The 56,140-nt window shown below is 69.0% G+C and carries 54 protein-coding genes and 1 tRNA gene (2 of these 55 cut by a window edge); 26 read left to right on the top strand and 29 right to left on the bottom strand.

All coding sequences use genetic code 11. The annotated features are described in order from the left end of the window. Positions 1 to 305, bottom strand: the beginning of a protein-coding gene (locus ACFYRH_RS24405) for a tRNA (adenine-N1)-methyltransferase (RefSeq protein WP_387779504.1). 664 nt of this gene lie to the left of the window's left edge; only the first 305 of its 969 coding nucleotides appear in the window; the start codon lies at positions 303 to 305; its stop codon lies beyond the left edge, outside the window. A 40-nt stretch (positions 306 to 345) separates the two neighbouring features. After that, a complete protein-coding gene (locus tag ACFYRH_RS24400; RefSeq protein ID WP_387779501.1) occupies positions 346 to 1,500 on the bottom strand; it encodes a site-2 protease family protein in 1,155 nt (384 codons plus the stop codon). A gap of 143 nt (positions 1,501 to 1,643) precedes the next feature. Here ACFYRH_RS24400 and ACFYRH_RS24395 point away from each other — a divergent pair, with 143 nt between their 5' ends. The 6 genes from ACFYRH_RS24395 (at position 1,644) to ACFYRH_RS24370 (ending at position 8,747) form a co-directional block, all read left to right on the top strand. Beyond that, the gene (locus ACFYRH_RS24395) at positions 1,644 to 2,531 is read left to right on the top strand and encodes a RecB family exonuclease (RefSeq protein WP_387779498.1); all 888 of its coding nucleotides are present in this window, start codon (positions 1,644 to 1,646) and stop codon (positions 2,529 to 2,531) included. Positions 2,532 to 2,581: 50 nt separating this feature from the next. Further along, entirely contained in the window at positions 2,582 to 3,340 is a 759-nt protein-coding gene (locus ACFYRH_RS24390; protein ID WP_387779495.1) for an ABC transporter ATP-binding protein, read from the top strand. Further along, complete coding sequence (locus ACFYRH_RS24385; protein ID WP_387779492.1) at positions 3,340 to 5,862, top strand: ABC transporter permease; 2,523 nt, start codon at positions 3,340 to 3,342, stop codon at positions 5,860 to 5,862. Before ACFYRH_RS24390 ends, ACFYRH_RS24385 begins: the two co-directional genes overlap by 1 nt. Positions 5,863 to 5,908: 46 nt before the next feature. Next, the gene (locus ACFYRH_RS24380; protein WP_387779489.1) at positions 5,909 to 6,667 is read left to right on the top strand and encodes an IclR family transcriptional regulator; all 759 of its coding nucleotides are present in this window, start codon (positions 5,909 to 5,911) and stop codon (positions 6,665 to 6,667) included. A gap of 60 nt (positions 6,668 to 6,727) precedes the next feature. Then, positions 6,728 to 8,245 carry a glycerol kinase GlpK gene (gene glpK, locus ACFYRH_RS24375; protein WP_387779486.1) on the top strand — a complete coding sequence of 506 codons (1,518 nt, stop codon included), beginning with the start codon at positions 6,728 to 6,730 and terminating at the stop codon, positions 8,243 to 8,245. A 118-nt stretch (positions 8,246 to 8,363) separates the two neighbouring features. Next, positions 8,364 to 8,747: a hypothetical protein gene (locus ACFYRH_RS24370; RefSeq protein ID WP_387779483.1), complete on the top strand. Its 384-nt coding sequence runs from the start codon at positions 8,364 to 8,366 to the stop codon at positions 8,745 to 8,747. A 55-nt stretch (positions 8,748 to 8,802) separates the two neighbouring features. On the opposite strand, the gene ACFYRH_RS24365 is transcribed toward ACFYRH_RS24370, so the two are convergent. Genes ACFYRH_RS24365 through ACFYRH_RS24355 form a run of 3 tightly spaced genes read right to left on the bottom strand, consistent with a single transcriptional unit; the run spans position 8,803 to position 12,953 of the window. Then, entirely contained in the window at positions 8,803 to 10,515 is a 1,713-nt protein-coding gene (locus ACFYRH_RS24365; RefSeq protein WP_387779480.1) for a glycerol-3-phosphate dehydrogenase/oxidase, read from the bottom strand. A 35-nt stretch (positions 10,516 to 10,550) separates the two neighbouring features. Then, positions 10,551 to 12,068: a glycerol kinase GlpK gene (gene glpK / locus ACFYRH_RS24360; RefSeq protein WP_387779477.1), complete on the bottom strand. Its 1,518-nt coding sequence runs from the start codon at positions 12,066 to 12,068 to the stop codon at positions 10,551 to 10,553. 39 nt (positions 12,069 to 12,107) lie between these two features. Further along, on the bottom strand, positions 12,108 to 12,953 hold the full coding sequence (locus ACFYRH_RS24355) for an MIP/aquaporin family protein (protein ID WP_387779474.1): 846 nt from the start codon (positions 12,951 to 12,953) through the stop codon (positions 12,108 to 12,110). Positions 12,954 to 13,176: 223 nt separating this feature from the next. Between ACFYRH_RS24355 and ACFYRH_RS24350 the strand changes: the two genes are divergently transcribed. From ACFYRH_RS24350 to ACFYRH_RS24330, 5 genes are all read left to right on the top strand, one after another. Continuing rightward, positions 13,177 to 16,626 carry an NACHT domain-containing protein gene (locus tag ACFYRH_RS24350; RefSeq protein WP_387779471.1) on the top strand — a complete coding sequence of 1,150 codons (3,450 nt, stop codon included), beginning with the start codon at positions 13,177 to 13,179 and terminating at the stop codon, positions 16,624 to 16,626. An 80-nt stretch (positions 16,627 to 16,706) separates the two neighbouring features. Beyond that, a complete protein-coding gene (locus tag ACFYRH_RS24345) occupies positions 16,707 to 18,005 on the top strand; it encodes an alpha/beta hydrolase-fold protein (protein ID WP_387779468.1) in 1,299 nt (432 codons plus the stop codon). After that, the gene (locus tag ACFYRH_RS24340) at positions 18,002 to 18,805 is read left to right on the top strand and encodes an SGNH/GDSL hydrolase family protein (RefSeq protein WP_387779465.1); all 804 of its coding nucleotides are present in this window, start codon (positions 18,002 to 18,004) and stop codon (positions 18,803 to 18,805) included. The genes ACFYRH_RS24345 and ACFYRH_RS24340 overlap by 4 nt, the downstream gene beginning before the upstream one ends. Positions 18,806 to 18,831: 26 nt before the next feature. Continuing rightward, on the top strand, positions 18,832 to 19,353 hold the full coding sequence (locus ACFYRH_RS24335; RefSeq protein WP_387779462.1) for a SigE family RNA polymerase sigma factor: 522 nt from the start codon (positions 18,832 to 18,834) through the stop codon (positions 19,351 to 19,353). Further along, positions 19,350 to 20,480: a hypothetical protein gene (locus tag ACFYRH_RS24330; RefSeq protein WP_387779459.1), complete on the top strand. Its 1,131-nt coding sequence runs from the start codon at positions 19,350 to 19,352 to the stop codon at positions 20,478 to 20,480. The genes ACFYRH_RS24335 and ACFYRH_RS24330 overlap by 4 nt, the downstream gene beginning before the upstream one ends. Before the next feature lie 52 nt (positions 20,481 to 20,532). Here the strand turns inward: ACFYRH_RS24330 and ACFYRH_RS24325 are convergent, their stop codons facing one another. The 7 genes from ACFYRH_RS24325 to ACFYRH_RS24295 all read right to left on the bottom strand — a co-directional run bounded on the left by ACFYRH_RS24325 (position 20,533) and on the right by ACFYRH_RS24295 (position 29,184). Then, complete coding sequence (locus tag ACFYRH_RS24325) at positions 20,533 to 21,600, bottom strand: ABC transporter ATP-binding protein (RefSeq protein WP_387779456.1); 1,068 nt, start codon at positions 21,598 to 21,600, stop codon at positions 20,533 to 20,535. 26 nt (positions 21,601 to 21,626) lie between these two features. Continuing rightward, positions 21,627 to 22,619, bottom strand: a complete 993-nt coding sequence (locus tag ACFYRH_RS24320) for an ABC transporter ATP-binding protein (RefSeq protein ID WP_387780666.1) — start codon at positions 22,617 to 22,619, stop codon at positions 21,627 to 21,629. Positions 22,620 to 22,717: 98 nt separating this feature from the next. After that, entirely contained in the window at positions 22,718 to 23,731 is a 1,014-nt protein-coding gene (locus tag ACFYRH_RS24315; RefSeq protein ID WP_387779453.1) for an ABC transporter permease, read from the bottom strand. Positions 23,732 to 23,829: 98 nt separating this feature from the next. Beyond that, entirely contained in the window at positions 23,830 to 25,605 is a 1,776-nt protein-coding gene (locus tag ACFYRH_RS24310; RefSeq protein WP_387779450.1) for an ABC transporter substrate-binding protein, read from the bottom strand. Between the two features lie 56 nt (positions 25,606 to 25,661). Beyond that, positions 25,662 to 26,654 (bottom strand): ABC transporter permease, encoded by a 993-nt coding sequence (locus tag ACFYRH_RS24305; RefSeq protein WP_387779447.1) that lies wholly within the window; start codon positions 26,652 to 26,654, stop codon positions 25,662 to 25,664. A gap of 239 nt (positions 26,655 to 26,893) precedes the next feature. Continuing rightward, positions 26,894 to 28,465 (bottom strand): ABC transporter substrate-binding protein, encoded by a 1,572-nt coding sequence (locus tag ACFYRH_RS24300; protein WP_387779444.1) that lies wholly within the window; start codon positions 28,463 to 28,465, stop codon positions 26,894 to 26,896. 65 nt (positions 28,466 to 28,530) lie between these two features. Further along, on the bottom strand, positions 28,531 to 29,184 hold the full coding sequence (locus ACFYRH_RS24295; protein WP_387779441.1) for an HAD family hydrolase: 654 nt from the start codon (positions 29,182 to 29,184) through the stop codon (positions 28,531 to 28,533). 268 nt (positions 29,185 to 29,452) lie between these two features. On the opposite strand from ACFYRH_RS24295, the gene ACFYRH_RS24290 reads away from it, so the two are divergent. Beyond that, a complete protein-coding gene (locus ACFYRH_RS24290) occupies positions 29,453 to 30,301 on the top strand; it encodes a PAC2 family protein (RefSeq protein WP_387779438.1) in 849 nt (282 codons plus the stop codon). Here ACFYRH_RS24290 and ACFYRH_RS24285 read toward each other — a convergent pair. Continuing rightward, the gene (locus ACFYRH_RS24285; protein WP_387779435.1) at positions 30,298 to 30,696 is read right to left on the bottom strand and encodes a MerR family transcriptional regulator; all 399 of its coding nucleotides are present in this window, start codon (positions 30,694 to 30,696) and stop codon (positions 30,298 to 30,300) included. The genes ACFYRH_RS24290 and ACFYRH_RS24285 overlap by 4 nt on opposite strands. A gap of 25 nt (positions 30,697 to 30,721) precedes the next feature. On the opposite strand from ACFYRH_RS24285, the gene ACFYRH_RS24280 reads away from it, so the two are divergent. The 3 genes from ACFYRH_RS24280 (at position 30,722) to ACFYRH_RS24270 (ending at position 33,334) form a co-directional block, all read left to right on the top strand. Further along, the gene (locus tag ACFYRH_RS24280) at positions 30,722 to 31,561 is read left to right on the top strand and encodes a polysaccharide deacetylase family protein (RefSeq protein ID WP_387779432.1); all 840 of its coding nucleotides are present in this window, start codon (positions 30,722 to 30,724) and stop codon (positions 31,559 to 31,561) included. A 99-nt stretch (positions 31,562 to 31,660) separates the two neighbouring features. Continuing rightward, positions 31,661 to 32,431, top strand: coding sequence for a L,D-transpeptidase (locus tag ACFYRH_RS24275; protein WP_387779429.1), 771 nt, complete (start codon positions 31,661 to 31,663; stop codon positions 32,429 to 32,431). Positions 32,432 to 32,440: 9 nt separating this feature from the next. Further along, positions 32,441 to 33,334 carry a hypothetical protein gene (locus ACFYRH_RS24270; protein ID WP_387779426.1) on the top strand — a complete coding sequence of 298 codons (894 nt, stop codon included), beginning with the start codon at positions 32,441 to 32,443 and terminating at the stop codon, positions 33,332 to 33,334. Positions 33,335 to 33,400: 66 nt separating this feature from the next. Here ACFYRH_RS24270 and mshC read toward each other — a convergent pair whose 3' ends face one another. Then, positions 33,401 to 34,621, bottom strand: coding sequence for a cysteine--1-D-myo-inosityl 2-amino-2-deoxy-alpha-D-glucopyranoside ligase (mshC, locus tag ACFYRH_RS24265; RefSeq protein ID WP_387779423.1), 1,221 nt, complete (start codon positions 34,619 to 34,621; stop codon positions 33,401 to 33,403). A 114-nt stretch (positions 34,622 to 34,735) separates the two neighbouring features. Between mshC and ACFYRH_RS24260 the strand changes: the two genes are divergently transcribed. Further along, complete coding sequence (locus ACFYRH_RS24260) at positions 34,736 to 35,440, top strand: DUF6882 domain-containing protein (protein WP_387779420.1); 705 nt, start codon at positions 34,736 to 34,738, stop codon at positions 35,438 to 35,440. A 12-nt stretch (positions 35,441 to 35,452) separates the two neighbouring features. On the opposite strand, the gene ACFYRH_RS24255 is transcribed toward ACFYRH_RS24260, so the two are convergent. Genes ACFYRH_RS24255 through ACFYRH_RS24245 form a run of 3 tightly spaced genes read right to left on the bottom strand, consistent with a single transcriptional unit; the run spans position 35,453 to position 37,527 of the window. Next, entirely contained in the window at positions 35,453 to 36,247 is a 795-nt protein-coding gene (locus ACFYRH_RS24255; RefSeq protein WP_387779417.1) for an SCO1664 family protein, read from the bottom strand. Continuing rightward, positions 36,244 to 36,819, bottom strand: a complete 576-nt coding sequence (locus ACFYRH_RS24250) for a DUF3090 family protein (protein ID WP_387779414.1) — start codon at positions 36,817 to 36,819, stop codon at positions 36,244 to 36,246. The genes ACFYRH_RS24255 and ACFYRH_RS24250 overlap by 4 nt, the downstream gene beginning before the upstream one ends. A 12-nt stretch (positions 36,820 to 36,831) precedes the next feature. Further along, positions 36,832 to 37,527, bottom strand: coding sequence for a histidine phosphatase family protein (locus ACFYRH_RS24245; RefSeq protein WP_387779411.1), 696 nt, complete (start codon positions 37,525 to 37,527; stop codon positions 36,832 to 36,834). A 36-nt stretch (positions 37,528 to 37,563) separates the two neighbouring features. Between ACFYRH_RS24245 and corA the strand changes: the two genes are divergently transcribed. Next, positions 37,564 to 38,547 carry a magnesium/cobalt transporter CorA gene (gene corA / locus ACFYRH_RS24240; protein WP_387779408.1) on the top strand — a complete coding sequence of 328 codons (984 nt, stop codon included), beginning with the start codon at positions 37,564 to 37,566 and terminating at the stop codon, positions 38,545 to 38,547. A 127-nt stretch (positions 38,548 to 38,674) separates the two neighbouring features. Here the strand turns inward: corA and ACFYRH_RS24235 are convergent, their stop codons facing one another. Further along, positions 38,675 to 39,502, bottom strand: a complete 828-nt coding sequence (locus tag ACFYRH_RS24235; protein WP_387779405.1) for an undecaprenyl-diphosphate phosphatase — start codon at positions 39,500 to 39,502, stop codon at positions 38,675 to 38,677. After that, complete coding sequence (locus ACFYRH_RS24230; protein ID WP_387779402.1) at positions 39,502 to 40,560, bottom strand: LLM class F420-dependent oxidoreductase; 1,059 nt, start codon at positions 40,558 to 40,560, stop codon at positions 39,502 to 39,504. The genes ACFYRH_RS24235 and ACFYRH_RS24230 overlap by 1 nt, the downstream gene beginning before the upstream one ends. Before the next feature lie 51 nt (positions 40,561 to 40,611). On the opposite strand from ACFYRH_RS24230, the gene ACFYRH_RS24225 reads away from it, so the two are divergent. The 5 genes from ACFYRH_RS24225 (at position 40,612) to ACFYRH_RS24205 (ending at position 43,920) form a co-directional block, all read left to right on the top strand. Next, positions 40,612 to 41,553 (top strand): aldo/keto reductase, encoded by a 942-nt coding sequence (locus ACFYRH_RS24225; protein WP_387779399.1) that lies wholly within the window; start codon positions 40,612 to 40,614, stop codon positions 41,551 to 41,553. A gap of 32 nt (positions 41,554 to 41,585) precedes the next feature. Continuing rightward, on the top strand, positions 41,586 to 41,771 hold the full coding sequence (locus ACFYRH_RS24220) for a DUF5703 family protein (RefSeq protein WP_387779397.1): 186 nt from the start codon (positions 41,586 to 41,588) through the stop codon (positions 41,769 to 41,771). A gap of 76 nt (positions 41,772 to 41,847) precedes the next feature. Continuing rightward, the gene (locus ACFYRH_RS24215) at positions 41,848 to 42,336 is read left to right on the top strand and encodes a MarR family winged helix-turn-helix transcriptional regulator (protein WP_387779395.1); all 489 of its coding nucleotides are present in this window, start codon (positions 41,848 to 41,850) and stop codon (positions 42,334 to 42,336) included. Then, positions 42,333 to 43,142, top strand: coding sequence for an ABC transporter ATP-binding protein (locus ACFYRH_RS24210; RefSeq protein ID WP_387779393.1), 810 nt, complete (start codon positions 42,333 to 42,335; stop codon positions 43,140 to 43,142). Before ACFYRH_RS24215 ends, ACFYRH_RS24210 begins: the two co-directional genes overlap by 4 nt. After that, a complete protein-coding gene (locus ACFYRH_RS24205) occupies positions 43,102 to 43,920 on the top strand; it encodes an ABC transporter permease (protein ID WP_387779391.1) in 819 nt (272 codons plus the stop codon). Before ACFYRH_RS24210 ends, ACFYRH_RS24205 begins: the two co-directional genes overlap by 41 nt. Here ACFYRH_RS24205 and ACFYRH_RS24200 read toward each other — a convergent pair. After that, positions 43,891 to 45,099 carry an MFS transporter gene (locus tag ACFYRH_RS24200; RefSeq protein ID WP_387779388.1) on the bottom strand — a complete coding sequence of 403 codons (1,209 nt, stop codon included), beginning with the start codon at positions 45,097 to 45,099 and terminating at the stop codon, positions 43,891 to 43,893. The two genes, ACFYRH_RS24205 and ACFYRH_RS24200, sit on opposite strands and share 30 nt — an antisense overlap. A 73-nt stretch (positions 45,100 to 45,172) precedes the next feature. Between ACFYRH_RS24200 and ACFYRH_RS24195 the strand changes: the two genes are divergently transcribed. Genes ACFYRH_RS24195 through ACFYRH_RS24185 form a run of 3 tightly spaced genes read left to right on the top strand, consistent with a single transcriptional unit; the run spans position 45,173 to position 49,177 of the window. Further along, positions 45,173 to 46,033: a LysR family transcriptional regulator gene (locus ACFYRH_RS24195; RefSeq protein WP_387779385.1), complete on the top strand. Its 861-nt coding sequence runs from the start codon at positions 45,173 to 45,175 to the stop codon at positions 46,031 to 46,033. A 42-nt stretch (positions 46,034 to 46,075) separates the two neighbouring features. After that, complete coding sequence (locus ACFYRH_RS24190; RefSeq protein ID WP_387779382.1) at positions 46,076 to 46,717, top strand: lysoplasmalogenase; 642 nt, start codon at positions 46,076 to 46,078, stop codon at positions 46,715 to 46,717. Between the two features lie 33 nt (positions 46,718 to 46,750). Continuing rightward, positions 46,751 to 49,177, top strand: a complete 2,427-nt coding sequence (locus ACFYRH_RS24185) for a glycosyl hydrolase (RefSeq protein WP_387779379.1) — start codon at positions 46,751 to 46,753, stop codon at positions 49,175 to 49,177. On the opposite strand, the gene ACFYRH_RS24180 is transcribed toward ACFYRH_RS24185, so the two are convergent. From ACFYRH_RS24180 to ACFYRH_RS24155, 6 genes are all read right to left on the bottom strand, one after another. Then, positions 49,168 to 50,493, bottom strand: a complete 1,326-nt coding sequence (locus ACFYRH_RS24180; protein WP_387779376.1) for a M20/M25/M40 family metallo-hydrolase — start codon at positions 50,491 to 50,493, stop codon at positions 49,168 to 49,170. The genes ACFYRH_RS24185 and ACFYRH_RS24180 overlap by 10 nt on opposite strands. Positions 50,494 to 50,531: 38 nt before the next feature. After that, positions 50,532 to 50,936, bottom strand: coding sequence for a Rieske (2Fe-2S) protein (locus ACFYRH_RS24175; RefSeq protein WP_387779373.1), 405 nt, complete (start codon positions 50,934 to 50,936; stop codon positions 50,532 to 50,534). 12 nt (positions 50,937 to 50,948) lie between these two features. Further along, positions 50,949 to 51,479, bottom strand: coding sequence for a DUF6529 family protein (locus tag ACFYRH_RS24170; protein WP_387779370.1), 531 nt, complete (start codon positions 51,477 to 51,479; stop codon positions 50,949 to 50,951). 9 nt (positions 51,480 to 51,488) lie between these two features. Further along, positions 51,489 to 52,139, bottom strand: coding sequence for a hypothetical protein (locus ACFYRH_RS24165; RefSeq protein ID WP_387779367.1), 651 nt, complete (start codon positions 52,137 to 52,139; stop codon positions 51,489 to 51,491). Positions 52,140 to 52,259: 120 nt separating this feature from the next. Further along, the gene (locus tag ACFYRH_RS24160; protein WP_387779365.1) at positions 52,260 to 52,748 is read right to left on the bottom strand and encodes a VOC family protein; all 489 of its coding nucleotides are present in this window, start codon (positions 52,746 to 52,748) and stop codon (positions 52,260 to 52,262) included. A gap of 10 nt (positions 52,749 to 52,758) precedes the next feature. Next, positions 52,759 to 53,568 carry a maleylpyruvate isomerase family mycothiol-dependent enzyme gene (locus ACFYRH_RS24155; RefSeq protein WP_387779362.1) on the bottom strand — a complete coding sequence of 270 codons (810 nt, stop codon included), beginning with the start codon at positions 53,566 to 53,568 and terminating at the stop codon, positions 52,759 to 52,761. 153 nt (positions 53,569 to 53,721) lie between these two features. On the opposite strand from ACFYRH_RS24155, the gene ACFYRH_RS24150 reads away from it, so the two are divergent. Then, positions 53,722 to 53,810 (top strand) — tRNA-Leu (locus ACFYRH_RS24150). On the opposite strand, the gene ACFYRH_RS24145 is transcribed toward ACFYRH_RS24150, so the two are convergent. The 3 genes from ACFYRH_RS24145 to ACFYRH_RS24135 form a co-directional block, all read right to left on the bottom strand. Beyond that, the gene (locus ACFYRH_RS24145) at positions 53,789 to 54,442 is read right to left on the bottom strand and encodes a recombinase family protein (RefSeq protein ID WP_387779359.1); all 654 of its coding nucleotides are present in this window, start codon (positions 54,440 to 54,442) and stop codon (positions 53,789 to 53,791) included. The two genes, ACFYRH_RS24150 and ACFYRH_RS24145, sit on opposite strands and share 22 nt — an antisense overlap. A gap of 31 nt (positions 54,443 to 54,473) precedes the next feature. Next, entirely contained in the window at positions 54,474 to 54,902 is a 429-nt protein-coding gene (locus ACFYRH_RS24140) for a hypothetical protein (protein WP_387779356.1), read from the bottom strand. 421 nt (positions 54,903 to 55,323) lie between these two features. After that, positions 55,324 to 56,140: the 3' portion of an alpha/beta fold hydrolase gene (locus ACFYRH_RS24135; protein ID WP_387779353.1), read on the bottom strand. 17 nt of this gene lie beyond the right edge of the window; only the last 817 of its 834 coding nucleotides appear in the window; its start codon lies off the right edge, out of view — the gene reads right to left on this strand; it ends in the stop codon at positions 55,324 to 55,326.

The following is a 56,140-nucleotide window of genomic DNA, read 5'->3' as shown; positions in this document are numbered from 1 at the left end:
GCGGTGTCCTTCGGGTAGATCACCGCCGCGCCGCGCGGCATCGAGACCGAGTAGTCGGCCATCAACGGGCGCAGCGCCAGGTACTCGACGTTGCCCTTCGAGCGGATCGTGACCGCGTCCGGGCCGTCGATCAGGTCATCGTGCGCGATCCCGCCCTTGGTGGTGTGGAAGATCTTCCCGCGCTCCAGCTTCACCGAGTGCCGGCGGCCCTTCGAGTCCTGCAGGGTGATCCACTCGCCCTCCTGCAACGGGCCGTGGTGCACCCCGGAGAACGCCTGGTCAGGAAAGTCACGCAAGTCAGCCATAAGGCGCTCACCTTAACTTTCGGTCACCGGAACCGAGTAATCAGCCGGACCGGAACGCGCGTTCCACGTCCGCGGTCGCGAGCACGCCGTACACCGTGCCGTTCGCGTCCAGGACGAGGTACTCCGAGGCGGGGTGCTCGCGCAGCGTGGCGAGGATCTCCTCGCCGGTGTCGTTCACGCCGATGATGTGGCCCGCGCCGATCCGCGTCGAGACCTCACTGACCGTGGTCCACGGGCGCTGGTTCGGCGCGACCGCGGCGACCGCGGACTCCGACACCAGCGCGTGCGGACTGCCGTCGCCGTCGATCACCACGACCGCCCCGGCCTGCGACTCCCCGGCCATCCGGACCGCCTCGGAGATCGGCGTCCCGGAATGTACGGCGATGGCGCGGCGGGCCAGCGTCCGGACCTGCAGCGCGGGCAGCTTGCGACGCAGCCGGGCCTGCATCAGCGACGCGGTCGAGCCGCTCCACAGGAAGAACCCGACGAGCAGCGCGATGACGAAGTCGATGATGGACGGCTGCCAGCCCCACAGCTCCTCGAACAGGACAGGCGCGGCCAGCACCAGCATCGCCAGCAGCCGGCCCGCCCAGGCCGCCACGACGGTTCCGGTGTGCATGTTGCCGGTGAACTTCCAGACGATCGCGCGCAGCACCCAGCCGCCGTCGAGCGGCAGGCCGGGGAGCAGGTTGGTGACGCCGACGATCAGGTTCGCGATGCCGAGCTCCAGGAGAGCGACGTACCCGACGCCCTCGTCGAAGGCGCGGGAGGCGAAGTACGCGAGGCCGCCGACGAGCAGCGAGGCGACCGGGCCGACCACCGAGACGGCGAATTCCTCGAGTGGCGACTTCCGCTCGCCCTCGATGTGCGTCCCGGCCGCGAAGAAGCCGAGGTTGATCTCCGAGACGCCGATCCCGAACTTCATCGCCATCAGCGCGTGGGCCAGCTCGTGGACCAGGATCGACAGCGTGAACGCGACCACGAAGGCGAACGCCGCCAGGTAGCGCCAGCCGCCGAGCTCGGGGAACTGGCGGCCGATGATCGCCGCGAACCCGAGCGCCAGCAGCATCGCCACCGGCAGCCAGGTGAAGCGCATCGTCAGCCGGATCCCGCGGACACGACCGAGCACCCAGGTCCCGGGCGGTGGTGGACCGGCCGGCTGGGCGGAATTCTGGGAGTCGCGAGAATCTGGCATCAAGCCAACGCTACTGGTCGTGCGGTAACTCCGTGCTACACACCCACCGTGAACCGGCCGGCACACGCCGGCTCCAGGCTGTTTTCCACAGGGCCGGGGTGGGTGCGCGCGAACTGTCGGTCGTTGTGCCTAGGGTTTGGGGCATGAGCGTCGCAGCCGCAGTCGATCCGCATCAGCATCCGCGGGGTGCCTTGTCGCCCTCCCGAGCCGCGGACTTCATGAGCTGCCCGCTGAAGTACCGCTTCCGCGTCGTCGACCGGCTCCCGGAGAAGCCGTCCCCGGCGGCCGTCCGCGGGACGGTGGTGCACGCCGTGCTGGAGCGTTTGTTCGACCTGCCGCGCGGTGAGCGGACGCTCGAGCAGGCCGCCGAGATGCTCGAGCCGCAGTGGCAGCGGGTGCTCGAGGAGGAGCCTGAGGTCGCGCAACTGTTCGCCGAGGACGCGAGCGGCGAGGAGCTCGCCAAGTGGCTCGCCGAGGCCCATCAACTGCTCGGCAAGTACTTCACTCTCGAGGACCCGAACGCCCTGGAGCCCGCCGAGCGCGAGCTGTACGTCGAGACCGCCCTCGACTCCGGTCTGGTACTGCGCGGTTACGTCGACCGCCTCGACGTCGCGCCGACCGGTGAGATCCGCGTCGTCGACTACAAGACCGGTCGCTCGCCGTCGGAGTTCTTCGAGGCGAAGGCCTTGTTCCAGATGAAGTTCTACGCGCTGGTGCTGTGGAAGCTCCGCGGCGTGGTGCCCGCGATGCTCCAACTGGTCTATCTGGGCAACGGTGAGATCGTCCGCTACGTGCCCGACGAGGCCGACCTGCGCGCCTGTGAGCGCAAGGTGTCCGCGCTCTGGATTGCGATCACCCGCGCGCTGGACTCCGGCGACTGGCGGCCGAGTCCGGGCCCGCTGTGCGACTGGTGCGACCACAAGGCGATCTGCCCGGCGTGGGGCGGCACTCCCCCGCCGCTGCCGACCCGCTCGGTCGAGGAGATCGCGGCCGAGTCCGCCGGCATCGACCTGATCACGGTCGACGGCTGAGCGACGACCTCGGGCCGGGTGCGGAACCCTCGGTCGATAGGTTTCGTCGCATGAGTGTGGGTGACGCTGCGGTCCAGGCGGTTGGGTTGTGGAAGCGGTACGGCGGTGGGCAGACGCAGGTCGACGCGCTCGCCGACGTGAGCGCCGACTTCGGGCGCGGCCGGTTCACCGCGATCATGGGCCCGTCCGGGTCCGGGAAGTCGACGCTGTTGCACTGTCTCGCGGGTCTCGACCAGCCGACGCTCGGGCAGGTGCTGCTCGGTGACGTCGACCTGACCAAGCTGCCCGAGAAGCAGCTCACGCACCTGCGCCGCGACCGGATCGGTTTCGTGTTCCAGGCCTTCAACCTGGTCCCGACGCTGACCGCGCTGGAGAACATCACGCTCCCCCTCGACCTGGCCGGCCGCAAACCGGACCAGGACTGGCTGACCACGGTCATCGATGCGATCGGTCTCAGCGACCGTCTCGGTCACAAGCCGTCCGAGCTGTCCGGCGGGCAGCAGCAGCGGGTCGCCTGCGCCCGGGCGCTGGTCTCGCGTCCGGACGTGGTGTTCGCCGACGAGCCGACCGGCAACCTGGACTCCCGCTCCTCCGGTGACGTCCTCGACTTCCTGCACCGCTCGGTGCGGGACTTCCAGCAGACGGTCGTGATGGTCACCCACGATCCGAGCGCGGCGGCGTACGCCGACCGGGTGCTGTTCCTCGCCGACGGCACGCTGCAGTCGGAACTGGCCGACCCGACCGCCGAGTCGGTGCTCGACACGATGAAGCGGCTCGACGCGGCTCCGGCCGGCGACCTGGCCGGCTGATGTTCAAGCTCGGTCTGCGCTCGGTCCTCGCGCACCGGCTGCGGTTCGTGCTGTGCACGATCGCCGTGACGCTCGGCGTCGCGTTCGCCGGCGGCGCGATGGTCTTCACCGACACGCTCTCCACCGCCCTGAAGAAGAACTTCGCGGTCAGTACGGCGGACATCACCGTCACGCCGTCGACCCCGATCGAGGCCGGCACCGACCGCCCGGCGACGTTCCAGTCCGACGTCGCCGACCGCATCCGTACCGTCCCCGGGGTCGCCGACGCGACACCGCAACTGTTGATCAGCGACGTCGAGATCCTCGGCCCGGACGGCAAGCCGCTGCAGAACTTCGGACTGACGACCTTCGGCGCCTCCTGGCCGCGCGACAGTGCGACCGCTCCGTTCAAGCTGGTCGACGGCATCGCTCCGTCGGGCCGCGGCCAATTGGCGCTCGACGAGTCCACCGCCAGCCGTGCGGGCTACGACCTCGGTGACCAGGTCAGGATCGTCACCCCCACTCAGTCCGTTACTGCGGCCCTCACCGCAACCACCACGCCGGCAGCCGCAGGCGCCGCGGCCGGCGCGCCACTCGTCACCTTCGACGGCGCGACGGCCCAGTTCCTGCTGCTCGGCAAGCCGGGCTGGACGTCGATCACCGTCGCGGTCCAGCCGGGCTCCGACCCGGACACGGTCAGCAAGGCGATCGCGACGGCGGTCGGCGACTCGGTCAAGGTCCGCACGGCGAAGCAGGTCGCAGCCGACGGCCGGCACGACCTGGACACCACGTTCGGCGGGTTCAGCACGGTCCTCGTGGTGTTCGCGTTCCTCGCGCTGTTCGTCGGCACGTTCCTGATCGTGAACACGTTCGCGATGGTGGTGGCGCAACGTTCCCGAGAGCTCGCGATGCTGCGCGCGATCGGCGCGTCCCGCGGCCAGGTCACCGGCACGGTGGTCGCCGAGAGCGTGGTGATCGGCGCCGTCGGCGCCACCCTCGGCCTGCTGATCGGGATCGGCGTCGCCTTCGGGATCCGGTTCGTCTACGAACGCCTCGACCTACGGATCCCGACCGCGGCGCTGCAGGTCACGCCGACGACGATCATCGTCTGCTACCTGATCGGCATCGGCGTGACCGTCGCCGCCGCGGCCCCGGCCGCCCGCCGGGCCGGCAAGCTGCCACCGATCGCCGCCATGCGCGACGACGTCGGTGCCCCGGAACGCTCGCTGCTCGTCCGCCTGCTGATCGGCGGCTTCGTGCTGTTGATGGCCGTCATGCTGTACGCCATCGGTCTCGGCGCCGGCGGTCTGCCCGGCGCGGTCCTGATCATGCTCGCGGCGAGCACCGCGGTGATCAGCGTCGTGATGCTCAGCCCGTTGCTCAGCCGGTACGTCGTCCGCGCGCTGATGTACCCGTTCGGCCGCAAGGCCCCGGTCACTCTGGGCCGCCGCAACGCCGAGCGGAACCCACGCCGTACGTCGGCGACCGCGTCGGCGTTGATGATCTCGGTCTCGCTGATCTGCGGGCTGATGGTGATCACCGCTTCGGCCAAGGCCTCGATCACCCAGAGCATCGCGGACGCGCTCGGCACGTCCGCGGTGCTGATCACCTCCGACGGCACGCCGAGCTTCAGTTCGCAGGTCGGCGACCGGACCGCGAAGGTCGCCGGTGTCCAGTCGGTGCACCGGGTCCGCCAGGACTCCGGCCAGGTCGGGAAGTCGAACGTCCCGGTCGCCGGCGTCAGCGACGGCACGCTCAACGGCCCGATCACCACCACGTTCGACGCCGGCTCCGCGGCCGCGCTCGATTCGGGCCAGGCGCTACTACCGCGGAACCTGGCGAAGACCCTGGACCTGACCGTCGGCAAGACGTTCGACCTGACCACCGCGACCGGCAGGCACCGCCTGACCGTCGGCGGCATCATCGCTCCGAACCGGCAGCTCAACGCGGTCGTCGTCGCGCTCCCGACGTACGCGAGCATCGGCGGCTCCGGCAGCGACACCCTGCTGTACGTCGACGTTGCCCAGGGCAAGCAGGTCGGCGAGGTCCGGGCCGGCATCCTGGACGCGCTGGGCAAGGACTACCCGTCGCTCCAGGTCCGCGACCAGCAGGCGTACGCCGCGAGCGCCCGCGAACCCGTGAACGGTGTGCTGGCCGCGGTCGGGTTCCTGCTCGCGATGGCGATCCTGATCGCGCTGCTCGGCATCGTGAACACCCTCGCGCTCGGAGTGGTCGAGCGGACCCGCGAGATCGGGCTGCTGCGGGCGATCGGGATGGACCGGCCGCAGCTCAGCCGGATGCTCCGGGTGGAGTCGATCGCGATCACGACCCTCGGTTCGTTGCTGGGGCTGGTGATCGGCGTCCTGTTCGCGTCCGCGATCCAGTCCGCGATGGTCGACAACGGCCTGGCGGTGCGCGACATCCCGGTCCTGCAGCTGGCGGGAGCTGTCGTCGCCGCGATGCTGTTCGGCGTACTGGCTGCGGTCTGGCCGTCACGGCGCGCAGCCCGTCTGGACGTGTTGCGGGCGATCGCCTCGGAGTGACTCCTGAGGTGAAGCCAGACCAGTGATTCACAGGTAGCCTGCCGGTGTGCCGGGGACTGTGCAGTCGATCGAGCGGGCCGCGGCGGTGCTGCGACTGCTCGCCGCCGCGCCCGACGGGCTGGGGGTCGCCGATCTCGGCAACGCGCTCGGGCTGGCGAAGACGACCGTGCACGGCATCCTCCGGACCCTGCACCAGGTCGGCTTCGTCGAGCAGGACCACAGCGGCGCGCACTATCACCTCAGCGACGCGTTCGGCCGCCTCGGCGAGAGCTACCTGGACCCGAACGAGCTCCGCAGCCGCGCGATCAACTGGGCCGACTCACTGGCGTCCCGCAGCGGCGAGGTGGTGCGCGTCGGGCGCTTGGTCGACGGCGTCGTGGTCGTCGTCCATCACGTCTTCCGCCCCGACGACAGCGACCAGAACCTCGACGTCGGTACGACGCTTCCGCCGCATGCCACCGCCTTGGGCAAGGCCGTGCTGGCCTACGACACCAGCGGTGCCGCACGACCGCGGACCCTGGAGGCGTTCACCACGCGGACGATCACCGATCCGTCCCGGCTGGCGGAGGAGCTGGCGACGGTCCGGGCGCGCGGCTGGGCCGGCGAGTTCGAGGAGCACACGGTCGAACTCGCGAGTATCGCGGCGCCGATCCGTGGCCTCGGCGGGCTGGTCGTCGGCGCGGTCGGGCTGGCCGGGCGGGTGGAGCGGATCTGTGACAGCCGGCTCCGGCTCCGCGCGGATCTGGTGACCATGGTTCGGGCGACGGCGGAGGCCATCGGGCGTGACCTCCGGGAGGACACTTGAGGGCAGGACTACCGGCAGGTTCTGGGGGCACCGGCCGGCGGCTGATCGGGGGGTGGCGAAATGGCTGAGCAGTACGTGGCCGCGGTGGATCAGGGGACGAACTCGACCCGCTGCATTCTGTTCGACCGGCGCGGGCGGCTGGTGTCGGTCGCCCAGCGGGAACACCACCAACTGTTCCCGCGACCGGGCTGGGTCGAGCACGACGCCGGGGAGATCTGGAACAACGTCACCCGCGTGGTTCCGGCGGCGATCCGGCAGATCGGTGCGATGCCGTCCCAGGTCGTTGCCATCGGCATCGCCAATCAGCGGGAGACGAGTCTGCTCTGGGACCGGGTCACCGGGCAGCCGATCGGGCACGCGGTGGTCTGGCAGGACACCCGGACCGACCGGCTGGTCACCGAACTCGCCGGCGACCAGGGACCGGACCGGTTCGCCGAGCTGTGCGGTCTGCCCCTGACGACGTACTTCTCGGCGCCGCGGATTCGCTGGATGCTCGACCACACGCCCGGTCTGCGGCAGCGCGCCGAGCGCGGCGAGATCCTGTTCGGCACGATGGAGTCCTGGCTGATCTGGAACTTCACCGGCGGTGCGTCGGGCGGCCTGCACGCCACTGACGTGACGAACGCGAGCCGGACGATGCTGATGAACATCGAGACGCTCGAGTGGGACGACCGGTTGCTGGCGGCCTTCGACCTGCCGCGCGCGATGCTGCCGGAGATCCGCCCGTCGTCCGGGGTGTTCGCGACCGCGACCGAAGTACTGCCCGGGGTGCGGATCGGGGCCGCGCTCGGCGACCAGCAGGCGGCGCTGTTCGGCCAGACCTGCTTCAGCGCCGGCGAGGCGAAGTGCACGTACGGCACCGGGTCGTTCCTGCTGATGAACACCGGTCCGGAGATCGTCCGGTCCAAGCACGGCATGCTCACGACCGTCGCTTACCAGATCGGTGACCACGCGGCGTCGTACGCCCTCGAAGGTGCGATGGCGGTGACCGGGTCGCTGGTGCAATGGTTCCGCGACGGGCTCGGGATGATCCACACCGCGGCCGAGATCGAGACGCTCGCGCGGACCGTCGACGACAACGGCGGCGCGTACATCGTGCCGGCGTTCTCCGGGCTGTTCGCGCCGCACTGGCGCAGCGAGGCGCGCGGCGTGATCGCCGGCCTGACCGGCTACATCACCAAGGGACACCTGGCCCGGGCGGTGCTGGAGGCGACCGGGTTCCAGACCCTGGAGGTGGTCGACGCGATGAACGCGGACTCCGGGATCGCGCTGACCGCGTTGAAGGTCGACGGCGGGATGACGGCGAACAATCTGCTGATGCAGTTCCTCGCCGATCTCCTCGACGTCCGCGTCGTCCGCCCGATGGTGACCGAGACGGTCTCCCTCGGCGCCGCGTACGCCGCCGGTCTCGCGGTCGGGTACTGGCCGGATCTCGAAGGTCTGCGCAGCAACTGGCACCGCGCCGGCCAGTGGGTCCCGCACATGGATCCGGCCCGCCGTGCCACGGAGTACGCGAACTGGCAGTCCGCCGTCCAGCGCACCTTCAACTGGATCCGCCCCGAGGACCAGCCCCTGTAGCAAGCCTTTCGGGTGAGCGCGAAGAGCGGCAGCCGTGATGATGCTGTCAAACGCTTGACACATGCGCTGCCTAGCGTCCTGAGCCATCAGGTAGGACAACTCGGGAGGAAACAAGCTCATGATTTCCGCAGGCAGGATTCTCGCCGCCGCCGCACTCGGGCTGAGCAGCGCCGCCATCGCCCCGGTCGCCGCGCACGCGGCACCGCAGGCCGGACTGGTGATCACGCACATCAAGTGCAACGAGCAGGAGGACAACACCGGTGCGGACGACGCGTACCTCGTCGTCGACGGCAGCACCATCTGGGGGCCGGTGCAGATGACCACCGGGGACAGCAAGGACATCCAGCGGGTGTCCGTCCCGCAGGGCAAGGTGCTGACGCTGATGGAGGGGGACTTCCCCGATGACGACGACAACCTCGGCGCGAAGACCGTGAACGGGCCTGGCGACTACACGTTCACCGACGACGGGGCGAACTACGTGGTGACCATCGCCAACGGCTGACCCCACCGCCCGGGGCCGGCACGGGAGGGCCGGCTGGAGCCGACCCTCCCGTCCGTCAGATCGGCGAGACGATGTCCGGAGCTTCGAGGCGGACCTTGTCGGCCGACTCGTCGTCGGGCTGGTCCTGCGAGTCGCGCTCGGACTGGACCCGCTTGAGGTAGACCGACACCTCGCGCTCGATGGTCGCCTCGTCCCAGCCGAGGATCGGGGCGATCAGCCGGGCCGCCGCCTCGGCCGCACCGACGCCACGGTCCCAGGCCTCGATCGAGATCCGGGTCCGCCGGGCCAGGATGTCGTCGAGATGACGGGCCCCCTCGGCCTTCGCGCCGTACACGATCTCGGCCTTCAGGTAGTCCTGCGTCCCGGGCAGCTGCTCGCCCAGCGACGGGTCCTCCGCGACCAGTTCGAGGACCTCGTTGACCAAGGCGCCGTACCGGTTCAGCAGGTGCTCGATCCGGGCGACGTGCAGGCCGGAGCGCTGCGCGATCAGGTGCCGCTGGTTCCACAGCGCCTGGTAGCCGTCCGCGCCGACCAGCGGGATGTTCTTGGTGACGCTGCGCGGGACCCGCCCGTCGAGCGCATCCGCGGCCGCGTCGATCGCGTCTTTGGCCATCACCCGGTACGTCGTGTACTTGCCCCCGGCAACCACCACGAGACCCGGGGCGGCGTGTGCGACCACGTGCTCGCGGGACAGCTTCGACGTACTCTCCGACTCACCGGCCAGCAGCGGACGCAGACCGGCGTACACGCCCTCGACGTCCTCGCGGGTCAGCGGTGTGGTGAGGACGGCGTTGACGTGGTCGAGCAGGTACTCGATGTCCTTGCTGGTCGCCGCCGGGTGCGCCTTGTCCAGGTGCCAGTCGGTGTCCGTCGTGCCGATCAGCCAGTGCCGGCCCCACGGGATGATGAACAGCACGGACTTCTCGGTCCGCAGGATCATCCCGGTGCTGGACTGGATCCGGTCTTTCGGTACGACGAGGTGGATCCCCTTCGAGGCGCGGACGTGGTACTGACCGCGCTCCCCCACCAGCGCCTGGGTGTCGTCGGTCCACACGCCGGTCGCGTTCACGACCTGCTTCGCGCGGACCTCGAACGTACGCCCGCTCTCCAGGTCCTTCGCCTGGACGCCGGTGACGCGCTCGCCCTGACGCAGGAACCCGGTGACCTTCACCCGGTTGGCCACGAGCGCGCCGTACGACGCCGCGGTCCGGGCGAGCTCCATCGTGTGCCGGGCGTCGTCGACCTGCGCGTCGTAGTACTGCAGTGCGCCGACGAGGGCCGACTTCTTGAGTGACGGGACCAGCCGCATCGCACCGCGGCGGGTCAGGTGCCGGTGGATCGGCAGTCCGGCGCCGAGGCCGGAGCTGACCGCCATGCCGTCGTACAAGGCGACGCCGGCGCCCGCGTAGAACCGCTCCCACCAACGGTGCTGGAGCGGGTACAGGAACGGCACCGGCTTCACCAGGTGTGGCGCCAGGCGTTGCAGGAGCAGACCGCGCTCCTGCAACGCCTCGTGCACCAGTCGGAAGTCGAGCATCTCCAGGTAGCGCAGACCGCCGTGGATCAACTTGCTGGACCTGCTGGAGGTACCGCTCGCGAAATCGCGCGCCTCGAGCAGTCCGGTGGTCAGGCCCCGGGTCGCGGCATCGAGTGCCGAACCAGTGCCGACCACCCCGCCACCGATCACCAGGACGTCCAGTTCCCGTCCGTCGGCCATCGCGTCGATCGCTTCGGCCCGCGCCTGCGGTGACAGAGCTACTACACCCACTGTGCTGTTCCTTCCGATTCGTATCTCGTGCTATCTCAGTCGACGTCGACCCAGTCGAGAGTGCGCTGGACGGCCTTCTGCCACCCGGCGTACCCCTGCTGTCGCTGCTCGTCCGTCCACTGCGGCTCCCACCGCTTGGCCTCGTTCCAGTTCTGCACCAGCTCGTCCTTGGTCTTCCAGAAGCCCACGGCGAGCCCGGCAGCGTACGCGGCACCCAGCGCGGTGGTCTCCGCGACGACCGGCTTGCTCACCGGTACGCCGAGGATGTCCGCCTGCATCTGCATGGCCAGCTCGTTGGCCGTCACACCGCCGTCGACCTTCAGGACGTCGAGCTTCACACCCGAATCCTTCTCCATCGCGTCCGCGACGTCCTTGCTCTGGTAGCAGATCGCCTCCAGTGTTGCGCGCGCCAGGTGAGCGTTGGTGTTGAACCGCGACAACCCGACGATCGCCCCGCGGGCGTCGGACCGCCAGTACGGCGCGAACAGGCCGGAGAACGCGGGCACGAAGTACACGCCGCCGTTGTCCTCGACCTGCCGGGCCAGCGTCTCGGTCTCGCTCGCGCCGGAGATGATGCCGAGCTGGTCCCGCAGCCACTGGACCGCCGAACCGGTCACCGCGATGGAACCCTCCAGCGCGTAGATCGGGGCCTCGTCCCCGAACTTGTAACACATCGTCGTCAACAGACCGGCCTTCGACCGGACCAGCTCGGTACCGGTGTTCAGCAGCATGAAGTTACCGGTGCCGTAGGTGTTCTTGGCCTCGCCGGGGTTGAAGCAGACCTGACCGACGGTCGCGGCCTGCTGGTCGCCGAGGTCACCGGTCAGCGGTACGACGCCACCCAGCGGACCGTTGGCGAGTGTCTCGCCGTACATGTTCGGGTCCGAGGACGGACGGATCTCCGGGAGCATCTGGCGGGGGATGTTGAAGAAGCTGATCAGCTCGTCGTCCCAGTCGAGCGTCTCCAGGTTCATCAGCATCGTGCGGCTGGCGTTCGTCACATCCGTGATGTGCACGCCACCCTCGGTACCGCCGGTCAGGTTCCAGAGCAGCCAGGTGTCGGTGTTGCCGAACACCGCGTCCCCGGCCTCCGCGGCCTCGCGGACCCCGTCGACGTTCTCCAGGATCCACTGGACCTTGCCGGCCGAGAAGTACGTCGCCGGCGGCAGACCGGCCTTCTGCCGGATCACGTCGCCCTTGCCCTCGCGCTCGAGCGCGGAGGCGATCCGGTCGGTCCGGGTGTCCTGCCAGACGATCGCGTTGTAGTACGGCCGCCCGGTCTTCCGGTTCCAGACCACCGCGGTCTCGCGCTGGTTGGTGATGCCGAGCGCCGCCAGGTCGCTCGACTGCAGCCCTTGGGCGTTCATCGCGGTCCGGACGACCGCGCTGGTCCGCTCCCAGATCTCCACCGGGTTGTGCTCGACCCAGCCGGCCTGCGGCAGGATCTGCTCGTGCTCCAACTGGTGGATCCCCACCTCGTTGCCGGAGTGGTCGAAGATCATGAAGCGGGTGCTCGTGGTGCCCTGGTCGACGGCACCGACGAAGTCAGCCATGGAAAATCCTCTCCTCACAGTGCGCGGTAGCTCGGTGCATCATGCCGTCGTCTCCTCCTCGGGCACCGGAACCCGGCCGGGCTCCTCGTCCGCGTCGCCGACCGGCAGGTACCGGCCGACCAGCACGTCGTAGAGCAGGCCGCCGATCAGCGCACCGATGATCGGTCCCACGATCGGGACCCAGAAGTAGACATCACCGAACTGATCCTTGAAGGCCTGTCCCCCGTACCCGGTCAGTGCGGAGGCGAGCCGCGGGCCGAAGTCACGGGCCGGGTTGATCGCGTAACCGGCCAGCGTGCCCCACGCCATCCCGATGCCGACCACCAGCAGGCCGATGACGAACGGGCCGAGGTTCGCGGCAGGTGCGGTGTTGCGCAGGTCGACGATGGCCAGGATGACCAGCATCAGGATCGCCGTACCGATGACCTGGTCCAGGAATCCGCTCCACACGCCGGCTCCGAGGTCCGCGTTGCCGTTGCCCGGGAGGGTGGAGAACACGCCCTGGCTCTTGATCGTCAGTCCCGGGTCGAAGTGGTGCAGGACCTTGGAGTAGTTCCAGCGGACCACCATCGCCGCCGCGAACGCACCGAGGAACTGGGCGGCGATGTACGGCACCACCTTCCGCCAGGCGAACCCGCGGAAGACCGCCAGCGCGATCGTCACCGCGGGATTGATGTGACCACCGCTGAGCCGGGCGGACACGTAGACGCCCATGATGACACCGATCCCCCAGGCCCAGGCGATCGAGTCGTGATTGCCGATCCCCCCGGCCACCACTTGGGCGACCACCCCGACGCCGAACAGGATCAGGATGAACGTTCCGGCGAACTCCGCCGAACACTCCCCCAGAAGGGTTCTTTGTTTGACCGCTTCGGTCGTAGCCATGCTTGGCCTCCCTTCCACGCCGTGACGACCACGGCTGGCTGGAATGTAGGAGCGTTGGACCGGCGGTACAACGCCCGCCGTTCGACATTGTCGAACGCCAACCTGCCCAGCCCGGACTGCGACACACGGCAACTGCCTGATCACTCACCGACCGCACCGACCCGACCGCTCGCAGCGATAGGTTGGGCTCCCACCTCCGCACCCGCCCCTGAGGAGCCCGCCTGTGGCCGTCTCGCCGTACACCTTCAAAGGTGCGCTGGCAGTGCTCGACATCGACGACCGGAGCCGCACGGCGCTGGAGAGATTCTTCGGTACGGCGATCTTCGCCGGCGCCGGCGCCGCGGCCCTCGCCGGCGGACCGGTCGCCGGACTCACCGCCGCGGCCTGGCTGTCGCTGGTCGACCCGAAGAACGAGGCGGTGAGTCTGCTCGACGGCCTCGTGAACACCGTGTCGAAGCGCCTGCGCGGCACCCGCGCGAAGAACCAGCTCGACCTGGTGGTGGCCGCACACACCATCACGGCCGTCTCGTCGTTCTTCGACGCGCTGCCGCAGGTCACCGGGCCAGCGCACCGCGACCTCGCGCTGACCGACCGCGAACGCAGCCGTCTCCTCGAGGTGCCCGGAACGGACCGCGACGACCTGTTCGAGGTCGCCGTACCGATGTCGTCGCCGGAGCTCGGGCTGACCGAGAACATCGAGCGCAACCTGAAACCGTACTACGAGCGGCTCGCGCGACGCTGCGTCGACTTCTTCTCCGGTCTGGAGGCCTGGTCGCGTGACCCCGCACCACCGGCCGGCGTACGGGACGCGATCGTCGCCCGCGCGGTGCAGCTCTACCGGAGCCGGATGCTGGAGCTCAGCCCGTCGGCGCCGTTCGGTCTGTGGGTGACGCTCAACGAGTTCGCGGCGACCCGCGCGGAGATCCGCGCTCAAGGCGACCTTCAGGCCGCTGCGCTCGGCGAACTCCGGACGATGCTCACGATGGTGATGCCAGGCTTCCCGACCGGCCGGAACAGCTACCGCGAGAAGCTCGCGCTGGCGGCGCGCGAAGTACTCGACGAGCCGCTGCTGCGGTCGCGGACTCAGGCGATCGCCTCGCCGACGGTCCGCGACGGGTTCGTCGAGCCGTCCTTCCACCACGCGATCGCGGACGACAGTTCGCGCCCCTCCGACGAGGACTGGTGGTCGGCGCAGCCGGAGCACACGTCGCTGGTCGAGTACCTCGCGAGCTATCTGGCCAGTCCCGACGGTGCCCGACGGCCACTGCTCCTGCTCGGCCATCCCGGCGCCGGTAAGTCGTTGCTGACCGAGGTGCTGGCGGCCCAGTTGCCGGAGGATGCGTTCGCGGTGGTCCGAGTACCGCTGCGTTCGGTCAACCCCGACGACGACCTCACGCTGCAGATCAACAAGGAGCTGCAGCGCACACTCCAGCGCCCCAACGCCGACCTCGACGAGCTACGCCAGGAATGCGGCGCGTGCGAAACCTGCGGCGAGCCAGAGACCTGTCCGCACCGCTGCCACCTCGTCGTACTGCTGGACGGCTTCGACGAGCTCGTCCAGGCGACCGGCGTGACCCAGTCGGCGTACCTCTCCAAGATCGAATCCTTCCAAAAACGCGCCCGCACCCTCGGCGCCCCCACCTCCGTCATCATCACCTCCCGCACCCTCGTCGCCGACCGGGCGGAGATCGCGGCCGGCACCCCGATGATCAAGCTGTGCGAATTCGACGAGTCCCGCATCGCCCAGTGGCTGACAGCCTGGAACGCCGCACACGGCGACATCGCCGGCTTCGCACCACTCCAGGTCGGCGAGATGACGGCGTCGCACGAGATTCGCGAGCTCACCGCTCAGCCGCTGCTCCTGCTGATGCTCGCCGTCTACCTCGCCGAGCTGGGCACCAGCGAGTTGGGGAGCGCCGAACTCACCCGGAGCGAGCTCTACCAGCGCATCATGGACCGCTTCATTTACCGGCAGATCACCGAGAAGACCGCCCTGGACCGTCCGGAGAACGAACAGCAGCTGCTGCAGCGTCAACTGCGCCGCCGGCTGCAGTACGCCGCGATCGGCATGTTCAACCGTGGGCGCCAGCACATCACCGACAACGAGCTGAACGCCGACCTGGCCGCGCTCGAGCCACGCCCTGCCGAGCCGGCCGCGGCGCTCCAGCCGCTGACCGCAGGCGACCGCGTACTCGGTGAGTTCATGTTCGTGCACAACGCACGGGCCGACCGCGAACAGCGCAACGCCTACGAGTTCCTGCACGCCACGTTCGGCGAGTTCCTGGTCGCGGAGCTGGTCCTGGAGCTCCTCTTGCACCTGATGCGCCACCGGGACCTCGAAGCCACCGCACTCGTCCCGCAGCCGAACGGCCTCGACGACGACCTCCTCCGCCGCCTCCTCAGTCACCAGCCCCTGACCACCCGGGCTCCGGTCACGACCTTCGTCACCGAACTCGTGGATCGCCTCCAGCCGTCCGAACGCCAGTCGCTCCTCGCCACGATCAGCGAAATCCTCCGCCGGGAGCTCACCCGTCCCGACAACGGCGACCCGCTCTACCACCCGCTCCCCTACGACCCTGTACGCCGTCGAGCCTGCTACTCCGCCAACCTGACGCTCCTGCGCGTCTCGCTCGATTCCCACCCGACCCCGCTCGAGTTGGTCGTCGGCCCAGGGAACATCGCCGGCTGGATCCGCATGGTCCGCCTCTGGCACGCAGGACTCGACGAGGCCACCTGGATCACGGTGGTTCGGGTGCTGGCGTTCGAAGCCACCGACCCGCCGGTCGCGCTTGCGAGGGCGCGGCTGACATACACGCTCGATCTGACCATCGACCCGCCGCTCAAGGAGGCCGAGCTGCTGGGTGACTACCAATTGAAGGCCGAACTCGTGGTCGGTTCCGCCGCGACCCGCGTGCCGAACGAAGCGTGGCGTCCGTCGGATTTCGCGGCGATGGACCAAATCGCAACCATTCACTTCCTCGGCACCGGCGTACCGCAGTTCGACAGTCTCTTGCCGTACGACGCATCGTGGTTCGGGGCCCTGCTGACTCTCCTGACCCAGGCGAGCGTGATCAACTTCAACGTCAAGCGGGCCATCATCTTTCTCCTCTCCCGGTCCGCGGTGAGTCTGCCGTTCGACCACGTGAAGGGCTTGCTGGCACATGTCCTGCCGGCGCTGCCGGACGGCTATGAGGTCGAACTGGCGTCGGTCGCCGCCTGCCATCCGGCGCTGCTCCACGAGACGCCCGGGCTTCGTGAGTACCTCCTCGAGGCCGGCCTGGACCGCGTCACGACCGTGGTCGCCCTGCTGTGGCGTGCCGAAGGCCGCGCCGCCGAGCCCGAGCGCCGCGAGCTGAGTGACCTGCGGTGGGAGATCGATCTCAGTGCCGTGAGGTCGATGCCGTTCGAGTGCGGTCACGTCTACTTCGCGCCCGAGTTCCTCACGTATCTGCGGGTCGAGCAGCCGCCGCACTGGATCGATCGAGACGGAGTCCCGCAGATCTTCGAAAGTCTCGAGGGCATGTATCTGGCGCGCATCGCGCCGGAGGATGCGCTGTACGTCGCGGAAACCTGGCCTGACGATGCCACTGACTTCGCTGTCGGATACCTGAGCAGCCGAGGCATTCCGGTTCAGGAGGGGGCGGACGCGGTCGAGGTGCTGAGGGGACGCTGAGAAGGCCCGGAGTCGGCGTGCCAACCGGTTGTTGTTGTGGGGCGTCTGGGGGGTGGGTCTACTGGTCTTGGAGGGACTGGATGAGCGTGTCGCTGCTTGGGGGATGGTTTCCGGCGGTGCTCGAGGTGCTGGCGGCCGGGGTGCTGGTGGTTGCGGTGGGGTGGCGGAACCGGCAGTGGCGGTTTCGGGTGCTGCCTGTGGTGGTGGGTGCGACCGCGCTGGTGGCGCTGATCGCGGCGTACCCGGGCGCCCGGTGGGCCGGGATCACCGATCCGTTGCCGTTCTCCGTGTGGTTGTGGTTCGGGCTCGCGGCCGGTGCGTTGATCGTGCTCGCGGCGGGCTGGCGGTCGGCGCGGTGGTGGCGGCGGGGTACGGCGGTGCTCGCAGCGGGCCTCGCGGCGCTGGTGTGCGCCAACGGGGTCAACCAGTTCGTCGGCTACTACCCGACCATCGACTCCGCGGTGAACGACTGGACCGACACTCCGTTGCCGGGTCAGGTATCGATGGCCGGCCTCGCGCACGACGCCGGAACCACCAGGCTGCCTCCGGCGGGCCGGCTGGTCGCGGTGAACATCCCGGCGACATACAGCCACTTCCACCACCGGCAGGAGCTCGTCTACCTGCCGCCCGCCTGGTTCCAGGGCGTGCATCGGCCGACGTTGCCCGTGGTCGAGCTGATCGGCGGCGAGCGGGGCGGCCCGGGTGACTGGGTGCGGCTCGGCAACGCCGTCCAGGTGTCCGACGAGTACGCGCACCGGCACCACGGGTGGGCGCCGATCCTGGTGTTCGTGGACGCGACCGCCCGGTTCGACAACGACACCGAGTGCGTGAACGGGCCGCGCGGGAACTCGGCCGACCACCTCGACCAGGACGTCCCGCGGTACATCGAGAAGACGTTCGGCGCCGCCAGGGACGCGCGGCAGTGGGCGGTCGCCGGGTTCTCGATGGGCGGCACCTGCGCGCTCGACCTGGTCGTCGAGCACCCGGACGTCTTCGACCACTTCGTCGACATCTCCGGCGACCTCGCGCCGTACACCAGTACGCCGGCCGCCAGCCTGCAGGACCTGTACGGCGGGAACGTGGCACTCGAGAAGGCCAACGAACCGCTGCTCGTGATGCACGCGCACCACGGCAAGTACACGAACGTCAACGGTCTGTTCCTGACGAGCACCGAGGAGCTGCGCCACCAGCACGAGGCGGAGGAGCTGTCGAAGGCGGCCGCGAAGGCCGGGATCTGGTCCCGGGTGGAGATCTCCCCCGGCACCCACGTCTGGCAGTTCGCGGCACCCGCTTTCGCCTCGGCCTATCCTTGGCTGGCGAACCAGCTCGCCCTCCCGGTGAGCCCGCACCAGGAAACGAGGCACACGAAACCGGCGTGATCCCCACACTGCGACGGCTGACGGTCGGCCTGCTCCTGATCGTGCTCGTCGCCGCCTTCCACGACGGCGACACGATCAGCGAGGTCGACCGCCCGCAACCTCCGGGCGCGATCGACGTGGTCGCGCTCGGCGACTCGGTCACGTCGGGCTCCAACTGCAACTGCGCGGGCTTCCCCCAGATGTACGGCGACCTGCTGCACGCCCGTACCGGTGCGACGGTGCACGTCGACAACCTCGGCGTCGGCGGTCTCGACTCCGACGGTCTGCTCCAGAACCTCAACCAGACCAATTCCCCCGCCCAGGTGGCCACGGCCCGCGCCGCCGTCGTACTCCTGACGATCGGCGCGAACGACTACGGCGATCACCAGAAGGACGTCACCAGTGGTCAGTGCGACGCCGATTGTGTCGGCGACGACTTCGAGCAGCTCACCGTCAACCTCGACCGGATCCTGAACCGCATCCACAGTCTTCGTGACGGTCTCCCGACGACGATCCTGGTCACCGGCTACTGGAACGTCTTCCAGGACGGTGACGTGGCTCAGCAGCAGTACCCGGCGAGCGGCCGGGTCGCCAGCGACCAGCTCACGCTGCGCACGAACGCCGCGGTCGCCGCCGCAGCGGCCGCGGACGACGCCACGTACGTCGACATCTACACCCCGTTCAAGCACAGCGCGAACATCACCTCGCTGCTCGCCGCCGACGGCGACCACCCGAACGCTGCCGGTCACGCCCTGATCGCGCGCCTGCTTCTCGCCACCACACCCAACGGTCCGGGCATCACGTCGCGTCAAGGCAGGTAGAGACCCCACACCACCGAGGGAACCTGATGCCCGACAGAGAAGGTACGGCGGCGTTCGCGGAGTTCGCCGCCGCCCGGCACGCGGCGCTCTACCGGTACACGTACCTGCTGACCGGCGACCGCGGACTGGCCGAGGACCTGTTGCAGGAAGCACTGATCAAGCTGTACGTCGCCTGGCCCCGCATCCGTGCAGGCACCGGCGTCGAGGCCTATGTCCGGCGGGTGATCACCAACACCGCGATCTCGTGGTGGCGCCGCAAGGCGTGGCGCTCCGAACGGCCGAACGACGACGTACCCGAGCAGCTCGCGCCCGGTGACGATCCGGATGCGCGGATGTGGTTGTGGGCGGAGATCCTCCGGCTCCCGGTCCGCCAGCGCGCCGCTGTCGTCCTGCGGTACTACGAGGACCTGACCGAACCGCAGACCGCCGAGATCCTCGGCTGTTCGGTCGGGACCGTGAAGAGCCAGGTCACCGCCGCACTCAAGAAGCTCCGCGCCCGGCTGGGCGACGACCTACCCCTCCTGGACAACGCAGGGAGCCACCGATGAACGATCTTCTGAAGGACACGTTGACCAGGCAGGCCGAGAGCACCGAGGCGCCGCCACTCGACCTGGAGGCCCTGATCGGCGCCGGCCGGCGCCGCACCCGCCGCCGCACGGTCACCAAGGCTCTCGCCGGTACCTTCGCCGCGCTCGCTGTCGTGGCCGCCGGCACGGTCGCCGTACGGGCCTTCGACAACGAACCCGCGACCGCCGGCCGATCGACCGCCGCGTACACCGAACGCCGCCCGACCTATGCCGTCGGCAACGTCATCCACTACGGCGACGAGCAGATCCAGGCCGCCGGCAAGGTCAGCGCGATGGTGCAGACGGACGCGGGCCTGATCTACGCGTCGGGCGCGGACGGCAAGCCGGGCAACGTGACACTGCTCGACAGCCGCGGCCGGACCGTCATCAGCGGACCGACCGAGTACCCGCGACTGATGTCCGACGGCCACTCCGTGATCGCCTGGTTCGAGGACGCCACCAAGGCGCAGCCGTACGGGAGCTTCGTCGTGTACGACGTCGCGAACCATCGCCAGCTGCGACGGCTCCCGATCGACGCCACGACCATGAACGGCCTGGCCGCACTCGACCGTGGCTATGCCTACGTCTGGGTTGGCAAGCGGCTCGACCGCATCGACCTCCGGACCGGTCGGCGCACACAGGTCCGCAACCTCGAAGGCCGCTCCATCGTCGACATCTCCGGCCCGAACTACCTGTACACCCGACCGGCCGGAGCCGCCTGGGCGCTCTACCTCGGCAACCTCCTCGGCCAGGGTGATCGGGACATGCGACTGGCCGGGGCCAGCGGTGTCGCCACCTGGATCGGAGGCTTCGCGCCGGACGGCAAGCATGCGGTCATCGGGGCGGACGACGACGGCTCGCCGGTCGGGCGGCTGCAGGTCACCACGACCCCCGTCGACAAGCACCTCTTCCTCAGGCTCAGCGACTACCCGTGGCAGCGGTTCGCCGGGTGGCTCGACAACGACCACTTCACGATGGCCGCTGCCATGGACCGTAAGAGCCCTGCCGACCTGCTGACCTGTTCGATCTCGTCCAGGAACTGCAAGGTCACGGCGCGCGGTATCGCACCCAGCCTGTTCCGGAACGGCATCGTCTACCTGACCCGATGAGCACAGGACAAGAGCGCCCGGCGATCACATCGCCGGGCGCTCTGGTTCGTTCTCAGCTTGCCGAAGCGGCAGACTTGGCCGTCTGCTCCTGTTCCGGCGTCGCGTTCTCCGGGAAGTGGCAGGCGGTCTGGTGCCCCTCGGACAGCTGGATCAGCGGCGGCTCGACCGTCTTGCAGATCTCCTGCGCCTTCCAGCACCGGGTGTGGAACCGGCACGCCGGCGGCGGGTTGATCGGGCTCGGGACGTCACCCTGCAGCCGGATCCGCTCCTGCTTGCCCTTGCGCTTGGTGTCCGGGACCGGGACCGCCGACAGCAGCGCGACCGTGTACGGGTGCATCGGGTTCTCGTACAGGCTGACGCGGTCGGCGACCTCGACGATCTTGCCGAGGTACATCACCGCGACCCGGTCCGACACGTGCCGGACGACCGACAGGTCGTGGGCGATCATCACGTACGTGAGGTCGAACTCTTCCTGCAGGTCCTCGAGCAGGTTCACCACCTGCGCCTGGATCGACACGTCGAGCGCCGACACGGGTTCGTCGGCCACGATCAGTTTCGGCCGCAGGGCGAGCGTCCGGGCGATCCCGATCCGCTGCCGCTGACCGCCGGAGAACTCGTGCGGGTACCGGTTGTAGTGCTCCGGGCTCAGACCGACCAGCTCGAGCAGCTCCTGCACGGCCCGCTTCACGCCGTGCTCGGTCTTCACGTTCTGCAGCTTGAACGGCGCCCCGACGATCTTGCCGACGGTGTGCCGCGGGTTCAGCGAACCGTACGGGTCCTGGAAGATCATCTGTACGTCGCGACGCAGCGGCCGCATCCGGCCCTCGCCGAGGTGGCTGATGTCGCGCCCCTCGAAGACGATCTTGCCGGCCGTCGGAGTCTCCAGCCGGGTGAGCAGCCGGCCGGTCGTGGTCTTGCCACAGCCGGATTCCCCGACCAGCGACAGCGTCTCGCCGCGGGTCACGCTGAAGCTCAGGCCGTCGACCGCCTGGACCGCACCGACCTGGCGCTGCAGCAGACCCTTACGGATCGGGAAGTGCTTGACCAGGCCCTCGACCGACAGCAGCTCCTCACCGATCTTCGGGACCTTCGGAGTCGATTCGGCGTCAGTAGATGTCACAGTCGGCGTCCCATTCCCAGTGCCGCTCACAGCTTCGGCAAGATGTCGGTCTCCCACGCCTGCTGGCGGTTCTGTGGGGAGAGGTGGCAGGCGACCAGGTGACCGTCACCGGTGTCGAGCAGCTCCGGCCGCTCGGTCTCGCTGGCGCCGCCGTTCAGGTGCGCGTAGTTGCAGCGCGGATTGAACGCGCAGCCCTTCGGCACGTTGATCAGGCTCGGCGGCGTGCCCTTGATCGGGATCAGCCGCTCGGTGCGCTCCCGGTCGATCCGCGGCATCGAACCGAGCAGACCCCAGGTGTACGGGTGCAGCGGCCGGTCGAAGATGTCCTCCGCGGTGCCGTACTCTGCCGCGCGGCCGGCGTACATCACCTGGATGTCGTCGGCCAGCTCGGCGACCACGCCGAGGTCGTGGGTGATGATGATGACGGCCGAGTTGAACTCCCGCTGCAGGTCCCGGATCAGGTCCAGGATCTGCGCCTGCACGGTGACGTCGAGGGCCGTGGTCGGCTCGTCGGCGATCAGCAGGTCGGGGTCACACGACAGCGCCATCGCGATCATCGCGCGCTGCCGCATGCCGCCGGAGAACTGGTGCGGGTACGCGTCCACGCGCCGGTCGGGCTGCGGGATGCCGACCCGGTCGAGCATCTCGATCGCGTGCTTGCGCGCGACCTGCTTGCTGACGTCGTTGTGCACCCGGTAGGCCTCGATGATCTGGTGGCCCACCGTGTAGAACGGGTGCATCGCGGACAGCGGGTCCTGGAAGATCATCGCCATCCGCTTGCCACGCAGCCGCCGGACCTCCTCGCGCGTCGAGGACACCAGGTCCTGGCCGTCGAGGAAGATCTGCCCGCTGATCTTCGCGACCCCGGGCTTGTGCAGGCCCATGATCGACAGGCTGGTCACGCTCTTGCCGGAACCGGACTCGCCGACGATCCCGAGTGTCTTGCCGCGCTCCAGCGTGAACGAGATGCCGTCGACGGACTTCACCAGCCCGTCGTCGGTCGGGAAGTGCACCTTCAGGTCGCGGACGTCGAGGAACGCCTCGCCGCGCTCGACCCGCTGGACCGGGCCCTGGGTCGATTCCTGCGCTGAATCCTGGACTTCTTCGATCGGCTCGCTCACGAGATCCGCACCCTCGGGTCGACTACGGCGTACAGGACGTCAACGATCAGGTTCGCCAGCACGATGAAGAACGCGGCGACCAGTGTCACGCCGAGCACCTTCGGCAGGTCGTTGGCCTGCAGCGCGATGACGGCGTACTGACCGATGCCCGGCAGCGAGAAGGTGGTCTCGGTGAGGATCGCGCCACCCATCAGCAGGCCGAGGTCCAGACCGAAGATCGTCAGGATCGGCGTCAGCGCCGACCGCAGGCCGTGCTTGATGATCACGTCCCGCTCGCCCAGGCCCTTGGCCCGCGCGGTCCGGACGAAGTCCTCGTTCATCGTCTCCAGCATGCCGGCCCGGGTGAGTCGCGCGTACGCCGCGGCGTACAGGAACGCGAGTGTCACCCACGGCAGGATCAGGTCGTAGGCCCACCACAACGGGTTCGTCTCGTCGAGTGGGTTCGTCCCGCCCTGCGCGGTCCAGCCGAGGCCGTAACTGAAGATGGACAGAGACAACAGGCCGGTGAAGAAGATCGGTAGCGAGACCCCGGCCAAGGCCACGCCCATGAGTGATCGGTCGAGGATCGAGCCACGTCTCAGTGCCGAGACGATGCCGGTCCCGACGCCGGTGACCAGCCAGATCAAGGCCGCACCACCCGCCAGTGAGGCGGTCACCGGTATTCGCGCGACCAGGTCCGGCCAGACCGGCGACTGGGTCAGGTACGAGTAACCGAAGCACGGCGCCGGGCAGTGCTCGGTGCCCGGGCCGTAGTTGTACTCCGTGCCGACGAACAGTCCCTTGATGAACCGGCCGTACTGCACGTAGAGCGGGTCGGTGAAGCCGAGCTTGATCGCGGTCTGGTGGATCTGCTCCTTGCCGACGCTCCGGCCGACGTACCGCGAGGCCAGGTCGTCCGCCGTGGCGCCGCCGAGCCGCGGGACCAGGAAGAAGATCGAGAACGTGACAGCCGTGACGATGAAGAGCAGGATCACTGCCCCGATCACCCGGCGGATCAGATATGCGAGCACCGTGCGCGGCGTGGTGGCCGATGGTCGTCAGCGACGATCATCGGCCACCGTCAGCCTTCACCTACCTCTGCTGGCGAAATGATGGTTGGTCAGAGCAACTACTTCTGGGCGAGGCCGATCGCCGCGTAGTCGTACATGTTCTGACCGTCGTTGGAGAAGACGTTGGCCAACGTGTCCGGGCGGTACAGCAGGCCCTTGGCCCAGATCCCCGGCAGCGCCGCCGCCTGCTCCATGACCTTCTTGTCGATGTCCACCCAGATCTTGTTCCGGGCGGTCTCGTCGGTCGTCTTCAGTGCCTGGTCGATCATCGTGTCGACCTCGGGGATGCGGATACCCAGGTTGGTGTTACCACCGGAGGCCCGGATCACCCGGCTGTCGACGATCTGGCTCAGGAAGCCGAAGCCGTCGTTCCAGTCCGCGCCCCAGCTGTAGACGATCAGGCCGAGCTTGTTCGCCTTCGCGAAGTCCGGCTTGCCGGCGTACAGCTTGGTGTAGTCACCGGTCGGGTAGGGCTTGGTGGTCAGGTTGATGCCGACCCGCTTCAGCGACTGCTGCAGCGTCTCGGCGACCGCCTTCTCCTTGGCCCGGTCGGTGCGGTACGTGATGTTCATCGGGAAGCCGTTCGGCTGACCGCACTGCTTCAGCTCGTCCTTGGCCTTGTCGACGTTGCCGTTCTTGTCGGTCTTGAAACCGTAGTCGTCGAACTGCTCGGAACCGGTGACACCCGGCGGCATCAGGTTCGTCGCGATGTCGCCACCGATCGGACCGCCGTACGCGCGCTGGTAGCCCTCGTGGTCGGCGGCGTACAGCACGGCCTTGCGGCAGTGGATGTTGTCCAGCGGCGGGACCTGGCTGTTGATCACGGTCCAGTTCAGACGCGGCGCCGGCACGTTGTCGGCGTGCGCCTTCAGCTTCGGGTCGGCGAGGATCTTCGCCTGGGTCTCCGGCTGCACACCGGTACCGGCGAGGTCGACGTCCAGGTCACCGGCCAGCAGCCGGTTGTCGATGTCGGTGCCCTCGACGTTGTACGCGATCGTGATCTGGTCCGGCAGCGCCTTGCGGCCCGAGTCCGGGTCGGTCGACGCGTCGTACTGGTCGTTGCGGACCAGGTTGAAACCACTGTTCGCGTTGTAGGTGCCGAACTTGTACGGGCCGGTCGCGATGGGGTGTTCCTTGTACTTCGCACCGGTGTCCTTGGCCTGCGGCACCGGGGCCGTCGACGGCAGCTGCGCGAAGTAGTCGAAGGATGCGAACGGCTTGTTCAGGTGGAACACGATGGTCTGGTCGTCCGGCGTCTCGATCGCCTTCGCGACCCCGGCCAGCGACTTGTCCTTGTAGACGCTGTAGCCCTGCGGAATGTCCAGCAGGAAGTCGTTGAAGTACGTCGGGCCGTTGGGCAGCGTGACCTTGTCCAGCGAGCGGGCGACGGCGTACTTGACGTCCTTCGAGGTGACCGGCGTACCGTCCTCGAACTTCACACCCTTGCGGATCTTGTAGGTCCACGTCTTGGCGTCGTCACTCGGCACACCCGGCGCCTCGGCCAGGTCCGGTACCGGCTTGGCGCCCTCGGCGCCCGGCTTCGCAGCGAACGTCATCAGCGGCCGGACGTAGTTGCGGACCAGGTTCCAGGACAGGCCGTAGTAGGTGTCGCCCGGGTCGGTCGAGTCCCATTGCTGGGTGATCGCCATCCGGAGCGTGCCACCCTTCTTGTCGCTCGGGTTGAACACCTTGCCGACCGCCGCGTTGTACTCCGCCGTCGCGCCGCCCTCGGAAGAGGAGCCGCCCGGCTTCGCCTTCGGTCCCCCACAAGCCACCAGGCTGAGGGCGACGGCCGCACTGACGGCGGTGGCCGTCGTGATGCGATTCCATCTCATCTCTTGTAGCACCCCTTTATTCGTGAGAGCCCAGGCTCCCTGGTTGGAGAGAAGTCCTACCGCGACCGCGGGTCGAGCGCGTCGCGCAGCCCGTCGCCGAACAGGTTGAAGGCCAGCACCGTGACGAAGATCGCCAGGCCCGGCGAGATCATGTACCAGGGGTCGACCGCGTACCACTTCGCCGCGATCGACAACATGTCGCCCCAGCTGGCGGTCGGGGGGCGAACACCGACACCGAGGTACGACAGACCGGCCTCGAAAAGCACGTTGGTCGGGATCAGCAGCGTCGCGTAGACGAGGATCGGGGCGATCAGGTTCGGCAGCAGCTCGGTGAACAGGATGTACGGGCGCCGCGCGCCCAGGCTCCGGGCCGCGTCGACGAACTCCCGCTCGCGCAGGGACAGCGTCTGACCGCGGATGATCCGGCCGATGTACGGCCAGCTGAAGAACCCGATGATGAACACGATCAGCGCGACCCGCAGCGAGTCACCGCTGAGACCGAGGAGCGAGTCCGGTACCGCGCCGACCAGCGCCAGCGCGAAGAGCACCAGCGGGAACGCCAGGAAGATGTCCATCAGCCGGCTGATCAGCGTGTCCACCCAGCCGCCGAAGTACCCGGCGGTGATGCCCATCACGACCCCGATCACCACCGACACCAGCGTGGCCAGGAACGCGATCAGCAGCGAGATCCGGGCGCCGTAGACGATCCGGGCGAAAATGTCGCGGCCGTTCACCGGCTCGACGCCGAGCGGGTGGTCCCAGCTGACGCCGCCGAACTTGCCGATCGGCGTCTGCAGGGACGCGTCGACGAGGTCCTGGTGGAAGTCGTTCGGTGTGACGCCGACCAGCTTGCACAGCAGCGGCGCGAAGATCCCGACCAGGATCAGGAGCAGGACGACGACGCCTCCGGCGATCGCGACCTTGTCCCGCTTCAGTCGCATCCAGGAGATCTGCCAGAGCGACCGGCCCTCGATCTTGCCGGCGCCTTCGAGTACCGCCTCCGGCTGTGCCGACGATGATCCCGGCTCGACCTCGAGTGGCGTGCTCACGCGCTGTGTACCCCTGCCTCGGTTCGGGTGAACCGGAACGAAATCCGGTGTGGCTGCCGCCTTAACCTGCCGCCATTACAGCCCGGAGTCAAACGCGGAAAGTGCTGCGTTGCCCGATCGTGATCGTCAGGAAATCGTCCCGGAATGTGGACTTTCCGCAGTAAACCACGCCGTCGCACCGACGGTCGCGGCGGCCTCGCGAACCGTTACTGCCATGGCATTTTTGTGTCAGCCGGTCGTTACCGATGTAATCCGGACAGATACAGGAACGACAGGGGGTCGACGGCCGTCTTGACGTTCTGCAGATCGTTGCTCGCGACCAGGGCGAGCCGTCCCTGCCAGCTCGGGATCACCGGCGCGTCCGCCGCGATCACTCCCTGTAGCTGCGCGATCAGGTCGTCCCGCTTCAGGCCGTTCTGTTCGGTCCGCTGCTGCTGCAGCAACTTCGTCGCCGCCGCGGACCGGTAACCGTTCGCCGCGAACGCGCCGTCAGCGGCGACGAACGGAGCGAGATAGTCGTCGGCGTCCGGGAAGTCCGGCACCCACCCGCCCTGGAACAGGTCGTACGCCCCCGCCTTCGTCGCCACCTGGTACTGCGGCCACTCGGCGCTCCGCAACGTCACCCGGAACAACCCCGACGCCTCCAGCTGGCGCTTCAGCTCGAGTACTTCGGCCTTCGCGCCGGTCTCGTACTGCGTCGGCGTCCAGCCGACCGTCAGCGGGACCGGTACGGCGATGTTCGCCTGCTTCAGGATCGCCGCGGCGGCTGCCTTGCTCGGCTGCTTGAACTCGGTCCGGAACGCGTCGACCTGCCCGCCGAAACCGGGGGGCACGACCGAGTACAGCGGCGACACGTGGTCGCCGTACGCCTTCTTCGCGATCGCCTGGCGGTCGATCAGCTGCGCGACGGCCCGCCGTACGGCCGGATTGCGGGACAGCAGCGACTTCATCTGGAAGGCGAAGAACCGGATCTCCGCGGAGTTGGTCTCCGCGACCTGGACCTTGTCGGACTTGCGCAGCTTGTCCAGCAGGCTCGGACCGAATCCATGGAACGCGAGATCCGCCTTGCCGGTGGTGACGGCCTGGTAGAGCGCCGCCGAGTCCTTCATCTGGACGATCGTGACGCCGTCGTTCTGCGCCGCCCGCGGACCGCGGTACCCGGAGAACTTGGTGAGGGTGACTTCCGTGCCCGGCTTGTAGGCCGCGAGCTGGTACGGCCCGCTCCCGACAGCCTCCGTGTCGAGCAGCTTGGACGCCGGGTACGCCTGCTCGTCGACGATCGACGCGGCGGTCGTGGTGAGGAGGTACGGGAGCCGGGCGTCAGGGCTCTTCAGGTTGAACACGGCCGTCAGCTCGTCCGGCGTACTCACGGACTTCACCGACGCGAACAGCGGAGCCGCTCCCCCGGGCGTCTTGAGCCGCAGCAGCCGGTCGAAGCTGAACTTCACGTCCGACGAAGTCAGCTCATGCCCGTTCGGGAACGTCAGGTGATCCTTCAGGCTGCAGGTGTACGTCGTCGGCGAGTCGAACTGGCAGTCGGCCGCGTCCGGTACCGGGGTGGGCTTGTCCGGGAGGATCGTCAGCAGGGTCTGGTACAGGTTCGCCTGCACGGTTCGCGAGCCGACGTCGTACCGGCCGGCCGGGTCGAGGGACGTGATCGAGTCCGTGGTCGCCAGCCGCAGCATCGCCAGCTTGGGCGTCTGCTCGCCCGGCAGCGGTGCCTTGTCGTCCGGCTGACCGCACGCCGCCAGCGACACGCCCAACGCCCCCACCGCCGCGGCCGCCGATACCCGGCGCACCCACTCGCTCACCGTCTCACCTTTCCCAGCCCGTTACCCCAACAACGCCCCCGAGGGCACCAAGTGACGGTAGCTCCTCAATGGAGCAGAGCGCGCAATGACTCCGGGGTGAGTGGCTCGAGCGATTTCACCACGAGCCGGCGCGGCGCCTCCGGAACGGTCACCAGCTGCGGTACGGCGACGACGTACAGCCCGGCCGCCGTCGCGGCCTGTGTGCCGGTCACCGAGTCCTCGATCGCGACGCAGTACGCCGGGTCGACGCCGAGCCGCTCGACAGCGGTCAGATAGGGCTCCGGGTGGGGCTTGCCGAGCGTCACCTCGTCGCCGGCCACGATCACGTCGAACGGGTCCGGCGGCAGGTGCCCGAGGACCGCGTCGATCATCGTCCGGTACGACGCGGAGACCAGCGCGCACGGGATCTCCTCCTTGCGCAGCGCCTGCAGCAGCTCCAGCGCCCCCGGCATGAACGTCACCTGCTTGCGGAGCGCCTCGACCACCTCGGAGAACATCCGGTCGGCCAGCTCGTCGGCGGTGATCACGCCTTCCGGGATCCGCGCCAGCCACACCTGCACCGCGTCCCGCAGGTCGCTCCCGATCAAGGTCATGCAGTCCTCGATCGTCCAGGTCGCGCCGAGCTCGGCGAGCAGCTCCAGCTGCACCTCCGCCCAGACCGTCTCGGAGTCGACCAACGTCCCGTCCATGTCCCACAGCACCGCTTGCAGGGCCGGCAACTACCGCTCCTCTACGTCGTCCACACCGATCAGCTCTCTTTGAGCCCCCAGCAACCGTTTCCGGAGGCGCAAAACGGTTGCTGGGGGCTCAAAGAGAGCTGTTTGCCGTGGCCATTGTCCCTGGTTGCGGCAGGTTCGGACATTTCGGGTCCGGCGACACGGTTCGCCGGGGGTGAAACCCGACGCACGCGGAGGGCTGAGCACGTAGGCTGGCAGTCCGGTCCGGCGAGCGCCGGAGATGGCTGGACAGACGACAGGGGGCCTGCGAGTGGTTGACCTCGCGAACCTGAGGGACCCGGTCGTGATCGCCGCGTTCGAGGGCTGGAACGACGCGGCGGAGGCGGCGACCGGTGCGGTCGACCACCTGATCGACGAGTGGGACGCCGAACTCGTCACGGAGATCGACCCCGAGGACTACTACGACTTCCAGGTCAACCGGCCGCAGGTCGGGCTGGACGACGACGGCGTCCGGCAGCTGACCTGGCCCACCACCCGGGTCTACCTGGCCCGCCCCGAGGACAGCGACCGGGACGTGCTGCTGATCCGCGGAATCGAGCCGAACATGCGCTGGCGGGCGTTCTCCAGCGAGCTGCTGGAGATCGTCGACGAGTCGAACGCGCAGATCGTCGTCGTCCTCGGCGCCCTGCTCGCGGACTCGCCGCACACCCGGCCGATCCCGGTCTCGGCGACCTCGTCCGACCCGGAGCTGACCGCGTCGTGGAGCCTGGAGCCGTCGACGTACGAGGGCCCGACCGGGATCACCGGCGTCTTCGCCGACCTGTGCGGCACGCTCGGCGTCCCCTCGGTGAGCATCTGGTCCGCGATCCCGCACTACATCGCCGGTACGCCATGCCCGAAGGCGTCGCTCGCGCTGCTCGGCAAGATCGAGGCCCTGCTCGACGTCGCGATGCCCGAGGGCGACCTGCCCGAACTGGCCCGCGCGTGGCAGCGCGGCGCCGACGAGCTCAGCGAGGAGGACCCCGAGGTCGCGGAGTACGTGCACTCGCTGGAGGAACAGCGCGACACCGCCGACCTCCCGGAGGCCACCGGCGAGGCGATCGCCGCCGAGTTCGAGCGCTACCTGAAGCGCCGCAACAAGAACCACCCGAGCGATTAGGCGGGCATTTCCCGGTTCGCGGTCGCGATGACGTCGTCGAGGACAGCGCGCGACGTGGTGAGGTCGGCGATCATCCGGTCGATCCGCTCCCGCTCGGCGGTCAGCTCGGTGACGAGTTCCGGGGTCGCCCGTTCGTTCGGGCCGCCGTCCGGGTCCCGCATGCAGGGCAGCAGTTCCGCGATCTTCTTGCTGTGCAGCCCGGCCGCGAACAGCTCCTGGATCAGGATCACCCGGTCGACGGCGCGCTCGGCGTACTCACGCTGGCCGCCGGACGTACGCTCCGACACGAGCAGGCCCTGAACCTCGTAGTACCGCAAGGACCGCACACTGACCCCGGTCCGTTCCGCCAGCTCACCGATCCGCACCCGCGCGACCTCCGGACTTGAACCTGACACTGATGTCAGACTCTACCGTCCAGCCATGACGCTCTACGACTACAGCCCGCTCCCGGAACGGCCGCGCCTCGACTGGCCCGACGGCAAGCGCGTGGCCTTCTACGTCGGCCTCAACATCGAGCACTTCCTGCCCGACCAGCCGTCCACCAGCATCTGGCCGCTCAACCTCGAGCCCGACGCCCTCAACCAGGGCTGGCGCGAGTACGGCGAACGCGTCGGCATCTGGCGCACCATCGACATCCTCGACCGGTACGGCGTCCGCGCCAGCGCGCTGATCAACTCGCTGGTCACCGAGCACAACCCGCAGATCGTCGAGGCCGGCGCAGCGCGGGACTGGGCCTGGCTGGCGCACGGCCGGACCAACACCACACTGCACACGGGGTACGAGCTCGACGAGGAGCGTCGCATCCTCACCGACATCACCGAGACCATCGAGAAGGCGACTGGACAGCGCCCGAAGGGCTGGATGGGCCCGGCGCTCACCGAGACCCACAACACCCCACAACTGCTGTCGGAGCTCGGCTACAACTACGTGCTCGACTGGACCAACGACGACCAGCCCTACCGCCTGAACATCCCCGGCATGCTCAGCGTCCCGTACACCGTCGAACTCAACGACCTCGGCCTGTTCCTCCGCGGCCTCAGCGGCCCGGACTTCCTCCAGATGGTGAAGGACCAGTACGACGTCCTTCGCGACGACTCCGCCGAGACCGGCCGGGTGATGGCGCTCGCGCTGCACCCGTTCGTGATCGGCCAGCCGTTCCGGGCGAAGTACCTGAACCTCGCACTCGAGTACATTGCGGCGCAGCCGGACGTCTGGCTGACCACCAGCGACGCCATCGCCGAGCACTACTTGGAGCAGTAACTCCGCGGGGTGTGGCGCGTTGTTACCGATGGGTTTATTCTCGAGCGGACAACTGGGGGGTGACGGCGTGCCGTCACCGGGACCACGGGGAGTAACAGCATGCGCGACGAGCGGGGCGGCAGCTCGATCCCTGCGCTCGCCGTGCTCGTGCTGCTCGGGATCGTCGCCGCGGTCGGGATCTTCGGCAACAAGACCAAGCACATCGACGTCGACCTGAGCACGCTGACGGCGTCGACGACCGCCACCACGATCACCACCGCCCCGCTCGACACCCAGCCCTTCGCCGGGACCAGCGGACTGGTCGTCCACCCGCGTGCCGAGGCGGCGCTGTTCAGCGCGCCCGACGCGGACGCCGTCGGCAAGATCGGCCCGACCCAGTTCGGGCCGACCTGGCTACCGGTGGTGGAGCAGACCGACGGCTGGGTGCGGGTCCTGCTGCCGTCCAAGCCGAACCGGTCCACGGGCTGGCTCCAGGACGAGGACCTCGACCGCGCCACGTCGTCGTACCTGATCCGGGTGCACACCAGCTCGCGGACGCTGGAGCTGTTCCTGAACAACAAGAGCCTCGGCTCCTGGAAGGCCGGCGTCGGCGCGACGAAGACGCCGACCCCACCCGGCCGGACGTTCCTGCTCGGCTCGATCATCGACCACAAGCGCTCCGCCTCACCGATCGTGCTGCCGCTGGGTGCGCACAGTCCCACTCTGGACACGTTCGGTGGCGGTCCTGGTACGGTCGCGATCCACGGCTGGCCGAATCCCCACGTCTTCGGGGCGGCGATCAGTGCCGGCTGCGTCCGGGTGCCGAAGACCGCCCTCGCCCATCTGCAGAAGGTTCCGCTCGGGACCCTCGTCCTGATCGACAGCAACTAAGGAGATCCGATGCGACGACAGTTGACTCCGACGGTGCTCACGGCAGCGGCCGTGGCGGGCGTCGTGACGTTCAGCCTGGTCGCGAGTGCGCCGGTCGGCAACGCCGCGGCCCGGCCGTCCTCGGCGTACGCCGTGAGCGCGGAAGGCCAGGTGCCGATCGCGAAGACGCCGTACGCCGAATCGCCGGACGGCAAGCGGCGGACGACGTCCGCGCTCGAGCTCCCGAAGAACCCGCTGCTCTCGGTCCGGGCCGGGACGGCGACCGCGGGCAACGACGCGGCGTCGGTGGAGCTGTTCGACATCGTGGTGGGTCCGGACATCCTCAGCCAGGTACAGATCCCGCCGGAGCTCAAGCAGCAGTGCAACTCGCTGCCGGCGACCGGCGCCGAAGACCTGCCGCTCCCGGACATCGCGCTGCCCGACCTCGGTCTGCCGCTGCCGAAGCTGAGCACGAAGGACCTGCCGGTCAAGAACCTGCCCGAGCTGTGCAACCTGCTGCTCACGCCGCCTAAGTCACTGCTGTCCATCGACGCGCTGAACGTCTGGTGTTCCGGTGATCAGGGCGGCGTCGACATCGGCGGGCTGTCGCTGCTCGGTCAGGCGATCAAGCTGCCGAGCACCAAGCAGGGCGCGTCGCTGCCGTCCAACCCGCTGGCGTCCATCAAGGTGAACAGCCAGGGCAGGCACTCCGACGGCGCGTTCACGATCACCGGTCTGAGCATCGACCTCGGCGGCGGCGCCGAGACCATCACCCTGGCGTCGGCGACCTGCGCCAAGCCGGCCGCGAAGCCGAAGCCCAAGCCGACCCCGCACCCGGAGAACCCGGCCCCCGCGCAAATCGACACTCCGCCCTCGGCCCCCGTCCCCACCCCCGTCAAAACCCACCAGCCCGTCACCGGCTGACAGAAGTTCCAGGTTGGGGAGGATCGCGTGCCCGATTCGGGCGCACGATCCTCCCCAATCTGTTTGCTAGAGCTTGACGCCGAGGAGGGCGTCGACGGCGAGGGCGACCAGGGCAGGTGCCTCGTGGTCGTCGCCCTCGGCCTCGGCCCAGGCGTCGACAGCCGCCAAAGCGCCCGCGCTGTCCAGGTCGTTCGTGAGTGCCGCCCGTACGGCGTCCACCGCGGCCGCACCGTCCGGCCCCGAGCCCCGGCCGATCGCGCCGCGCCAGACGTCCAGCCGCGCCTGAGCGTCGGTCAGGTCAGACTCGGTCCAGAACCAGTCGGTCCGGTAATGGTGGGTGAGCAGCGCGAGGCGGATCGCCATCGGGTCCGCGCCGGCCAGCCGCTCCTTCGACACCAGCACGAGGTTTCCCTTGGACTTCGACATCTTCTCGCCGTCGAGACCGACCATCGCCTGGTGCACGTAGGCCCGGGCGAACGGGTGCTCCCCGGTCGCCACCTGCGCACCGCTCGCGGACATCTCGTGGTGCGGGAAGATCAGGTCGGACCCGCCGCCCTGGACGTCGAACGTCATCCCGAGGTACTTCAGCGCGATCGCCGAGCACTCCACGTGCCACCCCGGACGCCCGCGTCCCATCGGCGAGTCCCAGGCCGGCTCCCCCGGCCGCTCGTGCCGCCAGAGCAGACTGTCCAGCGGGTCCTGCTTGCCCTCGCGCTCCGGGTCGCCGCCGCGCTCGGCGAACAGCTCGGTCATCGTCTCGCGATCGTAGTTGGACACCCCGCCGAAGGCCGGGTCCGTCTTCACCGCGAAGTACAGGTCGCCGTCGACCGAGTAGACGGCGCCCGCCCGCTTGAGGTCCGCGACCGCGTCGGCGACCAGGTCGATCGACTCGACCACGCCGATGTAGTGCTGCGGCGGGATCACCCGGAGCGCGGTCATGTCGTCGCGGAACAGCTGGATCTCCTGCGCCGCGAGGTCCGTCCACTCGACGCCGGTCGCCGTCGCCCGCTCGAGCAGCGGGTCGTCCACGTCGGTGATGTTCTGCGTGTACGAGACGTCGTACCCGGCGTCCCGCCAGAGCCGGTTCACCAGGTCGAACGTGACGTACGTCGCCGCGTGCCCCATGTGCGTCGCGTCGTACGGCGTGATGCCGCACACGTACATCCGCGCGGTACCCCCGTCGGTGGGCGGCAGCTCGACCGGACCGCTGGACGCGGTGTCGTAGAGGCGTAGCCGCCGGGCCGGCCCGGGTACGACCGGGATGTCTGGTTTCGTCCACGCCTGCATGTGTCGGAGCTTATGCCAGTCCGATTTTCAATGACGCGACACGGTTCCATTCCGGGTCCGATCCGCGGTCGGCGGGGTGAGCTCTGCGCCCGCCGGCCGGTAGCCTCGCGGGTGATGAGCGCATCAGCAGACTTCAGCCCCGAGTTCCAGGCGTACGGCGCCTGGATCGCCGCCGCCGCGATCCAGCAGCAGGACCTGTTCAACGAGGTCGTCGGGACCGACTCGCTACAGGCCGACCTCGACGCCCGGACGCTCACCGGCGACCGCGGCGTCCTCGGCCGGGTCTCGCTGCTCGGCAGCTTCTCCGAGCTCGACCACACCTGGCTGTGGGGCTGGGCGAACCCGGGTTTCGGCGCGGAGGCGCCGGCCGTCGCACCGACGGCGGCGATCCGGGCATTCGGCGAACAGCACCGGATCGCGGAGTTCACCACGGACAGTCCGGACCTGAGCGGCTTCCCGCAGCCGGAGCAGGCCGCGATCACACTCGCGATCACGGCCGGCGCCGTCCTCGGCGGCCGTGGTGTCTGGTCGACCGCGATCAACGAGGGGCGCGGGCACGTCTACCTGCACGTCGCCGATGAGCAGTTGCCGCGGGCCGGCTTCGACCCGTTCGCGACGCCGCGGCTGCTGATGACGGCGGTGAGCGTCTTCCCGGCCGACCACCGGCGGGTCGTCCGCGGCTACTTCCAGCACTTCGGCTTCCAGTTCCAGGAGAACGCCGAGATGCTCCAGGGCACGGCGCCGAACGGCAGTGTCGTGATCACGTCGTACGACGAGCACGGCCGCCTCGGCAACGTCAGCGTCGAGCCGAAGGCCTAGAACGCGGGCCGTCTAGAAAGCCGGCCAGGGAATCGCGGGCCACTCGTCGCTCGGGTGCGGGAACACGCCGGTCTTGAGCAGCGTCGCGCAGCGTTCCCTGGTCGCGGTCAGCTCGACCGTGGTGATCAGCTCGCAGAGTTGCTGCCCGAGCGCACCGGCCAGCTGATCCGCCAGCCGCCGTACGTCGTTCAGCAGGTCGGCCGGGATCGGGTCGCCGGCCCAGCCCCACAACACCGTGCGGAGCTTGTCGTCGGCGTTGAACGTGACGCCGTGGTCCACGCCGAACACGCGGCCGTCGCCCGGATTCAGCACGTGGCCACCCTTGCGGTCCGCATTGTTGACCACGGCATCGAACACCGCCATCCGGCGCAACGCGTCGTTGTCCGCGTGCACCAGCGTCACCGGGTTGTGGCGGCCGTCGAGGGCGTCCAGGACACCGACCCATCCGGACGGCACCCGGCCCTGCGGGACGATGTCGACCAGCTCGGTCTCCCCCGCCGCGAGCTCGGCCTCGTCGATCCACAGCTGCACCATGCCGACGCCGAGCGGGCCATCGCGCAACAAGGTCGGTGGCACCACCGACCACTCGAGCGCCTCCGAGACGACGTACGCCGCGAACTCGCGCTGGGCCAGGGTGCCGTCGGGGAAGTCCCACAGCGGGCGCTCTCCCTCGACCGGCTTGTAGACCACCGTGGCGGTCTCGCCGGCCAAGCTGACCGAGCCCTGGTAGGTGCCGTTCGAGGCGGCCACCAGGCGGCCGTGCAGCGCGAGCTCTCCGAGGGCGAGGAGCTCCGGGTCGACGGTCATTCCGGGAGGTGCCTGCGGTAGCCGTTGGCACGGGGGCAGATGTGGCCGTCGGCGTCGATCGGCCGGCCGCAGAACGGGCAGCTCGGGCGGCCGGACGCCACCAGCGCGACCGCACGGCGCGCGAACGCCCGGGCCTGCTCCTCGGTGATCCGGACCACGAACACCTCGGCGTCGTCGGACTCCATCGCGGCGGTGACCGGGTCCTCCTCCTCGAGCTCGACCTGCTCGCCGGTGACGACCGCGAACACCTCGATCACCACGCGCTCCGCGTCGGCCTCCCAGGCCAGCGTCATGGTGCCGGCCCGGAACTCCTCCTCGATCGGCTGCTCGAGCGGCGCGGTGTCGTCCGAGCCGGACTGCGCGACCGGGTCCCGGTCGAAGCGCCGGGCGACCTCGTCCAGCATCACGTCGAGCCGCTCCGCGAGGGCCATCACCTGTTCCTTCTCACACGCCACCGAGGTCAGCCGGTGGCCGGCCCGGGCCTGCAGGAAGAAGGTCCTCGCACCTGGTTCGCCCACGGTGCCGGCGACGAACCGCTCGGGGTCGTCGTAGGAGTGCACAACTCGCGCCATGTCTAGACCCTATTACCGTCCACCGACTACTGCGTCCGAGGACTGCTTCTTCGGCTTGGCTTTCGCTGACGGCTTAGGGATCAGGGAGGCCAGCTCGCTGCCGGAGTCGTTCAGCCGGACCAGGAACGGGCGGACCGGGGTGTAGGTGATGATCGTCGTCGACGCGGTGTCCACGACGATCCGCTGGAACGTGTCCAGATGCTGACCGAGCGCGTCCGCGACGATCGCCTTGATCACGTCGCCGTGCGACACCGCCACCCAGATCGCGCCGTCGCCGTGGGTCTTGGCCAGCTCCGCGTCGTGCGCGCGGACCGCGTCGACGGCACGTTGCTGCATCCCGCGCATCGACTCGCCGTTCGGGAAGGTCACCGCGGACGGGTGCTGCTGGACGACGGCCCACAGCGGGTCCTTCGCGAGTGTCGCGATCTTCTTGCCGGTCCAGTCGCCGTACCCGCACTCGGTCAGCCGGCGATCGGTTGCCGGACGCAACTCCGGATGGTGCTTGGCGATCGCGGCCGCGGTCTGCTTGCAGCGCTCGAGCGGCGAGGTCACGATCGCGGCCAGCGGCAGCTCGGCGAGCCGGCCCGCGACGGCGGCGGCCTGCTCGATCCCGGTGGCGTCCAGCTTCACGCCGGGCGTCCGCCCGGCCAGCGTTCCGGACGTGTTCGCGGCACTACGACCGTGGCGGACGAGAATCACGGTGGGCATGGAGGCACGTTATCCGGTCGACGCAACCCTGATGCAATGATGGGTGGCGTGATCGTCGACTGCGGGGTCTACGCCGAGGGGGAACGGCAGGACCTGCCCAAGAACCCCGAGACGGTTGCCCAGGCCATCGACGACGACGGGCAGTGCTTCGGGTGGATCGGTCTGCACGAGCCCTCGGACGCCGAGATGGCACGGGTCCAGAAACTCTTCGGGCTGCACGACCTGGCCGTCGAGGACGCGCTGCAGTTGCACCAGCGCCCCAAGGTGGAACGCTTCGGCGACACGCTCCTCGTCGTCCTGCGGACCCTCTGGTACGTCGACGAGGGCGACGCCGTCGAGACCGGTCAGGTCACCGCCTTCGTCGGCCCGCGGTACGTCGTCACGGTGCGGCACGGTGAGGGTGGCGAACTCGCCACGACGCGGCACGAGCTCGAGGAGCGCGCGTCGATGCTCGGGCACGGACCGGCCGCCGTACTGTGGGCGATCTGCGACGAGATCGTGGACGACTACGAACGTGTCGCCGGGCAGGTCGAGATCGACGTCGACGAGATCGAGTCCTCGGTGTTCTCCCCCGAGCGGACCAGCGACGCGGAGCGGATCTACCGGTTGAAGCGCGAGGTGCTGGAGATGCGCCGCGCGGTCGACCCGTTGCGCGAGCCGATGGAACAGTTCGCGCACGGCATGGCCGGGCTGGCCGCGAAGTCCGGGCCGTTCTTCCGCGACGTGGCCGACCACCTCAGCCGGGTCTCCGACCAGACCGAGGCGATCGACACGTTGCTGTCGTCCGCACTGAACGCGCATCTCGCGCGGGTCTCCGTGCAGCAGAACGACGACATGCGGAAGATCTCGGCGTGGGTCGCGATCGCCGCCGTACCGACGATGCTGGCCGGCATCTACGGGATGAACTTCGACAACATGCCCGAACTCCGGTGGCACTTCGGCTATTACGCGATCCTGCTGGTGATGGCGCTCGTCTGCGTCACGATGTACCGCTTCTTCCGCAGGGTCGGCTGGCTCTAGCTGGCCCACCTCGTTTGAGGGGCCGGCCCCTCAAACGGTGGGTGAGCACCTGGTACTTCGGGTACGCACCCCACCGGATCGGGGGCCGGCCCCTCAAACGGGAGCAGGCGGGACGTCGGCGGGCGGGCTAGGTGGCGGTGATGGTGCTGGTGGCGAGCAGGATGACCAGGACGACGCCGAGCAGCAGGCGGTAGAAGGCGAAGACCTCGATGGTGTGCTTGGCGACGAAGCGCAGCAGCCAGGCGATCGACGCGTAGGCGACGACGAAGCTCACCACGGTCCCGACGATCAGCGGTACAGCGCCGACGGTGCCGTTCAGCGCGTCCTTCAGTTCGTAGACGCCCGCGCCGACGAGGGCCGGGATCCCGAGCAGGAACGAGATCCTGGTCGCCGCGACCCGTTCGAGCCCGCGGAACAGACCGGCCGAGATGGTCGCGCCCGATCGCGAGATGCCGGGGATCAGCGCGAGGCACTGGACCAGGCCCATCACCAGCGCGTCGACGAACGTGATCCGGGTCAGCGGGCGGCTCTTGCTGCCGATGCGCTCCGCGGCGACCATCACGAACGACCAGCCGATCAGGGCGGCGGCCACCCACCACAGGCTGCGCAGCGGGCCGGAGATCAGGTCGCGGGCGAGGAATCCGACGATCACGATCGGCACCGAGCCGACGATCACGTACCAGCCCATCCGGGCGTCGAACTCGCCGCGGTGCTCCGGCTTGGCCAGGCCCCGGACCCAGGCGACCGCGATCCGCGCGATGTCCTTCCAGAAGTACAGGACGACCGCGGCGATCGCGCCGACCTGGATGACCGCGGTGAAGCCGGTGATCGACGGGTCGTCGATCTTCAGGCCGAGCATCTTCGACACGATCGTCAGGTGCCCGGTGCTGGAGACCGGGAGGAATTCGGTCAGGCCCTCGACGATGCCGAGGATGATGGCGTCCAGGATCGTCATCAGCTGCCGGCCCCGGACAGCTCCAGGGCCTCGGCCGCGGTGTGCAGGTCGGCGATCCGCTGCTCGACGGTCGACGCGAACGGGGTCAGCGCGACGGTGGTCGCCCCGGCCTCGGCGTACGCGGTCAGCTTCTCGGCCATCCGCGCCTTGTCACCGAGCAGCGAGATCGAGTCCAGGAAGCCGAACGGTACGGCGGCCATCGCCTCGCGGTGCTTTTTGTCCAGGTAGAGGTCCTGGATCTCTTTCGCCTCGTCGGCGTAGCCCATCCGGACCGCGAGCGCGTTGTAGAAGTTCTTCTCGCGGCTGCCCATGCCGCCGATGTACAAGGCGGCGTACCCACGGATCGGGTCGGCCGCGGCCTGCAGGTCGTCTCCGGTCATGACCGGCACCGACGCCACGACGTCGAAACCGTCGAGACTCTCGGAACCGTGACGGGCTTGCCGGCCCGTCCTGATGTGCGTCAACTGCTCTCCAAGGAATCCGGGGTCGTTCAGGATCCCGAGCCAGCCGTCGGCGATCTCACCGGCCAACTCGAGGTTCTTCGGACCGACCGCGGCCAGGTACACCGGTACGTGGTCGCGGATCGGTCGCACAGTCAGTTTCAGCGCCTTGCCCGGTCCGTCGGGCAACGGCAACGTGAAGTACTTCCCCTCGTAGGCGACCGTCTCGCGGCGCAGCGCCGCGTTGACGATGTCAACGTACTCACGGGTCCTGAGGAGTGGCTGAGAAAATCGGACGCCGTGCCAGCCCTCCGACACCTGCGGACCGGACACGCCCAGACCGAGCCGGAACCGGCCGTTCGAGAGCCGGTCCAGGGTGGCGGCCGTCATCGCGGTCATCGCCGGCGTCCGGGCCGGGATCTGGAAGACCGCCGCACCGACGTCGATCGTGGTGGTCTGGGCGGCGATCCAGCTGAGCACTGTGGCCGCGTCCGAGCCGTACGCCTCCGCGGCCCAGGTGACCGAGAATCCGAGCGCTTCGGCCTCCTTCACCAGCCTCAGGTGGTCCAGATGGTCGTCGCCGCCGTAGACGAAGCCGATGTTGAGTCCGAGTCGCATGACTGGCGAGCCTAGCGAGAACATGTCGGTGGGCCGCAATAGGCTCGGGTCATGCAGCAGCGCTATCTCGGTCACAGTGGACTTGCGGTGAGCAGGCTCGGCCTGGGCACCATGTCATGGGGCCGGGACACCGACGAGCACGAGGCCCGCGAGCAGCTCGCGGCGTTCGTCTCCGCCGGTGGGACGCTGATCGACACCGCCGCGGCGTACGGCGACGGTGACAGCGAGCAGCTGATCGGGTCGCTGCTCGGCGACGTGGTGGACCGCGACGACCTGGTGATCGCCACCAAGGCCGGGTTCAGCGTCCGCCGCGGCGAGCGGATCACCGACACCTCCCGCGGCGCGCTGCTCCGCGACCTGGAGGGCTCGCTGCGCCGGCTGAACACCGACTACATCGACCTGTGGCAGCTGCACACCTGGTCCGACGACGTCCCGCTGGAGGAAACGCTCTCCGCGCTCGACCACGCGGTCAGCTCCGGCAAGGTGCGGTATGTCGGCGTCTCGAACTACGCGGGCTGGAAGTCCGCCCGGGCGGTCACCTGGCAGCAGGCCTGGCCGGGTCGCGCCGTCCCGGTGTCCAACCAGGTCGAGTACTCGTTGCTCGCCCGGGACGCCGAGGTGGACGCGCTGCGCGCCGCCGCGGGGCTCGGGATCGGGGTGCTGGCGTGGTCGCCGCTCGGCCGCGGCGTGCTGACCGGGAAGTACCGCACGGGCATCCCGGCGGACTCGCGGGCGGCGTCCCAGCATCTGTCCAGATTCGTCGACCCCTATCTCGACGGCCGGGCTTCCGGCATCGTGGAAGCGGTCGCGCGCGCCGCCGACGGGCTCGGCTGGACCCCGCTCGAGGTGGCGCTCACCTGGGTGCGGGACCGGCCCGGAGTGTCGGCGGCGATCGTCGGCGCCCGTACTGCGCTACAACTGAAAGCAGTCCTCGGAGTGGAGGAGCTCACCCTGCCACCGGCGATCGCGGCGGCGCTGGAGGATGTTTCGTGAGGTCGTTGGCGTTCTGGTAGTCGGAGGTGTGGATGGCCGAGTACGAGCTGCAGCAGTTCGAGGTGTCCAGGACGGAGACGCGGGGTGCGGTGCGCAAGCTGCTCACCGAACACGCGGAGTACGGCGGCTGGGAATTGGCCCGGTTGCGTCGCTACCCGGACGGTACGCGCCGGGTCTGGCTCCGGCGCCGCATCATCCGGGTGATGCGGACCCTCTGACCCCGACCGGCCCGGCACGAAAGTTCCGGGCCGTTCTCGTGGCGCAATATCTCTGCAACAGAGGTATTCTGTCGGTGTGACCGAAGATCTCGCCGAGGAGTTGCTGCAGGCGATCGGATTGGTGCGCCGGCATCTGCGCCGATCGGCCGGCCGGCCGTTCCCGTTGTCCGCCCTGACCGACTCGCAGGCCGAGCTGATCCGGACGGTCCGCCGGAATCCGGGCATCTCGGTCGCCGAGGCAGCGGCCGAGCTCGGCCTGGTCGCGAACACCGTCTCCACGCTCGTCGGCCAGTTGACCGAGCGCGGGCTGATCGAGCGCACCCAGGACGCGTCCGACCGCCGGGTCGCGCGATTGACGCTCACCGACCCGGCCCGCGAACAGGTCGAGGCCTGGCGCGACCGGCGTACGGCGCTGGTCACCCGCGCACTCGACGACCTCGCGGACGGCGACCGGGATGCGCTGCGCGCCGCCTTGCCCGTGCTCGCCGTACTGGCCGAACGGCTGCACCCCGCAGAACAGCAATCTCAGCAGCAACCTCAGCAAGACCGGAAGGAGCGCGTATGACAGCGGATCAAGCCGTCGAGATCAGCGGGCTGACCCACCGGTTCGGCGAGCATCTCGCGGTCGACAACCTCGACCTCACCGTCTCCCCCGGTGAGTGCTTCGGGCTCCTCGGTCCGAACGGCGCCGGCAAGACCACGACGCTGCGAGTGCTGAACACGCTCTATCCCCCACAGTCCGGCACTGTCCGGGTCTTTGGGCTGGACGTCCGCACCGACGCGATGCAGGTACGCCGGATGCTCGGTTACGTCCCGCAGCAGCTCTCGATCGAGGGCGCGTTGACGGGCCGGGAGAACGTCTCGTGGTTCGCGCGGCTCTTCGACGTACCTCGGCGGGAACGCGCCGCCAGGGTGGCCGAGGTACTCGAGATCGTGGACCTGACCGATGCGGCCGACCGGCTCGCGTCGACGTACTCCGGCGGCATGGTGCGGCGGCTCGAGCTCGCGCAGGCGCTGGTCAACCGGCCCGCGCTTCTCGTGCTCGACGAGCCGACGGTCGGGCTGGACCCGGTCGCGCGGGACTCGGTGTGGGCACGCGTCCAGGAGATGCAGGCGAAGTACGGGATGACCGTGCTGCTGACCACGCACTACATGGAAGAGGCCGACATCCTTTGCGACCGGGTGGCGCTGATGCACCTGGGCCGGCTGCGGGCCGCCGGTTCACCGGCTGACCTGAAGGCCGAGCTCGGTCCGGAGGCGAGCCTCGAGGACGTGTTCCGGCACTACACCGGCGAGAGCCTGGAAGGCCAGGCGAAGGGAGGACTGCGCGATGTCCGTGGCACCCGTCGCACCGCCCAGCGGATGGGTTGATTCGCGCCCGCGAGCCGTTCTGCGGCTGTTCTCGCGAATCGGCACGTTCTGCCTGGTCGAGCTGCAGAAGCTGCGGCACGACCGGACCGAGCTGGTCACCCGCGCGATCCAGCCGATCCTCTGGCTGGTGATCTTCGGTCAGACGTTCAGCCGGATCCGGGCGATCCCGACCGGCGACGTCCCGTACCTCGACTATCTCGCGCCCGGGATCATCGCGCAGTCGGCGCTGTTCGTAGCGATCTTCTACGGCATCCAGATCATCTGGGAACGCGACGCCGGCATCCTCACCAAGCTGCTGGTGACGCCCAGCCCGCGCTCGGCACTGGTCGCCGGTAAGGCGTTCGCGGCCGGCGTCCGGACCATCTCGCAGGCGATCGTGGTGATGATCGTCGCGGCGCTGCTCGGCGTCAGCCTGACCTGGAACCCGCTGAAGCTGCTCGCCGTCCTGGCCGTCGTCGTGCTCGGGGCGGCGTTCTTCTCGTGTCTGTCGATGACGATCGCGGGCCTGGTCCTTCGTCGCGACCGGCTGATGGGTATCGGTCAGGCGATCACGATGCCGCTGTTCTTCGCCTCGAACGCGCTCTACCCCGTCGACCTGATGCCCGGCTGGCTGCGGGCCATCTCGCACGTCAACCCGCTCACCTACGAGGTCAGTGCGCTGCGCGGCCTCCTGATCGGCCAGCCGACGACGTACTGGCTCGACTTCACGGTCCTGATCGTCGCCGCCGTGGCCGGCATCATCGCCGCCTCAGCGCTGTTGGGCCGCCTCGCCCGTTAGCGTTCCCGCGGTCTGACACCGCAACAGGACCAATCCGGCGACGACCGCGGTGATCAGCCCGGCGCCGACCAGGCTGTACTCCGCCCCGATCGCGCCGATGATCGGTCCGCCCACCAACAGCCCGGCCGCGCTCCCGGCGCTCACCACCACGCTCTGGCCCGACAGCAGCGTTCGACGTTCCGCCCCTTGGGACGATCTGGTGATCAGGACTGAGATGGCCGCGATCCCGATCACCACGGTCAGGCCCGACAATGCGCCGGTCACCGCGACCACGGGAGGCGTCGTCCAGACGCCCATGCCGACCCAGCACAGACCTGACCAGCCCCACGCGACAGCAGCCGTTGCCACCGGCTTGGTACGCCGTACCACTGCCAAGGACACCGCGGTTCCGACCAGCGAGCCGACGCCGTACCCGGTCATGCCGGCGGCGAGGTAGACGCCTGGTTGACCGCGCTGCTCGCCGACCACGGACAGACCGAGGGTGAAAGCGAACCAGGTCACGCAGCCGGTCCCGCGCACGATCCAGCCGTACAACACATCGCTCCGCCCGCGCAGGCTCTCTCGGATGGAAGGACCACCGGCGGGCACCGGCTGTGTGGCGACCGCGCGCTCGGGCTGCACCGTGCAGGCGAGGAGCCCAGCCGCCACGACCGCGACGGCTTCGATCCAGAGCAACTCGTTCGTGAACCCGGCCGCCACCGCGAACGCACCCGCCGTCGGGCCGATGAGCATTCCGATCCGGCGCAGCCCGTCCTGCCAGGTCAACAGCAGGACCGCCCGCCCTTCGCCCCACCGGTCCCCTGTATCGGCGAGCAATGCGGACCGCCCAGGGTTCGACAAGGCGTCGCCAAAACCCAGGAGTAGACCGCTCAGTACGAGCAGCTGCGGTGACAGAACCCCGAGGCCGGCTGCCGTTGGCACGGACGCCAGCGCGAGCGCGGACACCAACGCGACCACGGCCAGCCGCGGCCCCGAGTCCACCCATTGACGTGCCTTCCGGGCCCACCAGGGCGACAGCAACACCGGCACTCCGGCGGCTCCGCCGACCAACCCGGTCGCTGCGACCGATCCGGTCTCGCGAAGGATCACCAGCGGCAGTGCCACCTGCGCGATCCGGAACGCGAAGTCCGCCGTACCGCTGCCGGCCAGCAAGGCCAGTGCTTCGAGTTTCGCCCTCACAGCGAGGATTCTTGGCGTCCCGGCGGGCCTCGGGTAGCTACCGGCGGTTACCCGCTTGCCATAGGCTCCACCTATGACCTCATTACCCTCGGTCGAGGATCTGCGGCTGGTCCAGGCCGTCGCCCGAACCGGCGCCGTCGGTACGGCGGCGCGCGAACTGCGGATCTCGCAGCCGTCCGCCTCCCAACGGCTCGCCCGGCTCGAACGGCTCTGCGGTGCCAAACTCTTCGAGCGCGACACCCGGGGTGCCCGCCCGACCCCGGCAGGCGCCGAGCTCGGCCGCCGGGCCGACCACATCCTCGGCCACCTCGAGGAGGTGTACGACGCGACTCGCCTGGCCGCCACCGGACGGCGGCTGGTGATCGGCACCTTCGTCAGCATCGCCCCGATCCTGTTCCCGGTGCTGGACGCGGATCTCCCGGAGCTGGAGATCCAGCAACAGGTCGACCACGGCCACTTCCTGGTCGAACGCGTTGCGGAGGGCACGATGGACGCCGCCTTCATCGCGATCGCCGAGCAGATCACACTCCCCCGCGGCACCGTCTCGCAGCGCGTCGGCCACGACGAACTCGTACTGTTCGTCCCGCCCGGCGCCCGTCCACCGGGCCGCGGCCGGCAGCCGCTCAAGGACCGGCCGATCGCGTTCTCCACCTACGACAAGGGCAGCGACGAGGTCCACACCCGCCTGGCCGCCCTGGGCGCCGTCCCCCGCCGGGGCGTCACGCTGAGCACCACAGTCGCCATGGCGCGTCGCCGCTCGCACCTCGCTCTGATCCCGCGGAGCGCGCTGGCCACCGAGCTCCGGCCCGGCGAGCACCTGGTCCCGGCACCCTTCCGGTACCGCCTGACGCTCTCGGTCGTCACCACGCCGACCCCGCCGGAACCCTTGATGACATATCTCCCGGATCTGCGGGCCACGTTGAACTTGTCGTGAACACCGGTGAGTTCTGGAGCCGGCTGCGGCAGACTCGAAGGCATGAACCTGGGGAGGTTGGCGCGGGGGCGCCGGGTGCTGGCGGGGTTCTGGGGCGCGACGGTGGTGCAGGTCGCGGCTGTGGCCTTCGATGCCAAGATCCTCAAGCTGGCCAGCAAGCCCACACTGATGCCGCTGCTGTGGCACTGGTCGCGAACACAGGACGCCCCGCCGCTCCTGCAAGCCGCCATCCTGGCCTCGGCTGCCGGTGACCTCCTGCTCGAGACGAATCTCGAGCTGGCCGGTATGGCGGCGTTCGGCGCGGCCCACGCGTGTTATCTCGCCGTCTTCCTCTCCGGCCCGTCGCAACGGTCCTGGCGGGTTCTCGCAGCGTACGCGGCCGTGTGGGCGGCGCTGATCGCGGCCCTCTCCCCCAAGCTCGGCGGCCGGCGTGTCCCGGTGGCGGCGTACGCGTTGTTGCTGACGGCAACCGCGATCACGTCCCGCTGGCACAACTCGCGCAGCGGCGCCGGCGGCACACTCTTCCTGATCTCCGACTCACTGATCGCGCTCCGGATGGCCGGTCGGGACTTCCCGGGCCGCGGCGCGCTGACGATGTCGACGTACGCCGTCGGCCAGTACCTGCTCGCCTCGGGAGTCACCGAGTCGCGGGACAGACTGACCGGTACTGGTCATCCGCGTTGACCCGCGTCGCCGCGTCACGATGGGGTGACGGGTATGGCGACCGTCGACGACGTACGACGACAGTTCCGGAACCCGCCGCCCGAGGGGCGGCCGATGATGCGCTGGTGGTGGTTCGGGCCGTCGATCGAGGCGGACGAGCTGGACCGGGAGCTGGAGGCGATGGCCGCGGCCGGGCTCGGCGGAGCCGAGGTCGCGTTCGTGTACCCGATGGGGCCGGTGACCGCGCCGTTCGGATCGCCTGAGCCGCTCGAACTGGTCGGCCATGCGGCGCGGAAGGCACGCGAGCTGGGGCTGCGGTTCGACGTGACGCTGGGCAGCGGGTGGTCGTTCGGCGGTCCGCACATCGGACCGGAGCTGGCCGCGCGGCAGTTGCACTGGGACCGGCGCGAGATCGGCTCCGCGGCGTACGACGTACCGATCGTGGAGTCGTGGCCGGGTGACGAGTTCGTGGCCGCCTTCGTGGGCGACGGGTCCGCCGGCACGCCCTCGTCGTACGTCGAGGTTCCCGTGCACGACGGGGTGATCCAGGTACCGACGGGTGGTCAGCCGCGCGAGGTGTTGATCGCGACGTCCCGCCTGACCGGGCAGCAGGTCAAGCGGACCGCGGCGGGAGCCGAGGGGCATACGCTCGACCACTACTCGACCGCCGCTGCGCTGGAGCACATCCGGACGGTCGCGGAGCCGTTGCTGAAGGCAGCGACTCCGGAGCTGCTCGGGTCGGTGTTCTGTGACAGCCTCGAGGTGTACGGCGGCGACTGGACACCGGCCATCTTCGACGAGTTCACGAAGCGGCGCGGCTACGACCTGCGACCACGGCTGTTCGAGCTGCTCGTGAACACGAACGGGTCGCGGCAGCTGCGGATCGACTTCGGCCGGACGCTGTCCGAGCTGTACGAGGACAACTTCCTCAAGGTCTTCCAGAGTTGGGCGGCAGGGTACGGCGTACCGTTCCGGATCCAGAGCTACGGTGAGCCGCCCGCCACGATGAGCAGCTACCGCCACGTCGACATCTTCGAGGGCGAGGGCTGGGGCTGGACGCGGATCCCGGAGACCCGATGGGCGTCGTCGGCCGCGGCCGTCTACGGCAAGTCCGTGGTCTCCGCCGAGGTGTGGACGTGGGTGCACTCGCCGTCGTTCCGCGCGACACCGCTCGACCTGCAGGGTGAGGCGCACGAGCACTTCCTGTCCGGCGTCAACCAGCTGATCGGTCACGGCTGGCCGTACTCACCCTCGACCGGCCCCGGTCTAGGCTGGATCTTCTACGCGGCCGGCGCCCTCGACGACCGCAACCCTTGGTGGCCGGCGGCGACGGCTCTCTTCGGCTCCCTGCACCGGCTCTCGTGGCTGTTGCAGCAGGGCACACCGGTCCGGCCGGTCAAGATCTACGTCCCCGCCTCGGACGCGTACGCCGCCGTGCGGGCCGGGTTCCCGGAGCCGAACAACCTGTACCGCGTGGTCCGGCAACTGATTCCGGAGAACATCCCGCGGGCGATCCGGGAAGCCGGTCTCGACTTCGACCTGATCGACGACGACGCGATGGCCGTGCTCGATCCGGCCGAGGTTCCACTGGTCATCGTCCCGGACGGGACCACGACACCGCCCGCCACCCAGGACTGGCTCGACGCTGTGATTGCGGCCGGCGGTTCGGTGGTGACGGATGCCGACCAGCTCCCGGCCGCTCCGCTGACTCCGGTGCCCGATGTCGGGGTGGTGCACCGCCGGCTGGACGACGCCGACCTCTACTTCGTCGCGAATACCGGCGCCGAGCCCCGCCACCTGATTTTCGCCGAGCCGATGGAACGCTGGAGCCAGTTCTCGGACGACGTCACGGTCACGAGCGCCATCACCCTGCACCCCTACGAGTCGGCGGTCCTGGTGCCCTCGACCGCCGCGGCCGCGACACCACCCTCACAAGACGTCCTGTCCACCGTGGTCGGTCCGTGGACGGTTGCCTTTGACAACGACGAGCGCCCGGTACAACTCCCGCACCGGTGGGAGGACGATCCCGCGCTGGCGGCGTACTCCGGCTCCGCCACCTACCGCACCGAGCTCGACCTCCCGGCCACCACGGGCCGGCTACTACTGGACTTCGGCCCGGGCGAACTCGTCGACCCCGACAGCGAGCCTTATCTCCCGCACAACTCGTATCGGGCGCTCATCACTCCGCCGGTAGGTGTCGCCGCGGACATCTACCTGAACGACACGCACTGCGGTTCGCTGTGGGCGCCGCCGTACCAGGTCGACCTGACGGATGCCGCGCGAGCGGGCGTGAACGAGTTGCGGGTCGTCGTACACAACACCGCCGCCAACGCGCTGTCGACGGATCAGCACCTGCTCGATGCGGCCGCCGAGGTCACCGCGCAGAACGGGCGCCGGTTCGACCTGCAGCACATCGAGCACGCGACCGATGACCTGCACTCGGGGCTGCTCGCCGTACCGGCGATCGTGCGTCAGGCCTGATCCAGGAAGCGGTCCAGGACCCGCGACCCGAACTCCAGCGCCGACGTCGGCACGCGCTCGTCGATGCCGTGGAACATGCCCATGAAGTCCAGGTCCGGCGGCAGCTGCAGCGGGACGAAACCGAAGCAGCGGACGCCCAGCCGGCTCCACGACTTGGCGTCCGTGCCGCCCGACATCAGCAGCGGCGCCGTCCGGCTCTGCGGGTCCTCGGCCGCGAGGCAGGCCTTCATCGCCTCGACCAGACCGCCGCTGAACTCGGTCTCCAAGGCGATGTCCTGGACGACGGTCTCGCGCTGCACCTTGTCGCCGAGCAGCTCGTCGATGGTCGCGAAGAACTCGTCCTCGTACCCGGGGAGGAACCGGCCGTCGATATGCGCCTCGGCGTCACCCGGGATGACGTTCACCTTGTAGCCGGCGTTCAGCATCGTCGGGTTCGCCGTGTTCCGGATCGTGGCGCCGAACATCCGGCTGAAGCTGCCGAGCTTGGCCAGCGTCGACGTCATGTCCTCCGGGTCGAGCTCGACCTCGAGCACGTCCTCGAGCGTCTTCAGGAACTCACGGACGGTCGGCGTGACCCGCAGCGGCCACTCGTGCGAGCCGATCCGGGTGACCGCCTCGACCAGGTTGGTGACGGCGTTGTCGGTGTTCACCATCGACCCGTGGCCCGCCGTACCGCGGGCCTTCAGGCGCATCCAGTTCATGCCCTTCTCGGCCGTCTCGATCAGGTACAGGCGCAGGTCGTCCTTGACCGTGATGGAGAAGCCACCGACCTCACCGATGCCCTCGGTGCAGTCCGCGACGGTGTCCGGGTGGTTGTTGATCAGCCACTGGGCGCCGTACACACCGCCGGCCTCCTCGTCGGCGGTGAAGACCAGCCGAACGGGCCGCCGCGGCTTCACGCCGGCGCGCTGCCGGGCCCGGACCACCGACAGCACCATCGCGTCGAAGTCCTTCATGTCGACCGCGCCGCGACCCCAGACGCAGCCGTCGAAGATCTCCCCCGCGAACGGGTCGACCTTCCAGTCCTTCGGATCCGCCGGTACGACGTCCAGGTGGCCGTGCACGAGCAGCGGGTCGGCACTCTCGTCGTCGCCGTCCCAGTGCGCGACCAGCGTCGCCCGGCCCGGCTCGGACTCGTAGATCGTCGACTCGATGCCGACCTCGTCCAACTGCGCGGCGACGTACTCCGCCGCGACCCGCTCCCCGTTGCTCTTGCCGTTGCCGTAGTTCGTGGTGTCGATCCGGATCAGCTCACTGCAGAGCTCCACCACCTCGGCGTCGGGGGCGTACGACGGACGGTCGCTGGGAGTCGTCATGGGCCCCATCCTCTCGCACCACGGGCGCGGAGGTGGAGTCAGGTCAGCGTGATCGTGTCACCGGTGATCTTGATCGGTTTCGGCGGCAGCGGCCGCGGCGCCGGGCCGGCTTCGACGGCGCCGTCCTTGATCGAGTACTTGCTGCCGTGGCAGTCGCAGTTGATCGTCCCGCCGGAGACGCTCGCGACCGGGCAGCCGAGGTGGGTGCAGATCGAGCTGAACCCCTTGAACGTGCCCTTGCTGGGCTGCGTGACCACGACCTGTCGCGGCGCGAAGATCTTCCCGCCGCCGACCGGGATCTCGTTGGTGGTGCCGAGGACCGCGTTCGCCGGAGCCGGCGGTGGAGTGCCCTTCGGTTCGCCGTACTTCGAGCACCCGGTGAGTCCGGCGGCAGCGCCGGCCGCGGCACCGGCGAGGAACGTCCGGCGGCTGGGTTGGTTCACGGAGAGGTCCTTTCAGCGGGTGATGCCGAACGTGGTGAAGAACCACAGCGCCGACGTGAGCCACAGCCCGATCAGGCCGGTGAAGACTGCTCCGCCGGCGACCGGGAGCAGCCAGGCCGGCGCGTCGGTGCGGGTGAGCGCCAGCATCTTCACCACGAACGCGCCGTAGAAGAAGCAGCCGAGCAGGGAGTGGACGAGCACGCGCGGCTCGCCGTACTGGAAGCCGAGTGCGTAGAGACAGTGCGCGACGACGGGCAGTGTGACCGCGACGGCGGCGCGGCCGGACCAGCGGTGCAGCGCGGCGAGGCTGGACCGGCCGCGGTAGATCGCGACCGCACTCGCGAGCTGCACCAGACCGAGTACGGCGGCCAGCGTCGCCAGCCACGTCTTGACCGCTTGGAAGCTGGAGAAGCCCGCGATGTCGATCGCGACACCGGTGGGATGGTGCAGGCGCCCGTACACCCCCAGTCCGACAGCCGTCGCGGCTCCGGCGACGAGCGGTACTGCGACCGCACTGCGTTTCGCGACTGACGTCGTACTCATCCGGCCTCCTCAGAAGGTCTCGTCGCCGGTGATGGATTGGGCGGTGACCTCGGAACCGTCGACGGTCGCGGACCTGTTGGCCGGGTTGAGGGGTGGGGCTGCCGCGGGCGTGCCGTCGTTGTCGATGCCGACCTGGGAACCGTCCGGAAGGACGATCCAGCCGATCGTGGTGCTGCCGTTGCGGGCGCGGTAGAGGCCGGCCGGTGGTCCGGCTGGGTGGGCGGTGAAGCGGAGGGTGCGTCCGTGGAAGGTGAGGGTTCCGGCTGCGGCGGTCCCGATGAGGTGCTCTCCGGTGCGGGACCTCAGGGTCAGGCGGCCGGTGTTCGCGGTACCCGCCAACCAGGCTTCGAGGCGGCGGCCGTCGCAGACGTAGGCGACGGCCCGGGTGCCTTTGACGGCTACTGCGAGCGTGGCTTCCCGGCCTGCTGTTCGGCCGATGTAGACGATCGGCTTGTGAGCTGGGGTCGGCGCCCGCGGTGTCGAACGGGTGGCTGTAGGTGTTGGCGTCGGCTTCTGTTCAGCGGTGGGCGTCGGGCTCGGTGCGGCAGGCGTCGCGGCGTACCCCGACGAGCCGGTGGCCTGGGTGCTGTTGACGATCAGCAAACCGACCAGCCCGACGGCCGTTGCCGCCAGCGTCACCAAAGGACTGCGCTGCCCCATCTCCCCGATCCGCCCCGAGACTCACCCCACTCCCGAGAATCCCGCCGACGCCGTGCCCGGTCAACGTCTCGACCGTCAGCGCACCTTTCGTCAGCGCCCCTTTCGTCAGCGCACCTTTCGTCAGAGCACCTTGAGGCCGTACATCTCCCCGAGTGGGTCGGCGATCAGTTCGATCCGGGCGCCGTCGGGATCGCGGAAGTAGATCGACGTACCGCTCTCCTCCTGGAAATCGACCCCGTGCTCGGTGAGGCTCTCCTTGAGCTGCTGCCACTTCGCCGGTTCCACCGAGATCGCCAGGTGGTGCAGGCCGCCGAGCACCTCGGCGTACGGACCGAGGTCGAGGCCGGGGAAGTCGAAGAAGGCGAGCAGGTTCCCGTTCCCGATGTCGAAGAAGAAGTGCGTCGAGCCCTCGTAGTCCCGGTTGCCGACCATCTCGGTCAGCGGGAACCCGAGGACGCCGGAGTAGAACCGCACCGTGCGCTCGACGTCCGCGCTCAGCAACGCCGTGTGATGCAGTCCGCGAGCTGTCGACGTACCTCCCGGCTTCAGGTACGCCGACCTGATCCGGTCCCGCTCGGCTTCGATCGCGGGCAGGTCGATGTCGGTCATGCCATCCCCTTCAGATCCGGAAGAACAGGTTCAGGTACCGGTCGGCCACGGCCCGGTCGCCTCGGATCGTACCGGCGTTGCTCCGGCCGAACGCGGTCAGCACGAAACTGCCCGGGTCGAACTCGATCACCGCCGACAGGTCGCTCACGTCACCGGCCGTGTAGTCCATGCCGTCCGGGCCGACGGTCACCCTGGTGTCGCCGGCGTTCGGGCCGCTGGTGATCCGGATGCCGAGCTCGCACGGCTCCTTGGCGCCGGTGGTGTACTTCCACAGCACGAACATGAACGGCACCAGCAGGTCGGCCGCCTCGCCCGACAGACCGTGCGCGCGACCGGTGCCCTGGCGGATGTCCCACGAGTGCACGCCGTAGTCCATCAACTGGAACGCCGGGAAGAAGAACGCAGGCAGCGGGCCCATGTAGAAGTGCGGCACGGTGAACCCGCCCCACTCGTCGGGCCCGAGCGCGTCGAAGATCCCCATCATCTTGTCGAAGTCCGTGCGCAGCCGCTCCACCAGCTCCGGCCGCGGCACGTTCCGCAACGCCAGCGCCTGCTTGTCCACCCGCTCGGCCATCCCCGGCAGCCCGTACGCCGGTGGGACCTCGCTGTGCGACCGCGCCGCGTCGAACGCCACGAAGTACGACTCGGTGGTGTCCGTGAGATGCGCCACCACATCGCGCACTTCCCAGTGCCCGGCCCCGGTCGGCGACTCCCAGACATCGTCGCCGTCGACCATCCCGAAGAACAGCTCCGCCTCGTCCCGCACCACCCGGAGCATCGTGTCCTTACCCTCGAACGACATCCCGTTCCACGCGTCCACGGCGTACCACCTCCACCCCCAGAGGCCACTCCTTGAATTTCAAACTACGCCGATCACACCCCGTCGTCACCACCCCGGCGCCCCGATGTGAATTCCACCCCTGGAGTTTGCTACTGTTCTCCGGTCGGTACCGCGCAAGCGGTGAGACCACTCGTCCGGGTGGCGGAATAGGCAGACGCGCTAGCTTGAGGTGCTAGTGCCCTTCGCGGGGCGTGGGGGTTCAAGTCCCCCCTCGGACACCAACGTTAAAGCCACGCAGAGCGGGGCTTACGGCGGCTTCAGCCGATCTGGTCTCGTGGTTGTAACTCACTTGCAGACCGAGGGCTTTGTACAGCGATCTCATGTCGCTCGCGTCGGCCTGGTCGAGAGCCGCGGTCATGTCGCCCAGCTCCTGGACCATCTTCCGGATGTCCTCGGCTGATACCCGCTCCGGCACCTTCAACGCACTGAACTCGGCCTCCGCGGACCGCTTCTCCGCCACCGCCGCGTTGTACTGCTCCGTCAACGCCGCCGGATCCCAGCCGGCCTCAAGCGCCCGCCGCAACCGCGTGAAAGTATCGACAGACACGATCGCCGGGTCGGCAGGCTCCCGCGAACGCACGATCTTCGATTGCGGCGATCGCCGGAAGCGCACCACGTGTCCTGCGGCCACGTCCTCCGGATCCAGCAGCTCCTCGACCTTCTGCCACCGCCCGTAGATCGCGAAGCCCGTGTACCGCGGATTCTCAAGAATCGCCTTCACCGTGGTGTGCTGCCACCCGTCGCCCCGGCGATGACGGTTCTGCTGAGGCGTATGCACCGAAGGACACGGGATGGCTTCGACGTTCAACGCCTCGGCGATCGACTCAGCCCCAGACCGTCCTGACCTGATCACACGTGAGGATGCGGACCCGGGCTTCTCGCCACTACAAGCCGCGGATCAGGCGGTCGTTCTGCCGAAGACCGAGAATGAGCGACTCCCGGCGCTGCAGGCTGACGGCGTTGTTGACCTCGTTGTCGACGGCCCCGATCTGCAGCCGGCCGAGGTACCGTTGCGCCGTACGGGCCAGCAAGTCGTAAACGTCACGGATGCGCGCCAGATCGAACCCTTCCTGGCCAGCGTTTGAGGAAATACCGTCCAGGATCAGCAGTCCGGGCAGTGGCAGTCCTCTGTCGATCGCAACCGTGTGATGTGCCAGCGAGTGAGCGATGTTGACCAGGGTTTTGAGGCCCTGACTGGACAGCGTCTCGAAGTCTCGGCCGGAGATCTCGGGTAAGTAGGTACTCCGATTGATGTGGACCTGGAGCTCGGCTGCAGAGAAGTTCGGGATGCGCAGCTCTCGCAGATATTCCAAACGCGCTCCTCAAGGGCCCGTACGTTGCCCTCGGCATCGACACGCTTGATCCGTAGGCCCTGATCCGCTCCTCCACCGCATCCGCATCCCGCTGGAGTGCCTCCCGGTCCGACAGGCTCGCCTGGTAGCGGTGGACGACGAGCTCGCTGTACTCGGTTAGCCGGCGGATGTCGGCCTCGAGTGTCGCCTGCTCCGCTGCCTCTTGCTGAGGCTGCGACGACCGGTCGGAGATGAACATCGACGTGCCCTCATCGAGCAGGCGTGACAGCTCCAGGATCTCGGCGTCGAGCGCCTCCCGCCCTACCTCCAGCCGGCCTCGACCCGCCAAGCGCTCGTCGAGGACGTCCGCGGTCTCGTCTGGCTTGCGATGCGTTCCTGCTCGGCGAGCAGCGTCGAGGTCGACGGCGCCGGCCGGGGCCCCTCAGTGTTCGGTGCTGAAGAAACGTAGCAACAGCGGGCCGACGGTCTGTGGGTCGACGACGTGATCCGGCCCCTCGAGGGTCTCCCGATGAGCGTGGGGTAATTGGTCTGCAAGCTCGTCGGCTGCGCGGTCGAAGAAGTCCGAGGGCAGGCCTGCCATATAAGGGACCGTGATCGGCCCTCCGGTGGTGACCAGGACCGGTTGGGTGACCGTTGCCAGTCGATCGGCCGGCAATTGGTAGCGATTGCGGAAGACGCTGTCGTGGACCAGCGTGGGCGCGAGGGCGACCGAATGCGCCCAATGCGCCGTCTGCTTGCCTGCCGCTTTCCTGGCCGCGATGTTGTCGTCGGAGGCGCCGGTCATGCGCATGAACAGTTCGAGAACCTCCTCGTCTCGCCCGGCGTCGAAGGCGCGTCGGGTGTCTGCGACGTACTCCTCGAATCGCGGGCGTATGTCGTCCCCAACCGCGTAGGGCACCTCCCAGACGGCGATCGTGTCGATGGCTGACCCGGCCGCGGCGGCTTCCAGCGCCAGCGCGCCGCCTGAGGACGCCCCGAACAGGTGTGCCGAGCCGCCCGCCTCCGCGATCAACGCATCCAGGTCCTCGATCTCCCTTTCCACGGCGTACGGCTCGGTGAAGCCGCTCGCGCCGCGTCCCCGACGGGCATAGTTGTAGACCGTGAAATGCTCGGCGAGAGCTGGCGCCAAGGGAGCGTTCTCCACCCCCTCGTCGAGTGCTCCGCCCACCAGGATGACGGCCGGACCGCGTCCTTCCCTGTCGTAGGCGATGGTGGTGCCATCGTTTGATGTCACGCGA

The organism is Kribbella sp. NPDC004875, from assembly GCF_042873375.1.
In the GTDB taxonomy this organism is placed as follows: Bacteria; Actinomycetota; Actinomycetes; order Propionibacteriales; family Kribbellaceae; genus Kribbella.
Note: the sequence above shows the minus strand (reverse complement) of the source record. Positions and strands in the feature narration are given on the sequence as shown.

What these genes read in the sequence shown, in the direction of transcription:
- ACFYRH_RS24210 (WP_387779393.1), top strand. Translation starts at nt 42,333, where the DNA reads ATGACAGCGGATCAAGCCGTCGAGATCAGCGGGCTGACCCACCGGTTC.
- ACFYRH_RS24190 (WP_387779382.1), top strand. Translation starts at nt 46,076, where the DNA reads ATGAACCTGGGGAGGTTGGCGCGGGGGCGCCGGGTGCTGGCGGGGTTC.
- ACFYRH_RS24275 (WP_387779429.1), top strand. Translation starts at nt 31,661, where the DNA reads ATGCGCGACGAGCGGGGCGGCAGCTCGATCCCTGCGCTCGCCGTGCTC.
- ACFYRH_RS24395 (WP_387779498.1), top strand. Translation starts at nt 1,644, where the DNA reads ATGAGCGTCGCAGCCGCAGTCGATCCGCATCAGCATCCGCGGGGTGCC.
- ACFYRH_RS24170 (WP_387779370.1), bottom strand. Translation starts at nt 51,479, where the DNA reads ATGAGTACGACGTCAGTCGCGAAACGCAGTGCGGTCGCAGTACCGCTC.
- ACFYRH_RS24270 (WP_387779426.1), top strand. Translation starts at nt 32,441, where the DNA reads ATGCGACGACAGTTGACTCCGACGGTGCTCACGGCAGCGGCCGTGGCG.
- ACFYRH_RS24335 (WP_387779462.1), top strand. Translation starts at nt 18,832, where the DNA reads ATGCCCGACAGAGAAGGTACGGCGGCGTTCGCGGAGTTCGCCGCCGCC.
- ACFYRH_RS24280 (WP_387779432.1), top strand. Translation starts at nt 30,722, where the DNA reads ATGACGCTCTACGACTACAGCCCGCTCCCGGAACGGCCGCGCCTCGAC.
- ACFYRH_RS24205 (WP_387779391.1), top strand. Translation starts at nt 43,102, where the DNA reads ATGTCCGTGGCACCCGTCGCACCGCCCAGCGGATGGGTTGATTCGCGC.
- ACFYRH_RS24185 (WP_387779379.1), top strand. Translation starts at nt 46,751, where the DNA reads ATGGCGACCGTCGACGACGTACGACGACAGTTCCGGAACCCGCCGCCC.
- ACFYRH_RS24245 (WP_387779411.1), bottom strand. Translation starts at nt 37,527, where the DNA reads ATGCCCACCGTGATTCTCGTCCGCCACGGTCGTAGTGCCGCGAACACG.
- ACFYRH_RS24260 (WP_387779420.1), top strand. Translation starts at nt 34,736, where the DNA reads ATGAGCGCATCAGCAGACTTCAGCCCCGAGTTCCAGGCGTACGGCGCC.
- ACFYRH_RS24400 (WP_387779501.1), bottom strand. Translation starts at nt 1,500, where the DNA reads ATGCCAGATTCTCGCGACTCCCAGAATTCCGCCCAGCCGGCCGGTCCA.
- mshC (WP_387779423.1), bottom strand. Translation starts at nt 34,621, where the DNA reads ATGCAGGCGTGGACGAAACCAGACATCCCGGTCGTACCCGGGCCGGCC.
- ACFYRH_RS24345 (WP_387779468.1), top strand. Translation starts at nt 16,707, where the DNA reads ATGAGCGTGTCGCTGCTTGGGGGATGGTTTCCGGCGGTGCTCGAGGTG.
- ACFYRH_RS24385 (WP_387779492.1), top strand. Translation starts at nt 3,340, where the DNA reads ATGTTCAAGCTCGGTCTGCGCTCGGTCCTCGCGCACCGGCTGCGGTTC.
- ACFYRH_RS24390 (WP_387779495.1), top strand. Translation starts at nt 2,582, where the DNA reads ATGAGTGTGGGTGACGCTGCGGTCCAGGCGGTTGGGTTGTGGAAGCGG.
- glpK (WP_387779486.1), top strand. Translation starts at nt 6,728, where the DNA reads ATGGCTGAGCAGTACGTGGCCGCGGTGGATCAGGGGACGAACTCGACC.
- corA (WP_387779408.1), top strand. Translation starts at nt 37,564, where the DNA reads ATGATGGGTGGCGTGATCGTCGACTGCGGGGTCTACGCCGAGGGGGAA.
- ACFYRH_RS24220 (WP_387779397.1), top strand. Translation starts at nt 41,586, where the DNA reads ATGGCCGAGTACGAGCTGCAGCAGTTCGAGGTGTCCAGGACGGAGACG.
- ACFYRH_RS24355 (WP_387779474.1), bottom strand. Translation starts at nt 12,953, where the DNA reads ATGGCTACGACCGAAGCGGTCAAACAAAGAACCCTTCTGGGGGAGTGT.
- ACFYRH_RS24250 (WP_387779414.1), bottom strand. Translation starts at nt 36,819, where the DNA reads ATGGCGCGAGTTGTGCACTCCTACGACGACCCCGAGCGGTTCGTCGCC.
- ACFYRH_RS24225 (WP_387779399.1), top strand. Translation starts at nt 40,612, where the DNA reads ATGCAGCAGCGCTATCTCGGTCACAGTGGACTTGCGGTGAGCAGGCTC.
- ACFYRH_RS24165 (WP_387779367.1), bottom strand. Translation starts at nt 52,139, where the DNA reads ATGGGGCAGCGCAGTCCTTTGGTGACGCTGGCGGCAACGGCCGTCGGG.
- ACFYRH_RS24255 (WP_387779417.1), bottom strand. Translation starts at nt 36,247, where the DNA reads ATGACCGTCGACCCGGAGCTCCTCGCCCTCGGAGAGCTCGCGCTGCAC.
- ACFYRH_RS24310 (WP_387779450.1), bottom strand. Translation starts at nt 25,605, where the DNA reads ATGAGATGGAATCGCATCACGACGGCCACCGCCGTCAGTGCGGCCGTC.
- ACFYRH_RS24230 (WP_387779402.1), bottom strand. Translation starts at nt 40,560, where the DNA reads ATGCGACTCGGACTCAACATCGGCTTCGTCTACGGCGGCGACGACCAT.
- ACFYRH_RS24180 (WP_387779376.1), bottom strand. Translation starts at nt 50,493, where the DNA reads ATGACGACTCCCAGCGACCGTCCGTCGTACGCCCCCGACGCCGAGGTG.
- ACFYRH_RS24330 (WP_387779459.1), top strand. Translation starts at nt 19,350, where the DNA reads ATGAACGATCTTCTGAAGGACACGTTGACCAGGCAGGCCGAGAGCACC.
- ACFYRH_RS24195 (WP_387779385.1), top strand. Translation starts at nt 45,173, where the DNA reads ATGACCTCATTACCCTCGGTCGAGGATCTGCGGCTGGTCCAGGCCGTC.
- glpK (WP_387779477.1), bottom strand. Translation starts at nt 12,068, where the DNA reads ATGGCTGACTTCGTCGGTGCCGTCGACCAGGGCACCACGAGCACCCGC.
- ACFYRH_RS24235 (WP_387779405.1), bottom strand. Translation starts at nt 39,502, where the DNA reads ATGACGATCCTGGACGCCATCATCCTCGGCATCGTCGAGGGCCTGACC.
- ACFYRH_RS24160 (WP_387779365.1), bottom strand. Translation starts at nt 52,748, where the DNA reads ATGACCGACATCGACCTGCCCGCGATCGAAGCCGAGCGGGACCGGATC.
- ACFYRH_RS24370 (WP_387779483.1), top strand. Translation starts at nt 8,364, where the DNA reads ATGATTTCCGCAGGCAGGATTCTCGCCGCCGCCGCACTCGGGCTGAGC.